The 41902-nt window shown below is 63.2% G+C and carries 45 protein-coding genes and 1 tRNA gene (1 of these 46 running past the window's edge); 17 read left to right on the top strand and 29 right to left on the bottom strand.

Annotation, left to right across the window (positions count from 1 at the left end):
* The 3 genes from QRN51_RS16145 to QRN51_RS16155 all read right to left on the bottom strand — a co-directional run.
* Window positions 1–792: the 5' portion of a hypothetical protein gene (locus QRN51_RS16145; protein WP_284990868.1), read on the bottom strand. The gene continues 717 nt to the left of window position 1, outside the view; only the first 792 of its 1509 coding nucleotides appear in the window; it begins with the start codon at window positions 790–792; its stop codon lies beyond the left edge, outside the window.
* Window positions 789–1169, bottom strand: coding sequence for a hypothetical protein (locus QRN51_RS16150; RefSeq protein WP_284990869.1), 381 nt, complete (start codon window positions 1167–1169; stop codon window positions 789–791). Before QRN51_RS16150 ends, QRN51_RS16145 begins: the two co-directional genes overlap by 4 nt.
* Window positions 1170–1680: 511 nt before the next feature.
* Window positions 1681–1965: a hypothetical protein gene (locus QRN51_RS16155; RefSeq protein WP_284990870.1), complete on the bottom strand. Its 285-nt coding sequence runs from the start codon at window positions 1963–1965 to the stop codon at window positions 1681–1683.
* Window positions 1966–2089: 124 nt separating this feature from the next.
* Here QRN51_RS16155 and QRN51_RS16160 point away from each other — a divergent pair, with 124 nt between their 5' ends.
* Complete coding sequence (locus tag QRN51_RS16160; RefSeq protein WP_284990871.1) at window positions 2090–2569, top strand: hypothetical protein; 480 nt, start codon at window positions 2090–2092, stop codon at window positions 2567–2569.
* Here the strand turns inward: QRN51_RS16160 and QRN51_RS16165 are convergent.
* From QRN51_RS16165 to QRN51_RS16195, 7 genes are all read right to left on the bottom strand, one after another.
* Window positions 2535–3596, bottom strand: coding sequence for a hypothetical protein (locus QRN51_RS16165; RefSeq protein WP_284990872.1), 1062 nt, complete (start codon window positions 3594–3596; stop codon window positions 2535–2537). The two genes, QRN51_RS16160 and QRN51_RS16165, sit on opposite strands and share 35 nt — an antisense overlap.
* A 331-nt stretch (window positions 3597–3927) precedes the next feature.
* A complete protein-coding gene (locus QRN51_RS16170) occupies window positions 3928–5127 on the bottom strand; it encodes an AAA family ATPase (protein WP_284990874.1) in 1200 nt (399 codons plus the stop codon).
* A 29-nt stretch (window positions 5128–5156) separates the two neighbouring features.
* Complete coding sequence (locus QRN51_RS16175; protein ID WP_284990875.1) at window positions 5157–5885, bottom strand: LvrA C-terminal domain-related protein; 729 nt, start codon at window positions 5883–5885, stop codon at window positions 5157–5159.
* On the bottom strand, window positions 5885–6181 hold the full coding sequence (locus QRN51_RS16180; protein WP_284990876.1) for a hypothetical protein: 297 nt from the start codon (window positions 6179–6181) through the stop codon (window positions 5885–5887). Before QRN51_RS16180 ends, QRN51_RS16175 begins: the two co-directional genes overlap by 1 nt.
* A complete protein-coding gene (locus QRN51_RS16185) occupies window positions 6178–6408 on the bottom strand; it encodes a hypothetical protein (protein WP_284990877.1) in 231 nt (76 codons plus the stop codon). The genes QRN51_RS16180 and QRN51_RS16185 overlap by 4 nt, the downstream gene beginning before the upstream one ends.
* Window positions 6409–7239: 831 nt before the next feature.
* Entirely contained in the window at window positions 7240–7896 is a 657-nt protein-coding gene (locus tag QRN51_RS16190; RefSeq protein ID WP_284990879.1) for a hypothetical protein, read from the bottom strand.
* Between the two features lie 89 nt (window positions 7897–7985).
* The gene (locus tag QRN51_RS16195; protein WP_284990880.1) at window positions 7986–8180 is read right to left on the bottom strand and encodes a hypothetical protein; all 195 of its coding nucleotides are present in this window, start codon (window positions 8178–8180) and stop codon (window positions 7986–7988) included.
* Window positions 8181–8642: 462 nt separating this feature from the next.
* On the opposite strand from QRN51_RS16195, the gene QRN51_RS16200 reads away from it, so the two are divergent.
* Genes QRN51_RS16200 through QRN51_RS16210 form a run of 3 tightly spaced genes read left to right on the top strand, consistent with a single transcriptional unit; the run spans window position 8643 to window position 10992 of the window.
* Window positions 8643–9323 (top strand): helix-turn-helix domain-containing protein, encoded by a 681-nt coding sequence (locus tag QRN51_RS16200; protein WP_284990881.1) that lies wholly within the window; start codon window positions 8643–8645, stop codon window positions 9321–9323.
* A 30-nt stretch (window positions 9324–9353) separates the two neighbouring features.
* Entirely contained in the window at window positions 9354–10550 is a 1197-nt protein-coding gene (locus tag QRN51_RS16205) for a site-specific integrase (protein WP_284990882.1), read from the top strand.
* A 1-nt stretch (window position 10551) separates the two neighbouring features.
* Entirely contained in the window at window positions 10552–10992 is a 441-nt protein-coding gene (locus tag QRN51_RS16210; RefSeq protein WP_284990884.1) for a hypothetical protein, read from the top strand.
* 79 nt (window positions 10993–11071) lie between these two features.
* On the opposite strand, the gene QRN51_RS16215 is transcribed toward QRN51_RS16210, so the two are convergent.
* A tRNA-Lys gene (locus QRN51_RS16215) sits at window positions 11072–11144 on the bottom strand.
* 244 nt (window positions 11145–11388) lie between these two features.
* On the opposite strand from QRN51_RS16215, the gene QRN51_RS16220 reads away from it, so the two are divergent.
* From QRN51_RS16220 to QRN51_RS16230, 3 genes are all read left to right on the top strand, one after another.
* Window positions 11389–12048, top strand: a complete 660-nt coding sequence (locus tag QRN51_RS16220) for a hypothetical protein (protein ID WP_078106945.1) — start codon at window positions 11389–11391, stop codon at window positions 12046–12048.
* A 238-nt stretch (window positions 12049–12286) separates the two neighbouring features.
* A complete protein-coding gene (locus QRN51_RS16225) occupies window positions 12287–12904 on the top strand; it encodes a DUF47 domain-containing protein (RefSeq protein WP_234753923.1) in 618 nt (205 codons plus the stop codon).
* 1 nt (window position 12905) lies between these two features.
* A complete protein-coding gene (locus QRN51_RS16230) occupies window positions 12906–13919 on the top strand; it encodes an inorganic phosphate transporter (protein ID WP_059388354.1) in 1014 nt (337 codons plus the stop codon).
* Between the two features lie 106 nt (window positions 13920–14025).
* Here QRN51_RS16230 and pstB read toward each other — a convergent pair whose 3' ends face one another.
* From pstB to pstS, 4 genes are all read right to left on the bottom strand, one after another.
* Window positions 14026–14805: a phosphate ABC transporter ATP-binding protein PstB gene (gene pstB, locus QRN51_RS16235; RefSeq protein WP_059388353.1), complete on the bottom strand. Its 780-nt coding sequence runs from the start codon at window positions 14803–14805 to the stop codon at window positions 14026–14028.
* Between the two features lie 48 nt (window positions 14806–14853).
* Window positions 14854–15963, bottom strand: a complete 1110-nt coding sequence (gene pstA / locus QRN51_RS16240; RefSeq protein WP_059388352.1) for a phosphate ABC transporter permease PstA — start codon at window positions 15961–15963, stop codon at window positions 14854–14856.
* Window positions 15963–16895, bottom strand: a complete 933-nt coding sequence (gene pstC, locus QRN51_RS16245) for a phosphate ABC transporter permease subunit PstC (protein WP_284990886.1) — start codon at window positions 16893–16895, stop codon at window positions 15963–15965. Before pstC ends, pstA begins: the two co-directional genes overlap by 1 nt.
* Before the next feature lie 140 nt (window positions 16896–17035).
* Complete coding sequence (gene pstS / locus QRN51_RS16250) at window positions 17036–18154, bottom strand: phosphate ABC transporter substrate-binding protein PstS (RefSeq protein WP_059388351.1); 1119 nt, start codon at window positions 18152–18154, stop codon at window positions 17036–17038.
* Window positions 18155–18436: 282 nt separating this feature from the next.
* Here pstS and QRN51_RS16255 point away from each other — a divergent pair, with 282 nt between their 5' ends.
* From QRN51_RS16255 to QRN51_RS16265, 3 genes are all read left to right on the top strand, one after another.
* Window positions 18437–19567, top strand: a complete 1131-nt coding sequence (locus tag QRN51_RS16255) for an FUSC family protein (RefSeq protein ID WP_284990887.1) — start codon at window positions 18437–18439, stop codon at window positions 19565–19567.
* Between the two features lie 41 nt (window positions 19568–19608).
* On the top strand, window positions 19609–20982 hold the full coding sequence (radA, locus tag QRN51_RS16260) for a DNA repair protein RadA (protein WP_284990888.1): 1374 nt from the start codon (window positions 19609–19611) through the stop codon (window positions 20980–20982).
* Between the two features lie 64 nt (window positions 20983–21046).
* Window positions 21047–21670 (top strand): Pr6Pr family membrane protein, encoded by a 624-nt coding sequence (locus tag QRN51_RS16265; protein WP_284990889.1) that lies wholly within the window; start codon window positions 21047–21049, stop codon window positions 21668–21670.
* A 1-nt stretch (window position 21671) separates the two neighbouring features.
* On the opposite strand, the gene QRN51_RS16270 is transcribed toward QRN51_RS16265, so the two are convergent.
* Window positions 21672–23285, bottom strand: a complete 1614-nt coding sequence (locus tag QRN51_RS16270; RefSeq protein ID WP_284990891.1) for a peptide chain release factor 3 — start codon at window positions 23283–23285, stop codon at window positions 21672–21674.
* Window positions 23286–23619: 334 nt separating this feature from the next.
* On the opposite strand from QRN51_RS16270, the gene QRN51_RS16275 reads away from it, so the two are divergent.
* Together QRN51_RS16275 and disA are read left to right on the top strand one after the other, a co-directional pair.
* On the top strand, window positions 23620–23907 hold the full coding sequence (locus QRN51_RS16275; protein WP_284990892.1) for a hypothetical protein: 288 nt from the start codon (window positions 23620–23622) through the stop codon (window positions 23905–23907).
* 235 nt (window positions 23908–24142) lie between these two features.
* Entirely contained in the window at window positions 24143–25219 is a 1077-nt protein-coding gene (gene disA / locus QRN51_RS16280) for a DNA integrity scanning diadenylate cyclase DisA (RefSeq protein ID WP_059388344.1), read from the top strand.
* Here the strand turns inward: disA and QRN51_RS16285 are convergent.
* Window positions 25216–25788: a hypothetical protein gene (locus tag QRN51_RS16285; protein ID WP_350224993.1), complete on the bottom strand. Its 573-nt coding sequence runs from the start codon at window positions 25786–25788 to the stop codon at window positions 25216–25218. The two genes, disA and QRN51_RS16285, sit on opposite strands and share 4 nt — an antisense overlap.
* Window positions 25789–26178: 390 nt before the next feature.
* Between QRN51_RS16285 and QRN51_RS16290 the strand changes: the two genes are divergently transcribed.
* Window positions 26179–27084 (top strand): iron-sulfur binding domain-containing protein, encoded by a 906-nt coding sequence (locus QRN51_RS16290; protein WP_284990905.1) that lies wholly within the window; start codon window positions 26179–26181, stop codon window positions 27082–27084.
* A 22-nt stretch (window positions 27085–27106) separates the two neighbouring features.
* Here QRN51_RS16290 and QRN51_RS16295 read toward each other — a convergent pair whose 3' ends face one another.
* The gene (locus QRN51_RS16295; RefSeq protein ID WP_284990894.1) at window positions 27107–27568 is read right to left on the bottom strand and encodes a class I SAM-dependent methyltransferase; all 462 of its coding nucleotides are present in this window, start codon (window positions 27566–27568) and stop codon (window positions 27107–27109) included.
* Window positions 27569–27578: 10 nt separating this feature from the next.
* Window positions 27579–27860, bottom strand: coding sequence for a hypothetical protein (locus QRN51_RS23345; RefSeq protein WP_350224994.1), 282 nt, complete (start codon window positions 27858–27860; stop codon window positions 27579–27581).
* A gap of 184 nt (window positions 27861–28044) precedes the next feature.
* On the opposite strand from QRN51_RS23345, the gene QRN51_RS23350 reads away from it, so the two are divergent.
* Window positions 28045–28227, top strand: coding sequence for a hypothetical protein (locus QRN51_RS23350; RefSeq protein WP_306964184.1), 183 nt, complete (start codon window positions 28045–28047; stop codon window positions 28225–28227).
* A gap of 69 nt (window positions 28228–28296) precedes the next feature.
* On the opposite strand, the gene dhaM is transcribed toward QRN51_RS23350, so the two are convergent.
* From dhaM to lysS, 10 genes are all read right to left on the bottom strand, one after another.
* Window positions 28297–28992 carry a dihydroxyacetone kinase phosphoryl donor subunit DhaM gene (gene dhaM / locus QRN51_RS16305; protein ID WP_284990895.1) on the bottom strand — a complete coding sequence of 232 codons (696 nt, stop codon included), beginning with the start codon at window positions 28990–28992 and terminating at the stop codon, window positions 28297–28299.
* Window positions 28989–29639: a dihydroxyacetone kinase subunit DhaL gene (dhaL, locus tag QRN51_RS16310; RefSeq protein WP_284990896.1), complete on the bottom strand. Its 651-nt coding sequence runs from the start codon at window positions 29637–29639 to the stop codon at window positions 28989–28991. Before dhaL ends, dhaM begins: the two co-directional genes overlap by 4 nt.
* 2 nt (window positions 29640–29641) lie before the next feature.
* Complete coding sequence (gene dhaK / locus QRN51_RS16315) at window positions 29642–30643, bottom strand: dihydroxyacetone kinase subunit DhaK (protein ID WP_059388341.1); 1002 nt, start codon at window positions 30641–30643, stop codon at window positions 29642–29644.
* 175 nt (window positions 30644–30818) lie between these two features.
* Complete coding sequence (locus tag QRN51_RS16320) at window positions 30819–31025, bottom strand: hypothetical protein (RefSeq protein ID WP_059388340.1); 207 nt, start codon at window positions 31023–31025, stop codon at window positions 30819–30821.
* Window positions 31026–31145: 120 nt separating this feature from the next.
* Complete coding sequence (locus QRN51_RS16325; protein WP_059388339.1) at window positions 31146–31655, bottom strand: amino-acid N-acetyltransferase; 510 nt, start codon at window positions 31653–31655, stop codon at window positions 31146–31148.
* Between the two features lie 28 nt (window positions 31656–31683).
* Window positions 31684–33786, bottom strand: a complete 2103-nt coding sequence (locus QRN51_RS16330) for a S9 family peptidase (RefSeq protein WP_284990897.1) — start codon at window positions 33784–33786, stop codon at window positions 31684–31686.
* A gap of 149 nt (window positions 33787–33935) precedes the next feature.
* Window positions 33936–36428, bottom strand: a complete 2493-nt coding sequence (locus QRN51_RS16335) for an ATP-dependent Clp protease ATP-binding subunit (protein ID WP_284990898.1) — start codon at window positions 36426–36428, stop codon at window positions 33936–33938.
* Window positions 36429–36796: 368 nt separating this feature from the next.
* Entirely contained in the window at window positions 36797–37123 is a 327-nt protein-coding gene (locus QRN51_RS16340) for a histone-like nucleoid-structuring protein Lsr2 (protein ID WP_059390281.1), read from the bottom strand.
* Window positions 37124–37262: 139 nt separating this feature from the next.
* On the bottom strand, window positions 37263–37439 hold the full coding sequence (locus QRN51_RS16345; RefSeq protein WP_172465751.1) for a hypothetical protein: 177 nt from the start codon (window positions 37437–37439) through the stop codon (window positions 37263–37265).
* Between the two features lie 2 nt (window positions 37440–37441).
* Window positions 37442–38971: a lysine--tRNA ligase gene (lysS, locus tag QRN51_RS16350; protein WP_284990899.1), complete on the bottom strand. Its 1530-nt coding sequence runs from the start codon at window positions 38969–38971 to the stop codon at window positions 37442–37444.
* Between the two features lie 77 nt (window positions 38972–39048).
* Here lysS and QRN51_RS16355 point away from each other — a divergent pair, with 77 nt between their 5' ends.
* Genes QRN51_RS16355 through QRN51_RS16365 form a run of 3 tightly spaced genes read left to right on the top strand, consistent with a single transcriptional unit; the run spans window position 39049 to window position 41665 of the window.
* Complete coding sequence (locus QRN51_RS16355; protein WP_284990900.1) at window positions 39049–39936, top strand: alpha/beta fold hydrolase; 888 nt, start codon at window positions 39049–39051, stop codon at window positions 39934–39936.
* Between the two features lie 9 nt (window positions 39937–39945).
* Complete coding sequence (locus QRN51_RS16360) at window positions 39946–40800, top strand: alpha/beta fold hydrolase (RefSeq protein WP_284990901.1); 855 nt, start codon at window positions 39946–39948, stop codon at window positions 40798–40800.
* A 31-nt stretch (window positions 40801–40831) separates the two neighbouring features.
* Entirely contained in the window at window positions 40832–41665 is an 834-nt protein-coding gene (locus tag QRN51_RS16365; RefSeq protein WP_284990902.1) for an alpha/beta fold hydrolase, read from the top strand.
* Window positions 41666–41902 lie beyond the last annotated feature (237 nt).

Genomic DNA, 41902 nt, shown 5'->3' on the forward strand with positions numbered 1-41902 from the left:
GCCGTCCTTCAGAAGGCACGCGCTGGAGAAGCCCTCCGCTACGTCGTCAGTCGTCGGCCCCCAGTAGTTGGTGATCGCGTAGCCGCCCTGCGTCGTATGTAGCACGTTAGCTCCGGGGGCGCTGCGCCCATACTCCTGGTAGATCCCAAACGCGCCGGCAATGTCGGCTGGTGTTCCCGTCCCGGAAAACCCGAAAGAACTTGCCGTGCCAAAAACGTAACCCGTTCCGTAGGTGGATGAAGTCTTCTTGCGGATGCCCATCGGCCCTATGGATGCGGGGTCGAGGAATGAGGCATAAGTCGGGCTGAGGTTCCAGTTGGCGGCGCTGAAGGTGCCGCCCGAAGTGTGGCTGGCGATGGCGGATACAACGTCCCCATTGGGTGAGATGACCAGTTGCCCTGCCGTGTAGGCGGTGGCCGTGACCCATTTCGGAACTGTTGTAGACGTGGCGGCATAAGCGCCATCCAGCGCCGCCTTCGTAGCTGTGCCACCGGTGGTGATGAAGCTTGCTGTGGCACTGTCTTGTTGGACGCAGTTGATGGTCCATGCGTACACTTTGGTGGCGTCCGCGATCACAACGGTGGAGTTGGTGGCTTGCTGGAACTGTGGGAACACACCTTGCGTGCCCGAGTTCAGAATGTTGCCCGGCAAGGGGTTGTTGAACGTGTCCGTGATCGCCAGCGGCGTCGTGAAACCCGTGTCCGTGACCGCGTACACCTGGAACGACACATTCTTGACGTTCTGTTTACCGTTGGGGTCCCAAGTGACCATCGACGGGAAGGTGAAGCTCACCGGTCCTCCTCGAATTCGAGGCCGGCGCCCTTGGCTACAACTTTCATCCTTGCGGCGTAGCTGAACAGTGCCCGGATCTCGTCGGGGGTGGGCAAGACGTCGCGCCTCTCAACGGATGTCGTGAGCCATTCCACGTCGGCGATGATCTGGTGCAGCCTTCCCAGGCTCGGGCGGACCGGAGCTGGAGTCACGACGAGGGCGGGCATTGCGCGGAAGCTGGTCAACGCTTCTTGGATGTGGTGAGCTGCGGTCGTCTCGCCTGTCCGAGGCTCACCAAGAATCGTCCCGTGGACGTAGTCTTCCGCCGCTGCTCGTGTCGTCCCTAGTCTGGTTTGGACTAGCTCAATGAGCTCGGTGACGTCAGGCTCTTCACTCATCGTGCGCCTCTCTGGTCCTTATGGTTCATGCGCTTCTCTCAAGTCGGAATTCATTCAAAGCCTCGGGTTCAATGAACCATCGGCCACTTGTGTTGTTGCCACGGAGGCGACCGGCCCGGAGATGCTGCCTTACCCTGCTCGAGGTAGTCCCGAGAATGGTGGCCGCGGCCTCCGGAGTGATCTCCTTCTTCTTCAAGACTGGCGGCATTTCCGTTTCCGGCCCTTCCGTCCTTCCGGTGACGGAAATCTCGGCTTCGCGCACAGTTCTCGCATGGGCTTGGGCGGCTGCTTCGATGTCCCGCCACCCTTCGTGGATGGTGCGGGCAACGTCAGGTCGGCCCCGATCGCGAAAGTGCCGGCATGTGTCCTCCATGGCGGACTTCGGCAGGCGGGCGACGATCCACTGCGCGGTAATTCCTGACACGAGGGCGCCGAGGTTCGGACGATAGGTGTCATAGACCACTGGCGTCGGCCCCGTTTCCTCGCTGCGCCCGAGTGATTTCGCGGCCGTTCACAGGCGATCACCCGGCAGAACATCAATGCCCTTCGCCTCAGAAACCTGGGCATAGACTTCGATGCCGTTGGCCCGAAGCCATTCCATCAAGTGGCGAATGGCGTCTTTGTAGAGAATGACGTGTTCCCGTGTGACGAGTTCCGGGTTTTCCTTCAACTGATTGATCGTGGACTGCAGTTCCGCCCATATCATTTCGAAGTGTCCGAGTATTGCAGCCCTCCCGATGGCGGCTTGCTCGTCGGCGGGCATCAGTTCATTCGGATTGATATCTTGGTTGCTCATTGCGTGAGGTGTTCCTTCATTGGTTGGTTGGCGTCCGGCCGTTCGGTCGGCGCCACGCGCTGCTTTGTAAATTCGTTGGATGAAAAGGGTTTTAATTTGGGGCTTCGGCGATTAATCTGTGGGCATGGAGACGAAAACGACCTTGGCCGCACTTGGCGGCGGCGCTGCTGTCCTGTTGGCCGGCGGACTGACCTTCGGCATGGTCGCTAGTGCGAACGCGGACACCACGCCCGGCCCGACAGTGACCGCGACCGCTACACCCACAGCTACCGCGGCGCCGACAGCCTCGGTCACTGTGGCGCCTTCGCCGGATCCGGCTGCGGCAACCACCGCGCCAGCAACCGTGACAGTCCCGGTTGCCCCAGCAACGCCAGCAGATGCCCCCATAGCAGCAGGCCCGGCCGCTCCGGTTCCTCCAGCTCCAGTCCAGGCTCCCGCGCCGGTAGAGCCCGTCGCGCCGGTTCTCGAACAGCCCGTCGCACCCGCGCCCAAGGCTGGCGGAACAGGGCCGGTCATCGTTGTCACGCCTCCGCCGAGCCTTGCTGCCGGTACAACCAGCGCGAACCTGGTCAAGCCTGGACCCCCACCGGCGCCGGGCCGTTAGAACTCGTGGAAGGCGCCGCCGCGGACGGCGCCTTCCTTGTGTCCGCCGTCGAATCCGTGGGCGGCGTGGGCGGCGTGGTGTCCTTCAAGGAGACAACCTCGAAGTCGATCGGCTCGTTCGGGTTAGTGGAGCAGCGCACTGCCTTGACCATCCAGTCCACTTCCTGTCCCGCAGCCCCATAGACCGTGAAGCTACCCGCGCTGATGCGGTCAGCCGAGACTGGAACCGAAGCCCGGCCAATGGCCGTCACTTGCACGTTCCGGTTTTCCGCGTAGGTGAGGGCTTCGAAGTAGTCAGGCAACGCCACGACAGCCTCACCGTTGCCGCCGAGAGTAATAGTGCCAAAATATTCAACGCCGTTGACCGGGCCCTCCACAGAGGCGTGCTTCAAGATGTATCCCGGTTTCGTCGGGTGATCTTGGACAAAGTTCTTCGTACCGCTCACGGTTAGGCCCCCAACGATCAGCACCGGGCCGTTCTTCGCTGTCGTATAGACACCCGCAGTTCCAGCCCAGTTGCCGAGGTAGAACGTACCGGTATTGGAAATATTCAGGTACGCGGCACCCGAGCCGGTGGTGTCGTAGGTCTTCGCCCATGCCCCACTGTCCTTGGCCGACAGGATGGCATTGGAGGATCCGTTTGTTATGGTCTGCGGGCCTTGCATGATCAGCTCGTTGTACGACTGGAAAAGCATGCCAGGGTACGACTGAACTCCGCCATTGTCGCTCGTGGCGAACTCGATCAGCGGGACGGTGGAACCAATGTCCGCACCGCCGCTGATCGAGACCTGCCCGACCTGTCCAATCGCGAAGAATGTCCCAGTGTTTGTATCGAGGTGGATTACTTCCGTGCCGCTAGGCGTGAAGAGGTGTAAGCCATCAACATCGGTCGACAGACCCTTTCCGCCATCCTGCCCGGTGGAAGCGTGCCGCAGGACGGGCTGAGTCGAGAGGTCCCGGATGTTGCGTTCGATTTGGTTGAGGCGTTGGGGCATATCGCTGCCTAGGCCCATGACTGCATTCACCATGTGGTGGATTCCTTCAAAAGTTGAGTGTGTTCGGAGGGGTAATTCGGGCAGCGGGCTTCATGCGCGGCTTCGGTAATGGTGAGGAAATAGCTGTCCTCGACGATGCGGATATTTGGTACACACAGCTCGCATCTGCCAGGGGGCGTGGCAGAGTCATGGCGCACCTTTTCCCGGTCTGCACGTGCATGAATGACAGTCCGTACATCGCCGCCTTCCCGTGGCGCCTGAGTGGCGTTCAGCACCTCAACTGGCGACTGTCTTGGGTCCCCCGTTTGTGCCTCTCTCATGAGGTCTCGTCGGACCTTGGGTGTCCGAACCTTGTTCTGAGTGCTCACCAGACCGCCCCGTCCGTCTGTCCGTCGCCGGCCCCGTAGTACCTGCGTCTGGTGTTTGGGTGGATGTTGTCGGCAGTCCACGGGAACGGCCCGCCCTTTTCGAGTCGCTTGGGCCAATCGGTGCCCTGATTTCGGTCACCGCGCCAGCGCTGGATCGTTGCTGCGGTCGAACCGTCACCCTCGGGAGCCAGACCGAATCCGAATTCCGGCCAACCCATGAGTGCAGCGGAACCACGCGGTGAGAGGTCTCGGGCCATTTGCCCGTTGCCCTTCGGCGAATGGCCCTCCATGACCAGCACCAAGCCGCGGTCCCGCAGGGAGTCAAGGGCTGTGATGAGCGGCGCCGCGTCATCGTCGTTGTTTATGCCGTTTGGGACCATCTTGTATATCGGGCCGATAAACATGATCTCCGGTCGGTTTTGGTCAACGAGACGGTGGATGGCGCCGAGCGCGGCGTCCTTTGTGATGTCGATCCGACCGTGGCAGGCGACATCGATGTTCCCGGGATCGCTGGTGCCGTATTGGCGGGCCTTGGCTGCCATTGCGCGGACCTCCTTGCGCCACTGTCCTTCGGTGTTTTCGACGTCGACGACCTGTACCCGGAGTGGATCGATGTGATCCAAGGTGATGGGGTTGATTCCCGCCGCGAACTGGATGGCCATCTGCCGGATCCATGTGGACTTCCCGAAGCCTTCGTATCCAGTGATCACCATCCGGTCCCCACGCTCGAGTAGGCGTGGAACAATCCAGTCGTGGTCTTCCTTCACCGCAAGGATCTCGGAGAGCTTCTTGGAACCGATGCCCTGCCCAGGAGTGTTCTCCCGGATGGCTTTGAGGTCCTCCATGGCGTCGCTGAGAGCCTTGGCTGGGGGCATCCCGTCACTCGTTGCCTGCTGGATCAGTCGTTGGCCTGTAGACCGTAGGGCACGCTTCACCGATTCCTCGCGCACCTGTTTCGCGTAGAACTCGACGGTGTGCGCGGAGGACGTCCCCTGCTGCCAAGCAAAGAAGTCCGTGATGTTCAGGTTGGGTATTCCCCGGGCTTTGAGTTTCAGGAAAACCGAGCCCGGTTCGATGGGTTCCGTGTTGGCATACATTTCCCGCATTACCGAGAACGCTTCCCCCAGGAGGTGGCTCTGGAAGTCTTCGGGGTGGACAATTTCTGTCGCAAAGCGGACGGCCTCGCGGGACAGCATGCATGCGCCAATTACGAACTGTTCCGGGTTCACTGGTTGGCCCACCCATACTGCTGGGGAACGACGGCGAGCAGGGCGCCCTGAGGCGCTTCGTCCTGCCAGCGGCCGGCATTTAGCCACGAGCTTGGATGAGGAATGAATTGCTGATCTTTACCAGCTACCTCTTTGCGCAAGGTTTCAAGACCGTCCATGATCGTGCGGGGATCGGCCCGTTTGAGGGCCTTCTCGAAAGCCTTCCGCGCAAGATCCTTGCCAATTTTTCTCGGGTATGAAGCCCAGAACGAATCGAACTCCTTCGAAGCCGGAGGCTTTGATGAAGTCTTTTTCCCATCCCTTCCCATCCCATCCCTTCCTAGGGCGAGTTCTGCGGAGTCTCTCTGTGGCTCGCTCAAACTCACCGGAGTTTCGATGGGGACGAGTGAGTCAACCTGAGCGCAAGCGGGGCAACGCGTTTTCCACCGAGGATCGATCTTCTGGTGGTCCGAGAACCGCTTGATGTGAAGGTAAGCCCGGCCGTCTCCGTCCAAAATCCGCTGCACGCGCCCGGCCGCCATGATTTCCCCGAGGAGGTCATCGGGGTCTACGTCGTCGGTTGGGAGGATTTGCAGCTTGAGGCGGAAGGCGTCGTCAGCCACATGGCCGTGATCACAAAGAGTGAAGTTCCACATGCCAATGAAAAACAACCTTGCCAGCGGCGACAGTTTGACGACGTTGCCATCAGTCCAGAACTCGGGCTTGATCGTTCGGATGCGCGCCATCAGGCATCAGCCCAAGGCGCGTTTGCGAGTTCGGCCGCGTGGAGCATTTGCACCCACGCCCGGTTCACTTGGTTCGCGGGGCCGATCACGTTGTAGATGAGATCACCACGCACCCAAGCGAATGATTCGAGGACCGGTGCAGGTTCCAATCGCCCGACGTGGAGTTGAACGACATCCCCGGGCTGCGCCTCAATGAGGGTTTCGTCCGCATATCGGGCGAGCTCGCCGGCGTCATAGCTGTTGAGCCACGGGTACGCCGTGACGTCGATTACCAATGTTTGGGTTGCCGCGATCAAGAGATATCACCGCGCAGTAGGCGGACGGCTTCCTCGAGATGCGCCTCGGTGAGGGGCGGAAATTCAGAGACGGCTTTGGCGACGTACTCTTGGAGCTTGATTGCCCGCAGTTCCCGCTTGGCCTCGATGACCTGGGGAGAGTCTGACGGGTGGTGAATTGACATGGCGGCGACGGTTCCGCGTGCGCGGGACATTCGCTCGGAAATCTTGCGGTTCTTGGTTGACAAGGCGGGGGGCCTTTCGGGCCACGGCGATTGAACCTCATCCCGACCAGGGAAAGGTTGCGCCACGCAACCATGAGGATCAATGCATTCTTTGGAATGCACGTAGCTCTCTGACGAAGGAGCTCACCCGCGACCCGAACCGAAGTCCAGATAGTGATTACGCTACTAAACCTACTTAGAAACGTCAAAAACATGTTCACCGTCGGCAAATTTTTGGGCTACAATGCGGTCCAGAGTTTGCAGGCTCACGGGTCTGTTCGTCCCGCAAACTGGGCATCGCACCAGAATCTTGGTCGCTCCGGGTTGATCTTCCTGATGGGATTCGAATATCTGAATGCTCGGAACTTTGGCCCTGCGGAATGATCCGTCCCTGTGTCGAGGCAGTTCTATTCCCAGAATCCCAACCCACCCACCTTCCGTCGGCCAGGACTCCCTAACCACGTCGCCGCTGGGGTTGTCGTTGAAAGGGGCAGTAGTGAAGACAACCCGGCCAAAGTCGTACCTGTGCTTTTTCTTCGCTTTGCGGTTACCGGTGCATCTGACGATGATCTCGAAGCCTTGACCCGAGTAGTTCAATAGCTGCCCTTTCGTTTCGATCTGATGAACAAACAGATCTTCTTCATGTTGTTGGCGATCCCGCCTCGGCTCTCTTGCATCACGAGATCGCTGCTGGACTGGACGAACGGTCCTCTCTGCATCGCTCAAGATGCGTCGCGTGAAACTCCTTGGGTATGAGGCTCCAGAAGGCGGCGACGGTTTCTTCTAGAGACATGTCGGCGTCGATGATCGCGTTCACCGCACGATGGAGGGGGTCATTGCTAGCGCTGGACATGGTCACGCCGGCCGCTCATCCAGGAACGCCTTGAGCTTGGCGCCCATCTCGGCGAGGAGGTCCGCCGCAGCCGCGATTTCTTCCCGCGTTCCCGTGAGCTCGAGATTTTCGCCTTCTGCATACACGTCCAGGCCGAAGCCCTCGAAGTCTTCGAGCGAGATGGTCAGATGGAGGCCGATGGGGACGCCTCCGCCGATCACCTTTGAAGCGTTCAAGGTGGGTTCCCCGCGATCGTTCAGCACGAGGTCTTGGGTGTCGTCCCATGGAGCGTCGAAGTTGTAGAAGTTGTCCTCGCTTGCCCGGAAGGCGCGTGCTAGATCCGATGGCGAAGTGGCCTCTGATTCCAAGGCGACATAATCGAGAAGCGCCTCAAGCCGTCCGAAGGCGTCCTCTGCGGCGGTCGGATCCGCGTCGGGATAGATGTCTTCATCGAGGACGTAGGTGAGGCCGTCATCTGGTGCCCACGTCAGGACTGCTGCCGCCTCGGGGCGCCCATTGACAAGTTCCGGACCGTAGATCATAGGGCCGACCCATCCCTCCCTACGGTTGGTGAAGTCCGCGGCCGTGGCGGGTCTGAACCCACGAGGGGCAGCGAGGGCGGGCTCGCTGTTGGAGCAACCAAATTGTGCAGGTGAAGCGGGGATTGTTGTGGTGGTCATGACGAAGGTTCTCCTAGCTGGGTTTTACTGTTTGTTGCACCGAAGGTGCAGGCGCTGGTTCACGCGGGTGACCAGTGAGTGGCTTGGGACTAGGCCGGGATGAAGTCGACGACATCCAACGCGTCATCAAACTGGTAGTCATCGTCGTGGTCCAGGCTGAAGAGCAGGGTAGCGGAGCCCCATTCGTTGGGGATGGCTTTGACCGCTGTGTTGGCCGGAATCGAGGCGTCCCGCGGACTGGTCGCGGTTGGGCCTGGAGCGAACCGGAGTCGGCGAGCGGTCACGTAACGAGTCGACGCGGATGCAATAGAATTGGGCATGGAAAATCCTCCTGTTGGTGGTTTTCAAGCGGTTCGGTTGGTGACTTTGGCGAGTTCAACCGGGCCGCATTTTTCTAAGCGTTGGGCTTCGCGGTGTCAGGGGCTCAATTGCGTCTCCTCGAATGCAATGCATTCGCTCAAGCGATAGCGGACATACCGCCCCACAGAGAAGCCCCGAGGGCCGTAGCCCTTCATGCGCCACACGCGGACCGTCTGCAGCGGCACACCGTATCTATCGGCCACATCTTGGGCCGAAAGATGGTGGTCCAAAGCGAACGGGGTTGACGTACTGTTCAAACCAGCCTCCTAAACCTGCGTCATGTTTACTGACGATTAGAGCATTTATCCGTCAAATTCATAATGCTAGAGGTTCTGTCAGTTGTCAACCTAGACTTTTACGATTCCACCCATGTATCGTCAGTCTTTATGACAGAAGACTCTGGTAATGAGTGGATGAAAAGGACCGCTGCAGCGATAGGCGCACGCGTACGGCAGGCCCGTGAAGAAAACGGCATGTCAGTCCAAGGCTTGGCCGACGCTTGCACGGCACTGGGATACAAGATGCTTCGGACAACGCTGGTAAACCTCGAAGCCGGCGCCCGCAAGAACATCACGGTAGGTGAATTGTCAGTCATTGCCGCAGCCCTCGGGACGGGGCCGCTGGCCCTGATCGTCCCCCTCGGAGAAGATCAGACGATAGAAGTACTGCCTGGCCGCCACGCTAAGCCATGGGGCGCGTGGAAATGGTTCTCCAACGAAGGCGGCTCGATTGAAGGAGAGCGCTTCGGCATTCCATCCCTGAGGGAAGAAAACATCGGGGACAGGGTCTTTGAAATCCAAGGTCATTTCAGGCAACTTGAATTGTTTTGGACGGGCTACGACTCAGTGCGGGACCAAGTCCGAGAAATCCGGGACGTGCGCCTTGCCCGTGGCTTGCCAGACGAAAGTGCGGAAGCCTACGACTATTGGATGACAGAGATGGACAGCGCGATTGCTGAACTCAGGAAGCTGGGGGTTAGCGATCCAGAGCTTGACGACGAAACCATCGCTGACTTAACCGCATTCCGCGCGCGACGCGCCGCCAAAGCTCAGACTGAACCCACCTAAACACCCCCCGTTCATTGTGAAAGAACCAACATGGCCAGACCCCCACTGCCCCTAGGATCCTGGGGCAAAATCAAGCGCACCGAGCTAGCCAAGGGCCGCTGGGTGGCCAAGGCCCGCGTCCGGGATCTAGACGGAGTTACCCGACTGGTGGAACGCAACGGCCGAACCGGGGCGGAAGCGGAACGCAATCTTTCAACCCATTTGGCGGACCGGACGGCTCCTTCGGTCGAAGACCTCACACCCGAGAGCCGGCTTACGGCGCTTTGGGAAGCCTACGAGGCGCACCTATTGGAAGAAGGCCGTGCTATCCGGACGATGGAGCGGTACCGATACGCATCCACTTACGTCCTCAAGGGGCTCGGAGGCTACAAGATCCGGGAGGCGTCAACGCAGCGTCTGGACGGCTTCGTGAAGGTCCTCAAAAACAACCATGGACCATCAGTCGCGAAGTCAGCCCGCGTGATCCTCAGCGGCATGTTTGGGCTTGCAGTTCGCTTCGGAGCGGCGACCACGAATCCTGTTCGAGACGTCGGCACCATCAAGATGGAATCCAAGCCGGCGCGAGCCCTCACGGTGGATGAGCTCCGGGGTGTTATCGACGCCCTGAGGAACTCGGACAAGGTCCTCAATGCAGAGAACAAGGTCACCCCCAAGCAGACCATCAGCCAGTACTGCGCGATAGCCGATCTAACGGACGTGGTCATCATGTTCGCTGCCACCGGCGCCCGCATTTCCGAAGTGCTCGGGATCCGCTGGAAGGACGTCGACCTTACAGCCCAGACAGTCACCATTTCCGGTAAGGTCAACCGCGTACCTGGCGGTGGCATGATCCGCGAGAGCTTCACCAAGACCAAGTCAGGCGCCAGGACCCTGCCCCTCCCGGACTTCGCCGTCTCAATGTTGCTGGGCCGGCAAGTAGCCGCCACCAGCAACATCTACGACGTGATCTTCCCGTCCACGACGGGCGTCCTCCGGGACCCGTCCGCGGTCAGCAAACAATGGAGACGGGTCCGTGCCGCGCTCAAGCTCGACTGGGTCACTTCGCACACCTACCGTAAGACGGTAGCCACCCTCATAGACGCTCAGGGGCTCTCAGCGCGGATCGGAGCCGACCAATTGGGCCATGCTCAGGTATCGATGACTCAAGACGTCTACATGGGGCGCAAAGTAGTTCATACCGAGGTAGCCGAGGCGCTCGATCAAGTGATGCGACAGCCAGGACGCTGAAATGGACGAGCAACAACTCCAGAAGGTCAAAAGCATCATGAATGCCTTCCGCCTGGCCGTACGGAACATGGATGTCAGCAGTCACTCGGGGCTGCGCAGCTTCCCGCATGGCTCGTGCCGATGGGCTTCATTCATTCTCGCCAAAGTTCTAGAAGACTACGGTCAGGAAGGATGGTATATCCGTTGTGGCGAACAAGGCCCATCGTGGCTGCATTCGCACTGCTGGTTGGAGCGTGGAGGCTACATTCTGGACATCACGGCGGATCAGGTGGCCGGCCACGATGGTCCCCTTCTGCATCGAGCGCCTTCTCCGTTTGAGTCCGTCCTGCACCGCGTCCGATCGATCCCGCTTTCGGACATCTATGACCATCAACCAATTTTGGATGCCTACAGGGAGCTTTCACTGGCTATCGCGAGTGTTCACGATGCGGATACTCCGTGAATTCGTTGGGTTTCCGTTGGATTTGGCCCTGAAGAGAAAAGCAGGTCAGAGGCGAAACGCCTCTGACCTGCGAAAAGGGTGGGCCCTGTGGGGATCGAACCCACGACCCACGGATTAAAAGTCCGATGCTCTACCAACTGAGCTAAAGGCCCCTGCCGACTGTAGAAACAGCCATAAATACTGTACCTCAAGCTCAAGGCCGTTTTGACACGCTCGGCCCCCACGCCGTCGTGACCTCTTTTGACCCCAACCCCGACGACGACGCGCGGCAACCGCGGCGTGTCGCGGCGCCCATGGATTCAAAGAGGGTCAGGAAAGGAACGCCCCGCAGCAGGCACCACCACAACAAGCCCAGTCAAGAGTGCACGAGCGAAAACACAGGAGTAGCGTTGGGGCATGAGCGAACAATCGGGACCTCCTGTGTACGGCGGAGCAAACAGGCATCACAAGCCGAAACCCTTCGCGCCGGTTGACTTCGAGCCGTTTGCCGGCGGAGCGGACCCCGCGCGCGTGTCCGAAGCCGCTCACCTTGCCGCCCAGGCGCTCGTGCGGCGAGGTCGGGACAGCGATGACCCCAAGATCACCAGGCGCCTCGTGAAACTCGCTGACGAGCAAGGCCTGGAGGCCATTGCCGAGATGTGGGCCGAGAGCCCCGCCCGGTCTTTGCCCGGCGCATTGTGGCGGCTTTATGCATTGCGCGCGGCCACCATGCAGAACTCCGAGCGCATTTCCGTGTACTTCAAGGCCGGCCGGGACACCGCCCAGGTTTCCCATGTTGTGGCGGGGGCAGCCGAGCCGCCGGGAGCGGACGAAATGAAACAGATGGCGGATGCCATCCTTTCGGGAGCGTTCGACGGCGATTTCGACGTCGCGCTGGAACGCTCAGCCGCGTTTTGCCGCGTCGTCGCGTTGGGCCAAGCCACCCTCGCGGACAGTGCAGAGCATTCCAACGAAGGCCACGCAAGCAAGCTGACCCGGAACTCCCACCAGCTCGTGAAGACCGCGGAAGATCTCGAGCACGCGGCCAATGCTTGGCGCCTGGGCGAGCTGGACTGACGTGAAATATAAGGGTGCGGGACTGTCACAACCACCCCTGCCGCCAGCTGTCAAGATTGACTTAGCTCGGATGACGTAGAAAACTGAAACTGGTGTCGAACCGCGAAACCCCCGGGCTTCAACTTATAGCCGCTTCGAGCGGCCTACCGCCGAGAGGCGTATCCGGTTCGGCACCATTTTTATGCCCTTCGGCGAAGACGCCGCCCCACCCCTATCCCTCCCGCCTACCGGAAGCCAAATGAAGCTGCGTCTCTTCCCCCAAGAACCCGCCGGGTTGCAATTGTTGTCGCAAATGGCCCGCCAGATTCTTGAGGCAACCGGGACGCTTTCGGAGATCTTCGGAGCTCCTGTCGCGGAGCACGAACGGCTTGTGGAGGAGATGCACGAACACGAGGCGAAATCCACGGATCTGCATTTCGCCCTCTTGACCCACATGCGCACGAGCTTCGTGAACCCGCTCCCCCGCGAGGACATGTACGCCCTCTCCCGCTTCCTCAACGAGGCGATGGAAAAGCTGGATGCCGCGGGTGAGCTCGTGGCCCTCTACAAACTGGATCGGGTGCCCAAGCGCGCGGCGGACCAACTGGAGATCATCAGCCGCCAGGCGGAGCTCACGGTTGATGCCATGCGCCAGCTGGACGATCTGGACGAACTTGAGGATTACTGGATCGAGGTGCTGCGGCTGGCCAAGCGTGCGGAACGCAGCCACCGGACCTGGGTGGCCGAGATGCTCCGCGACATGAAGTCCACCCAGTTTTCGCGGAACCGTGACGTGGCCAATCAACTGGTTGAAGTCACCAAGGACATGCGGCGCGTCGCCACCCAGGTAGGCAGCATCATCGTCAAGGAAGCATGAGGTGGCAGTCGCGTTCTTCGCCCTTGTGGTGGTGCTGGCGGCTGGCTTCGCATTCCTGAATGGCTTCCGCGACGTCTCCACCGCCGTCGCGCTCTCCGTGCGGACCCGCGCCCTCACTCCGTCAGTCGCCGTTGTGTTGGCAGCGGTCTTCAATTTTGCCGGCGTGCTCCTCAGCGGCGGTTTCGCGCTGGTTTTCAGCCAGTCCTGGGTGGTTCTCCCCTCGGGAATGAACGGGCTGACCATGCTCGCCGCGGGGCTGTGCAGTGCCATCCTTTGGGGAATCTACGCTTGGTGGCGCGGTGTGCCGCTCTCGTCAACCCATGCCTTGGTAGGAGGCCTCGTGGGCGCCGGAGCCGCAAGCGCAGTGATGGGAGGCAGCTCCGTCAACGGGGTAGACGGTATTTTGCTGGCGCAAGTGGTCCTGCCGTTGCTGCTGTCCCCCGTGATTGCTTTCCTTGGTGCCTATCTTCTCGTGTGGCCTGTCACATGGGCCGCCCGCTACACCCAGCCCGATGTCGTGCATGGCCGCTTCCGCCACGCACAGTCCGTCTCGGCCGCTGCGGTCGCGCTCGGCCACGGACTGCAGGACGGGCAACGAACCGTAGCGGTGATCCTGTTGGGCGCCGTGGCTGCCGGAGTGTCCGACTCCAGCGACCTCCCGTTGTGGGTCATCCTGCTGACGGCCGTCATGCTCACGGCGGGAACGCTGTGTGGTGGTTGGCGCATCTCGTACACCTTGGGTTACAAGCTGACGCGGGTAGACCCGATGCGGGGATTCATCGCCCAGAGCCTGACCTCACTGATGTTGTTCATCGGTGCCATCGGCCTCCATTTGCCGCTTTCCACCACGCACACTGTGACGTCGGCAGTGCTTGGTGCGGGAACCAACCAGAACTTTTCCGTCACCAACCGCCGGATGGTGCTGCGGATCCTGGGGTTCTGGGTCGCGACGCCGATCGTTACCGCCGCCGTGGCGTTCGTCCTCGGACTGGCGCTCTCACCGCTTTCGCACTGAGTCCGGCGAGCCGCGCCAGGCACGCGAAAAGCCCGACGGCGGCAGTCACCTGGATAGGTGACGGTCGCCGTCGGGCTTTTCGCGCGGTTCCCAGGGAGCCGAGTGGTTACCCGAAGCGGCCGGAGACGTAGTCTTCCGTGGCCTTCTGGGACGGGTTGTTGAAGATGGTGGTGGTGTCCGCGAACTCGATGAGCTTGCCCGGCTTGCCGGTGCCGGCGATGTTGAAGAACGCGGTCTTGTCGGAAACGCGTGCAGCCTGCTGCATGTTGTGGGTCACGATCACCACGGTGTACTCGTCCTTGAGCTCGTTGATGAGGTCTTCGACGGCCAAGGTGGAGATGGGGTCAAGCGCAGAGCAGGGCTCGTCCATGAGGATGACCTGCGGTTCCACGGCGATGGCACGGGCAATGCAGAGCCGCTGCTGCTGGCCGCCGGAGAGTCCGGAGCCGGGCTTCTCGAGGCGGTCCTTGACCTCGTTCCACAGGTTGGCGCCGCGCAGGGACTTCTCCACCAGCGCATCGGCTGCGCCCTTGCTGATCCTCTTGTTGTTGAGCTTCACGCCGGCCAGCACGTTGTCGCGGATGGACATCGTGGGGAACGGGTTGGGCCGCTGGAAGACCATGCCAACCTGGGTGCGGACCGTCACGGGGTCCACGCCGGGGCCGTAGAGATTGTCGCCGTCGAGCAGGACTTCGCCTTCAACGCGGGCACCGGGAAGCACTTCGTGCATGCGGTTCAGGGTGCGCAGGAAGGTGGACTTGCCACAACCGGACGGTCCGATGAATGCCGTGACCGATTTGGCTTCAATGTTGATGTTGACGCCCTCAACGGCCAGGAAGCTGCCGTAGTAGACGTTCAGATCCTTGACGTCGATCCGCTTAGACATGGTGTTCCTTCGGTGCTGTGGTTGGAAGTTTGCGTGTGGCCTGGCCGCTCAACGGCCGGCCTTGGGGGCGAAGATCCGGGCGATCAGCCTGGCGCCGAGGTTCAGGAGCATCACCAGGATGATCAGGACCAGCGCGGCACCCCATGCCCGCTGGCTCGACGGGTCCGGGTTGGACGGCGAGGTCGGGTTCAGGATCTGCGTGTAGATGAACGTAGGCAGCGAGGCCATCCAGCCGCCGAACACGTTGTTGTTGATCGTCGTGGCGAAACCTGCGGTGACCAGGATCGGAGCGGTCTCGCCGATCACCCGGGCGATCGCCAAGGTGACGCCGGACGCGATGCCGGAAATCGCCGTCGGGATGACCACTTTGAGGATGGTGCGCCACTTGCGGACACCCAGTGCGTAAGCCGCCTCACGGAGCTCGTTCGGGACGATCTTGAGCATTTCCTCGCTCGAGCGGACCACCACCGGGATCATCAGGACCGAAAGCGCGACGGCGGCAACCGCACCGGTCTTGGTGCCGGGGCCTACCACGGCGAAGAAGAAGGCTGCGGAAAAGAGACCTGCCACGATGGAGGGAATGCCCGTCATGACATCGACGAAAAACGTGATGGCACGGGCGAGGGCCCGGTCGTTGCCGTATTCCACCAGGTAGATTGCGGTCAGCAGGCCCACAGGAACCGAGATGACCGTTGCAAGCAGGGTGATCTGCACGGTGCCCAGAAGCGCATGATAGATGCCGCCGAGGACCTTCGTGCCTTCATCGACGCTCTTGTTGTCGAGGGAACCTGTGACGCCGTTCATGGAAGTCGTCAGGAAGCCTGGGGTGATGATGCCCGGGATGCCGTTCACGAGGACGGTCCAGATCACTGAAATCAGGGGCAGCAGCGCCACCAGGAACGAGCCGACGATCAGGCAGGTGGCAAGCTTGTCGCTCGCCTTGCGGCCGCCTTCGACAACCGCGCTCCAGCCGACCAGGCCGATCGCGAACAGGATCGCGGACACGAGGCCCCAGCCGAAGGCGTTGAAGCCGATCAACGCAAGGATCGCTGCGCCGAGCACCAAGGCGACGGCCAGGACGACGTACGGTGCGAAAGCCGGCAACTGGCCCTTGGTCAGTGCGGAGCGTTTGCGCGCCACGGGGGCTGTGACAGTCATTAGTTGGCTCCCGAGAATTCTTTGTGCCTGGAGATGATCCAGCGTGCAATCATGTTGACACCCAGGGTGATGACGAACAATACCAAGCCCGCGGCGATCAACGTGCTGACCTTGAGCCCGCTGGCTTCAGGGAAGTTCAAGGCGATTTCAGCGGCGATGGTCTGGTTTCCGGTCTGGATCAGGCTTGCGGTCAGGACGCCGGAGGACAGGACCAGGGCGACGGCCATGGTCTCGCCAAGCGCGCGGCCCAGGCCCAGCATGATGGCGCTCACGATACCGGGGCGGCCGAACGGCAAGACAGCCATCTTGATCATTTCCCAGCGGGTCGCGCCGAGGGCCAGGGCGGCTTCCTCGTGGAGCTTCGGGGTCTGCAGGAAGATTTCACGCGAGAGTGAAGTGATGATCGGCAAAACCATGACGGAGAGGACGATACTCGCGGTCAGGATGGTCTTGCCGGTAGCGGAGGCCGGGCCTTGGAAAATCGGCAACCAGCCCATGTTGCTGGCCAGCCAGCCGTAGGCGGGCGAAATCTGGGGGGCAAGGAACGCCGCGCCCCATGCGCCGTAGACCACGGAGGGAATGGCCGCGAGGAGGTCCACCACGTAGCCGAGACCCGAGGCAAGCCTGCGGGGAGCGTAGTGGGAGATGAACAGCGCGACGCCGATGGCTACCGGAGTAGCGATCACCAGCGCGATGACGGCGGCAATCAGGGTCCCGACGACGATCGGCCCGATGTAGGCGAAGAAGCCGTGGCCGCCTTGGATGTCCGCGGGTGGAGCCACAAGGGCCGGAATGGCCTGGATGACAAGGAAAAGTGCGACGCCGAAGAGAACCGCGAGGATCAGGCATCCCGCGGCCAGGGTGGCTCCGGAGAAGACCTTGTCCCCGGCGCGTCCGGCACCTTGGGAAGTGGTCAAGGAGTTGGTGGTCACTTCACGATCCTTCAGATTCACTCAAAAATGGCCAAGTTCCCCGCCCCGTCCGGTGATGTTTCACCAGCGCGGGACGGGGAACGTTGATATTCAAGGGTAGTGGCGCCGCGGTCCGCGGCACCACTACTCCATTGTGGTCCTTAGGCCTTGGCCTTGATGGAGTCAACAGCGGCCTTTGCCTTGTCCTGCAGCGCCTTGGAGAGCGGAGCGGACTTGGCGGAGCCGGCAGCGGCCTGCTGGCCGGCGTCGGAGACTACGTAGCTCTCGAATGCCTTGACCAGGTCAGCGGTTTCCTTCTTGTCGTAGGTGGTGCAGACGACGTGGTAGGAAACCAGGACTACCGGGTAGGCGGAGGAATCCGTGGTGGTGCGGTCAAGCTTGATGGAAAGGTCTCCGGTCGGGCGGCCTGCAACGGGCTTGCCCAGTTCAACAGCCTTGGCGGCAGCGGCCGGGGAGATCTTGACGAAGTCCGAGCCAACCTTGATCTGTGCGGTGCCGAGCTTGCCGGAGACTGCGGAATCGTCAGCGTAGGTCACGGCACCCGGGGTGTCGGTGACGGTCTTGACGACGCCGGAGGTGCCCTTGGCGTTCTCGCCCTTCAGGGACGCGGGCCACAGGCCGGCAGCCTTGTCGGTCCAGACCGAGGGAGCAGCAGATGCCAGGTAGTCCGTGAAGTTCTGAGTGGTGCCGGAGTCGTCAGAGCGGTTGACCGGGGTGACCTTGAGGTCCGGAAGGGTGACTCCGGCGTTCAGGGCGGCGATTGCCGGGTCGTTCCAGTTGGTGATCTGGCCGCGGAAGATCTTCGCAACGGTGTCGGCGTCGAGCTTCAAGTCCTTGACGTTCGGGATGTTGAAGGCAACGGCGATCGGGGAGATGTACACCGGGATGTTGATGGCGCCGTCGGTGCCGCACTTGGTCTTGGATGTGGCCAGTTCAGCGTCGCTCAGGTAGGCGTCGGAGCCTGCGAACTGCGCGGAGCCGTCAAGGATGGCCTTGCGGCCTGCGCCCGAGCCGTCCGGGGAGTACTGGACCGTGGCACCCGGGTTCGCGGAAGCGAAGTTGGTCTTCCAAGCGTCCATTGCGGCGCCCTGCGCCGAAGAGCCGATGCCGGTCAGGGTGCCGGTGACCTTGACGCCTGCGGCGCTCTGGGTGGCTGCCGGGGCGCCGGTTGCGTTGTCTGAACCACAAGCGGTCAGCGCAAGGGCGCCGACTGCGAGGACCGCGATTGCCGCGTTGCGGCCGAAGCGAGTTGCCTTCACTGGGATGTACCCCTTCCAGGGATTCTCTGATGCGTACCGAGGGAGAAAGTCGGCATACGAAAGATTTGCGTACGTGTTTGTACCTTTATCGACGGTAGGAGTCGCAGGTAAAGGGATCGGCGGTCCAAAGTGAACGGGAGGTGAACGGCTGTGGACCATTGGCTTACATGTGCAGCGTCACCCTTGCGCTTGGCGAGTCATAAGGGATTAAGTGACGCCCCTCACTTTGCGGTTCCTTCGGCGAGCCTCATTTACTAGGCAGCTCCTGAATAGACTTGAGCCATGACCGCCCCCCAAGGACTTTCAGCGAGCAAGAAATTCCTGCGGGCGCGGCTGCGCACTGGCTTCGTCCGCAGCCGGAACTCCTTGGTCCCGGCCGTCCAGATGACCGTGTGCGCCGTGGGCGCCTACGCGTTCGCTGAATACATCCTTGGGCACTCAGGACCCCTTTTCGCCGCGACTTCGTCGCTGATCGCGCTCGGCTTCTCGCGGGATCCGCGGCTTCGCCGGGTCGTGGAGGTCGGGCTTGGCTGCACCCTCGGGATCGTCATCGGCGATCTTCTGCTCCACTGGCTGGGTTCGGGAATCTGGCAAGCCGCCGTCGTGCTCCTTTTCTCCATCCTCCTGGCCCGGTTCCTGGACAGTGGCACCATCTTCACTACCCAACTGGGCCTGCAATCGCTTCTCGTGGTCTTGCTGCCCGCGCCGGCCGGGGGGCCGTTCACCCGAAGCATCGACGCCGTTGTGGGCGGGGTTTTCGCGCTACTGGTTACCATGCTGGTCCCGAAGGACCCGCGCAGGGAGCCGCGCCAGGACGTCCGCAAACTCCTGCACGAACTCTCGGAGGTCCTCCGTGAATGTGCCGACGCATTGATCAACAGCGACTCCACCCAGGCCTGGCATGCCCTCATCCGGGGGCGGAATTGCCAGCCGCTCGTGGACCGGATGCGCCAATCCCTCAAGGCATCCGGTGAAGTGGCCACGCTCGCCCCGGCGTACCGGCGGCACCGCGACGAGCTCACCATGCTGGAGGAGTCGTTGGATTCCATCGACCTCGCCCTCCGCAACAGCCGGGTGTTCGCGCGGCGGCTCACGAGCGCCATCAACCATGCAGCATTGACCGACGAGGCGACGGACAGCATTTCGGAGGTCCTCCAGGACACGTCCGCCGCCGTCGAGGAACTGTCGCTCGGCCTCGCGGAAGTGCACGACGGCGCCCGCCGGGCCCACCTGCGCGGCGCACGGCAGGACTTGGCCGACATTGCCACCCGGCTGCACCCCAAAATGCTTCACGTCCAGAAGCTCGAGGGCGAAACAGTGGTGATGCTCTTCCGCCCGCTCATGGTGGACCTGCTCGAAGCCGCGGGCATGGACCCCCGGGAAGCCCGGGACGTGCTTCCTCCCTTGCAGTGAGGCGCGCTTGACTGTCCTACCCCTCCACTAGCCTTGTACGCATGGCTTCCAAGACCTCACGCACCTCCAAGACACCCGCGTACAAATGTGCCGAATGCGGGTGGACCACTGTCAAGTGGGTGGGGCGCTGCGGTGAGTGCCAGGCGTGGGGCACTGTGGAGGAAACGGGCGCCACAGTAGCGCGTACGACGGCGGCCACAACGGTTTTGGAGCCGGCTCGCCGGATTGCCGAGGTAGACGGCACCACCGCCGCGTTCCTGCCCACCGGAGTCGACGAACTGGACCGCGTCCTGGGCGGAGGGCTGGTTCCCGGCGCGGTGATCCTTCTTGCCGGGGAACCCGGCGTCGGGAAATCCACCCTCCTGCTCGATGTCGCGGCGAAGTTCGCCCGCACCGGCCAGGACGTCCTGTACGTCACGGGTGAGGAATCGGCGGCCCAGGTCAAGCTCCGCGCGGAACGGATCGACGCGGTCGCTCATACCCTCTATCTCTCGGCGGAAACGGACCTCGGGCAGGCCCTAGGTCAAGTGGAGAAGCTCGAGCCGAAACTGCTGATTGTGGACTCGGTACAGACCCTCAGCAGCGCCGACGTCGAAGGTAGCGCGGGCGGAGTCTCACAGGTCCGGGAAGTCGCAGCGTCCATTATCGCCGCCGCGAAGCGCCGCAACATGACAACCCTGCTGGTAGGCCATGTGACGAAGGACGGCTCCATTGCCGGTCCGCGCCTCCTGGAGCATCTGGTGGACGTCGTGTGCCAGTTCGAAGGCGAGCGCCATTCGCGCTTGCGATTGTTGCGCGCGGTCAAGAACCGCTATGGGGCCACGGACGACGTCGGCTGTTTCGACCTGAACGAAGCCGGCATCGAAGGCCTCGCCGATCCCAGCGGGCTTTTTGTGTCGCGGACGCGCGAGCCGGTGTCCGGCACCTGCATCACCGTGACCATGGAAGGCCGGCGCCCGCTGTTGGCCGAAGTGCAGTCGCTCCTGGCCGAAAGCGCCAGCTCACAGCCGCGCAGGGCCACGAGCGGCCTGGACAGCTCGCGTGTCGCCATGCTCCTTGCTGTCCTTCAACAACGGGCCGGTTGCATCCTGCACAAGGACGACTCCTACGTGGCCACAGTCGGAGGAGTGAAGCTGAGCGAGCCGGCCACCGACCTTGCTGTAGCGCTTGCCGTGGCCTCGGCGAAGGCGCGGAAGGCACTGCCTCAGCGGCTCATTGCCTTCGGCGAGGTTGGCCTGGCCGGCGAGGTCCGTCCCGTTCCAGGGATCAACCAGCGCATCCACGAGGCGCAGCGGCTTGGGTTCACCCACGCGGTGGTGCCCGCGAGTCCCAACGGACCGGGGCCCATCCCGGAGGGTTTCTCGGTCCGCGAAGTGGCACACCTGGCCGAGGCCTTGGAACTGCTGATCACCTAGCGGCTGGCTTGGTCTCGGAGTGTCGGGCGCGTGCCTTAGCCGTGGCCACCGGAAGATTGTCCCCATGACCAAAAGAAATGTGCTCATTGGGGGACGCCTCTTCTTTGCCCTCCTGACCCTTGCAGCGGTCGGGACGCAGCTCACGGTCCACATCGGCCTGGGCTTTGATCCGTGGAACTTCTTCAGCTACTTCACCAACCTGTCCAACATCTTCGCGTCGGTGGTGCTGTTGATCAGCGGCTACCGCGGGCTGGCTGGCAAGCGGCCAAGCGAACTCGACGACGCCACCCGGGGCACTGCCACGATCGCCATGGCTGTCGTGGGACTCGTCTTCGGCGCGCTCCTCGCAGGACAGGACCTCGGCTCCCTGCTGCCCTGGGTCAACTTCGTAGTCCACTACCTCATGCCGGTTGTCATGGTGGCCGACTGGCTGTTCCAGCCTCCGCGCTCCAGGCTGACCGTCAAGCACCTCTGGTATTGGTTGCTCTACCCGGTTGCCTACCTCGTCTACAGCCTGATCCGAGGTTCATTCGTCAACTGGTATGCCTATTGGTTCATCGACCCCGTGCGCGCCGGCGGTTGGGGCGGAGTGGCGGTCTTCGCCGTCGCGATCGCCGTAGGATTCCTCGCGGTGAGCCTCGCCATGCTGGGGCTGGGAAACAAGCTCGAACGCCAAGTGAGCTACTGAACTATTTCGCGGGGTTGTGCGTGCCGATCGGGACCAGCGTGAGCTTCGGGTGGTTCTTCTCGATGCGGCGGAGAGCCCAGACATCGTTGAACAACGCGAGGTATTCGCCATCGGACCTCAACAGCACCTCAGCGCCCGGGACGTTGGCAAGCGCCGGCATGGCCTCCGCCGTCGAGATCCTCGCCATTGAGTACGGGAGGCGCTCCAAGCGCATCGGGGCGTTGAAGTCGTGGGCCATGCGGTCTTCAACCACTTCGAACTGCATGGGACCCACAGCGGCGAGAACGGGTGCCTGGTCGCCTCGGACGTCGGAACGGAGCACCTGGATGACGCCTTCATGCTCAAGCTGTTCGATGCCGCGGCGGAACTGCTTGAAGCGGCTGGGGTCCTGGGACCTGGCCACCTGGAAATGCTCGGGGGCGAAGAGCGGAATGGCGGGGAATTCCACGGGTTCTTCCAGGAACAGGCTGTCTCCAACGCGGAGTGAGGACGCGTTCACCAAGCCGACAACGTCCCCGGGGTAGGCCTCGTCGATGACTTCGCGTTCGCGCCCGAACACCTGCTGGGCGTACTTGGTGGCGAAGGACTTCCCGGTGCGGGTCTGCGTGACCACCATGCCGCGCTCAAAGACGCCGGAGCACACCCGGATGAAGGCAACGTGGTCGCGGTGGGCCTTGTTCATGCCGGCCTGGACCTTGAAGACAAACCCGGCGAAGGGAGCGTCAACGGAACGGGGCTCGCCGTCAACGTCGGGGCGGGGTGCTGCCGGGGGCGCGAAATCCACCAGGGCATCCAGGATCTCCTTGACCCCGAAGTTCAAGGCCGCCGAGCTGAAGAGGATGGGCGTTGCCGTTCCGGCGTGGAAGCTCTCCACGTTGAAATCGAGGTTTGATTCGATCACGAGTCCGGCTTCGTCGACGGCGTCGCTCCAGTTGTCGCCCTGGGTCTCGGCTGCTTCTTCCGGGGTGAAGTACTCGGTGATGGCGATGTTGGCGCCGGCGTTGTTGCGAGCGAACCGTGCGAAGCGGTCATTCCGCAGGTCCCAGACTCCACGGAAGTCGCCGGAAATGCCCACGGCCCACGTCAAGGGCATGGGCTGGAGGCCGGTGCGTTCCGTGATCTCGTCCATCAGCGCGAGCGCGTCGAGGCCCGGGCGGTCCCATTTGTTGATGACCGTGATGATCGGCAGGTTGCGCTGCTTGCAGACCTCGAAGAGCTTCATGGTCTGTGTTTCCAGGCCCTTGGCGGCGTCCACCAGCATCACTGCGCAGTCGACGGCGGCCAGGACGCGGTAGGTGTCCTCGGAGAAGTCGGCGTGGCCCGGGGTGTCCAGCAGGTTGATCACGGTGTCCCGGTAGGAGAACTGCAACGCCGCGGAGCTGATGGAAATACCGCGGTCCTTTTCCATCTGCATCCAGTCGGAAACAGTTTCCTTGCGGTTGGCCTTGCCGCTCGACGCACCGGCGGTGCCGATGACCTTGGCATGCAGGGCGAGGGCCTCCGTGAGCGTGGACTTGCCGGCGTCAGGGTGCGAGATGACCGCGAAAGTCCGACGCCGGGAGGCCTCATGGTGAATTTCCTGGACTCGGGCGGGGCTCAGGACTTCTTGGGACACGGTGCTACTTTCGCTGCGATCTGGGCGTTGCCCGCACTGGAACGACGGGCCGAACGTGGAATGGAGGCTGGATACGGGCCCCGCGTGGGCCGGGGCCAACTCAGGGAGTGGCACGATTTGCGCGCCAGCCAAGATACCAAGTTTATCGCAGCCCGGGGCCACGCCGGAGGCAGCGTCCCAACCCAGCGCTTAACAGGATCGAAACGAGGTGCACAAACCTCCGAAATCACCGGCCGATAGTTTGGAGCAATGGCGGACGCCTCCGGCCCGCGTTGGAGCCGTCCGCCCGGAAAAACTGAGCAGCCGACGATGGCATGAAAGGAACAGGGCATCAATGAAACCAGGGAATGGCTTGTTCTACGATCCCCTCGGCCCCTCCCCCGCGGCGAACTCCACAGGGTTCACGCCGGTGAACTCCACAGGATTCACGGAATCGAACTCCGCCGCGGCCAGGAGCTGGCCCCAGCAAGGACACCGCCCGGACGCGAGCACGGGCGGCGGAACCCACTCTCCAGCGAGGCAAACGCATCCGGACACCGGAAGGGCGGCGGCCAGGGAAGCCGCGCTGCAGAGTGTACGGCGCGACCTTGAGCGACTCGCGCGCCTTCGGACGGCTCCATGACGGTCCCGGGGACCGAGCCCAAAGCGGCGGTCCGGCGACCGCCGTCGAGCGCGTTTCCGGGGCCTCGTCACCTAACCTTTTTTGGGGCACTTTAAGGCTTGCCCGTGCGGTTGTTGCCGGTCTATACCTCTATCATTGAGCTTGCGGGAAACATGGCATTTTGATCCCGCCGACTTATTGCTGAAAACCGGCACACTTGCGGGCGCGCCTGCGTGCACCTTTGAAGGGAACACCTATGGCTCGGAGCCCCGAAGATTCGCTCAAGGCGACTCTGGGCAGGGTGGCCCCCGGAACACCGTTGCGCGACGGCCTGGAACGCATCCTCCGTGGGCGCACCGGTGCCCTGATTGTGTTGGGCACGGACCGGACCATCGAATCCATCTGTTCAGGCGGCTTTGAAATCGGCATCGATTTCTCCCCGACGCGACTGCGTGAGCTCGCGAAGATGGACGGTGCCATCATCTGCGACAAAGACGCCGGGAATATCCTTCGTGCAGCAGTACAGCTTGTGCCGGACTCCAGCATCGAGACCCAGGAATCAGGAACGCGTCACAGGACGGCCGAGCGCGTAGCCATCCAGACAGGTGTTCCGGTGATTTCGGTCAGCCAGTCCATGCAGATCATCGCCCTCTACGTCAACGGCCTGCGGCACGTGCTGGAGGGCTCCGAGAAGGTCCTGGCCCGCGCCAACCAGGCTCTCGCAACCCTCGAACGCTACAGCGCCCGATTGGACCAGGTCACCAGCGCCCTGTCGGCCCTCGAAATCGAGGCCATGGTCACCGTCCGGGATGTGGCGGTCACCCTCCAGCGCCAGGAAATGGTCCGGCGCATCGCCGAGGAAATCGCCCAGTATGTCCTGGAACTGGGTGAGGACGGCAGGCTGCTCTCGCTGCAGTTGGAAGAGCTCACCACCGGCCGCGGCCCGGGCAGCGACGTGATCATCCGGGACTACGCCGGTGCCGACGCTTCGCCCGAGGACATCGACGGCGCTGTGCAGGCCCTTTTGGATCTTGGCCCGGCGGAGCTGATCGACCTGGGCAAGATCGCCGGAATCATCGGTTTCGCCGGAGGCATGGACGTGCTCGACGCCGGTGTGCAGCCGCGCGGCTACCGCCTCTTGTCCGGGCTGAAGTCGGTTCCGAAAGCCGTGGCCGACCGTTTGGTGGAGCACTTCGGCGGACTCCAGTACCTCATGGCCGCCACTATCGACGATCTCATGACCGTGGACGGCATCGGCGACCAGCGTGCCCGGACTGTCCGTGAAGGGCTCAGCCGCATGGCCGAAGCCAGCCTGCTGGACAGGTTCCTCTAGCCGAGCTGGAACACGGCTTTCGTGCTCGCTTTGTTTCCCAGGACGGCTTTGAACGTGTAGGTGCCGGTGGCCGGCTTGGCCGAGATGACGCCACAACCCTCCGTCGTCCGGTTGCGTTGCCAGGGGAAGTTGGCGATCTCGCTCTTGCCCGGATCGATCTGCTTCACGAGGTCATCGCCCTTCGCTTGGCAGTCCTTGGAGGAGAAGATCCGGTCCTCGCCGCTCATTACCAGGAACTCCATCTGCGACGTGCCGACGTTGACCTGGCACGGCGCTGCTCCGCCGTTGGTGATCTTCATGCTCAACACGGGGTTCTGTCCGGCCGCATAAGCGGGCTGGTCTGTAGACGCCGTTACCGTCACCAGGTTGAGGTCGCACACAGGGGTGGCCGGGGGTGTTGTGGTGGGCGCGATGGAATCCGTCGAAGGCGTCTGGCTCGCAGAAGCGGCTCCCACGGCTTGGGTCTTGGCTGCGCCGGGATCGGCCTTGCCTGCGAGGGATGAACTCATGGCAACGACCCCGGCAACGAGCATCGCCAGGACCACCAGGAGGGCACCGAAGACAACCAACCTCCGACGCCGGTAAACGGCAGGGCTTGTCCGCCGCCTTTGGGGCCGGACCCCATTCGCGGAACGGCTTGCTCCTGCGGTCCGGGCAGGGCTTTTTGCCGACGGCGACGTGCGCGCCCTCGGCGGTTGCTTGCCCTTGTTGACCATGCTTCTAGGCTAGGCAACGCAAGGCCCGGATGGCACCGCACCACGCCGCCGGGGCCTGATCGGAGCCAGTATGACCTACGTCATTCCGGGCCGGCTCCACTACAGTGGATGGCAGGAATCGGCCGCCAACAGGGCCCGCCACGAACCGCAGCAAGGATCTTCATGTCACTGCCCGGCTCCGCCGAGATTGCCAGCGCCGCTGAACTTGCCGGCACCCCTCACCTCACGGACTTGCACCTCTCCATGGACCGTTGGTTCTCCGAGGTGGCCCGCGTATTGCCGTGGAGGGCCCCGGACTGCAGTCCATGGGGGATCCTGGTCAGCGAGGTGATGCTGCAGCAGACTCCGGTGGTTCGCGTCCTGCCGGTGTGGGAAGACTGGATGGATCGCTGGCCGGAACCTGCGGACCTCGCGGAGCAGCCCTCGGGTGAGGCCGTGCGGCATTGGGGCAGGCTCGGTTATCCCCGCCGCGCGCTCAGGCTCCACGCGGCCGCCGTCGCGATCGTGGAACAGCATGGCGGCAAGGTGCCGGACACGCACGCATCGCTGTTGAGCCTTCCCGGCGTCGGCGACTACACGGCAGCGGCGGTGGCTGCTTTTGCGTTCGGGCGCCGCGAAACCGTGGTGGACACGAACATCCGGCGGGTGCACGCCCGGCTCGTTTCAGGACTCGCCCTGCCGGCGCCGTCGCTCACCGCGTCGGAGATGCGCCTTGCCGAATCGCTCATGCCCGACGACGTCACGCTCTCCGTCCGCTGGAACGCTTCCGTCATGGAACTCGGAGCGCTGGTGTGCACGGCCCGCTCCCCCAAGTGCTCAGACTGCCCCGTCCGCGACTCCTGCGCGTGGCTTGCCGCAGGTGAACCGCCCCCGACGTACACCCCCAAGGGCCAGGCGTGGCACGGCACGGACCGGCAGTTGCGGGGTGCCGTCATGGCCGTGTTGCGCGTGGCCGATTCGCCGGTAGCCCCTGAGCTGTTCGAGCGCCCCGCAGCCGACCTCGGCTTCGACGCCGAGGGCACGGCCGTGCCGCTGGCTGCCCTGCACCGCTTGAATTCGGCCCCGGAGCAGTTGGAACGCGCCCTCGAGGGGCTCCTGCGCGACGGCCTGGCCGAGATGCACGACGGCGGACTGCGGCTCCCGGCCTAGGCTTCCGTTTGCGCCGCGTCCTTCACGCCGTGGACGGCTTGCGGGCTAGAAGGTAGGCCTGCGGGGTCTTCTCGTACCTGTCGTCCGGTTCGCGGAGAAGCTGTGCCTCGACGACCAAGCCGGCCTGAAGGAGGAGTTCCGAGATGTGGTCCGGCGGCAAGCGGTAGGCATCGAGGTCGATCTCGTGGCCATACGACTGCAGCCTGGGGTGATCGCGGCGGGCTACAGCCACCATTTCCGGCGACAGGTCGATGCCGAAAGCCGCCAGGCCGAGTGAACGCAAGTGCGCCGTGATCCGTCCGGGCCCGCAACCAATGTCGGCAACTGTCTCGCCGCCCGAGGACTGCACAAGCTCGGCAAAGGTGCCGAGCATGGCCCGGTCATAAGGTTTGGCGTGGAGTTCGTTGCGCAGGAGTTCGGCGTAATCGACGGCTACCGTGTTGTATGCGGCGCGAGTGGCATGCACATCCGAGGGTTCAGTCATGGAAAGAACCCTATTCTTTGTGGCCGGCTTGCTCCTGGACTCCACGGAAAACCCGGCCGTTACTTAGCCCGAGGTCGCGGAGCCGCAACGATCCGCAGATGTCGGTAACGATGTGCCTGCCAGTTGCGGGCATCCCGTTCCGGGCGTCGGCTGTGGGATTATTCTCAAGTATGCGCAGGTTGTGGGCCGCCATTGCATTGACCACGACGGCGGCGCTCTGGTCGGGATGTGAACCCCAAGTCACCGTTTGCCCGGCAATTGCGATGGCCCCCGTGGTCTCCCTGACAATCACGGCAGACTACGCGCCAACGGTCAAAACCGTCCATTTGAAGGCATGCCAGGACGGGAAATGCCGCGAGGGCGATGTGGATCTGCGCCCGGGCAGCGTGTCGCTCCCTCAATCCTGCGGGCCGGAACCTGAAGGGTCATGCTCTGCCGTCGCGTCACCGGATGGCACCCGCTACGGCTTCCTCAACATGGGAACGCTAACCTCCTCGCCCATCGATGCCGAAGTGACTGGCCTGGACACAAACGGCGGGACCTTGCCCACCAGGACGCTCAACTTCACGCCGAAAAGTACCAAACCGTGGGGCGAGCAGTGCCAGACCGCCATTACGGCGAGCCTCTTGCTCGATGCCCATGGTCTGCGGCAGTCCTGAACACCTCCGCGGCACGGCAAATCTCGGCGTGCGGCGACATATCGGCGTGCAGGCACATATCGGACGACGTCAGATCTCGCCGAATCCCTGTTCCACCAGCCGCCTGACGTAGTCCACGGCTTTCGATGAGTCTTTGCCCCAAGCCTCGACCCTGAGTTTGCCGCCCTGGCCCACGGCGAGGCTCATGAGTTCCATGATGGAGGTGCCATCGACGCCGTTTACCGTTGCCTCGACATCCATCCCGGCCAGTCCGCCCGCAATCTTCGCCGCAGGCCTGGCGTGCATTCCCATGGGGTTTATGAGCTCGAACTCGCCGCTTTCCGCCGGTTCGCCCCTTCCTTGGGATTCGGCTATCCCCGCGGACTCAAAAACAGGCTCCGGGCCGAATCGAACCGACTCCGCAGCGGCCTTCACTGCGGCGGCCATGGCACCACCCTGGGTGGCCACCGCTGCGGCGACCAGGCCCTCCACCAAGGGAGCGTCGGCGAGGAGCACTTTGTCCGGTTCGCTGCAGAACTCGGCCGCTGATTCTGCCGTCATGACCGCGGAACCAAGGTCCGTCAGAACCACCACGCCATCCCCTGAAGCCTCCCCAAGTCCTGCCTCGAATGCGGCGATCGCTTTCTCCAGGTCGGTGCCGATCCGGCCATCCTCCGTCCCGCCGACGGCGTAGAACCGCACATCGGGGGCCATCTGCGCGGCCAGTTCAACCGCGCCCTCCGCGATTTTCCGGCTGTGCGAAACCACCACCAAGCCCACCGTCATTCAGCGGACCCTTCGGGGAATCCGGCGGCAGTCGCGGCGGCGCGCAACAGCAGCGCAGAAGACGCAGCCCCGGGATCTCGGTGACCGGCGCTGCGTTCACCGAGGTAGCTTGCGCGCCCCTTGCGGGCTACCAACGGATCAGTCGTCACGGCCCCGACCTCGGCAGCCTCGGCCGCCGCGGCCAGCACCGCCACAGCATCTCCTCCAGCCACGAGGACCTCGTCCGCCGCTTCGACGGCGGGAGACCAGGCATCCACCATGGTTTTGTCGCCCAGCTCCGCTTTTCCGCGGGCAACAATTCCGTCCCGAGCCGCAGTCAGTGCTCCTGCAAGCGCCGCTGCATCAACGTCCGCGCTTTCTCCCAGCGCCGTTGCCGCCCGAAGATACGCGGTTCCGTACAGCGGTCCAGCTGCCCCGCCCACCTTGGACATCAAGGCCATCGCCGCCAGCTTCAGCGCTGCACCGGGCGTTTCGGGTGGAGTCTGGGCAAGTTTCTCCATGACGGCCTGGAATCCCCGGTCCATGTTTTCACCGTGGTCGGAGTCGCCGATCGCGCGGTCCAGAGCAATCAACTCTTCCCGGTGCTCGGCCATGAGCCGTGCGGAGAGCGTCAACCATTCGACCGCCCATTCGACCCCCAGGCCCACTGTCACATCCCCCAACGCAGGGCCGGAGTATGGACGGGTGCGTCCCAAAGGGCTGTGAGTTCGTCATCAAGACGCAGTACCGAGATGGAGCAGCCCTGCATCTCGAGCGACGTGACGTAGTTGCCCACGAGGGAGCGTTCCACTTTGGCTCCTCTTTCCGCGAGGATCTGGGCGGCCCGGCGGTAGACGATGTACAACTCGCTAAGGGGCGTACCGCCCATGCCGTTGACGAAGAGCAGCACTTCTTCACCGGCCTTGATCCCAAGGTCCTCCAGGACAGGGTCCAAGAGGCGGCTGGTGATGGCGTCGGCGCCCTCCATGGCGATCCGGTGCCTGCCGGGTTCACCGTGAATGCCTATGCCGATTTCGATTTCATCCTCGGCGAGCTCGAAGCTGGGTACCCCGGCATGCGGCACGGTGCAGCCGGACAGGGCGACGCCCATGGTGCGCACGTTGCGGACAACTCCCTCCGCCACGCCCGCGACGGCTTCCAGCGAATCCCCACGCTCCGCGGCTGCGCCGGCAATCTTTTCGACCAGCACGGTGCCGCCCACGCCGCGGCGGCCTGCCGTATACAGGGAATCCTCCACCGCGACGTCGTCGTTGACGAGAACCGAGCGGACGCTGATTCCTTCAGCCTGGGCCATCTCTGCCGCGGTCTCGAAGTTCAGCACGTCACCGGTGTAGTTCTTCACGATGTGAATGACGCCGGCCCCGGAATCGACGGCCGCCGTGGCCGGAATGATTTGGTCAGGCGTGGGCGAGGTGAAGACGGCGCCCGGCACAGCGGCGTCGAGCATTCCGTGCCCCACAAAGCCGGCATGAAGCGGCTCATGGCCGCTCCCGCCTCCCGACACAAGCGCCACCTTGCCGGCTACGGGCGCTCCTTTTCGAACGACGAAGATGGGGTCCGTATGGACATCCACGAGATCGGCATGGGCCATGCCGAAACCCTCGACAGACTCGTCCACCACCGAGCGGGGATCGTTGATGAGCTTTTTCATGGCGCGCTCCTGGGGCGTTGCTGGTAGGTGATTTGACCCTACTACCAGCGCCCCGGGCACGGTAGGGGAACGGTCCGTATGTGCGAACGTGCAACACAGAACCCAGCGACGGAAAGGCAAAAGGGACAACCCCCAATGGTTGTCCCTTCTGAAAAACCTTCCGGTATCCGCCTGCTTAGTGGGGCGGTCCGCCCACCGTCAGACGGCCGATGCTGAAGTCTTGGGCTGTTGCGTCCTTGGCCATCGAGTCGGGCCAAAGATCGGTGCACGCGGACCGCATGCACCCGCCGGTCCCCTGCTTGCGCGACTCCGGTGTGGAGCCGGGACGCGGCATGTCGATTTGGAAACCTGAAAAGTCCGGAAACATAACGTGGTACTTCATTTCTCGCCTCCACAGTATGGTTGGCCCGCCGCAACCGAGCCTCAACTAGTTTATCCATCAAGTTGATATACGTAAAGACTTTGGGGACCGGCACATTCAGGGACGGGGAAGAACCCGGAGCTAAAGGACCTTGATCATGCGGGTGTTGCCCAGGGTATTGGGCTTCACGCGGGCCAGATCGAGGAACTCGGCCACGCCTTCGTCGTGGGAGCGCAGCAATTCCGAGTAGACCTGGGGGTCGACGGCGGTTTGGTCCGCCATGACTTCGAAGCCGTGGCGCTTGAAGAAGTCCACTTCGAACGTCAGGCAGAAGACCCGCGCAACGCCCAAGGCCCGGGCGTCCTCCAGAAGTTGCTGGACAAGGACATGACCCACGCCCTTGCCCCGCCAATTGTCGTCCGCCGCCAAAGTGCGCACCTCTGCCAGGTCCTCCCACATGACGTGCAGCGCACCGCAACCGATCACCTCGCCGTCGGACGATTCGGCAATCCGGAACTCCTGGAGGCTCTCGTAGTAGGCAACGGTCTCCTTGGCCATCAGGATTCGCTGCTCTGCCAGTGGCGCTACAAGCCTCTTGATCGCGGCAACATCGCCGGTGCGGGCAGGACGGATACTGAAGGTGGAAGTCACAGCCCCAATCTTACGAGGCGAAAGGCGCCTAGAGCCCCAGGTCCCCAGGAACAGGAACCTCCTGTCCAAGTACCTGCCTGGCAAGGAAGTGCTCCACGACGCCGTACCAGACCTTGGCGTGCTGCGGCTGCAGGATCCAATGGTTCTCGTCAGGGAAATACAGGAAGCGGTGCTGGGTTTCACCGCTCTCATCGGCGGGCAGCCCGGAACTGGAAAGAAGTTCGTACCAAAGCCTCAGGCCCTCGCCGATCGGCACCCGGTAGTCCTTGTCACCGTGGATCACCAGCATGGGCGTCTTGATTTTGGCGACATGGAGATGGGGCGAATTGTCCAGCGCCATCTCCGGGGTCATTTCCTTGAGCCAATACTGCGAAGCGTCCGTAGTGGGCCCGAACTGGTCCATGGCCCACAGACTGGCGTGCGTCACGATCGCCTTGAAACGGTCCGTGTGCCCGGCCACCCAGTTGGCCATGTAGCCGCCGAAGGAGCCGCCCATGGCGGCTGTCCGCGTCTGGTCAATGTCGGACCGCTGGACCACCGCGTCGGTGATGGACATGAGGTCCGTATACGGCGCCTTGCCCCATTCACCCCAGCCGCGCTGGATGAATTGCTGGCCATATCCGGTGGACAGTGCCGGGTCCGGTAGCAACACGGCATATCCCTTCGACACGAGCAGCCATGGATTCCATCGCCAGGTCCAGGCGTTCCACGAGCCCAACGGCCCGCCGTGGATCCACAACAGCAGGGGCGCCGGGTTCGCCTCCGACGCGCCCTCCGGGAGCGCGAGGTAAGCCGGAACCCTCGAACCATCTGCCGCACTCGTTTCCACCCGTTCCAACGAACCTTTGATCCGGGGACGTTCAGCCGGTGCGGGAAGCCGCTCGACGTCACCCGAAGCGAGATCGATCCGGACGGCTTCAGCCGGGAATTCATACGAGCTGCGCAGCGCAAACGCGCTCAGCCCATCGGGGGAAACCACGACGTCGGTGTACGCTGCGGCGTCCTGCGTCACCCGGGTAACCGTACCGTCGGCGACGGCGACCCGGAAAACCGGCGTCGCGCCGTCGTCGTCGGCCGTGACGAGGAGCGAACGCCCGTCCGGAAGCCAGGCCGCGGGGCTGCCCCAGCGGTCCCAAGAGGGCGCCAGCGGCTCAAGGTCAAGGGTTTCTCCAGCACCGACATTCAAGAGGTGGAGTTTGACCTGGGGCGCCTGCCGGGGAGTACTGTCGCTTTCACTGACTACCGAGAGCATCTTGCCGTCAGGGCTGACGGGGCCGGGGAAATAGCTCATTCCGTCATGGTCGAGGAGCACCTTGATCGAGCCGGAAGCGACGTCGACGGCGGCGAGCACAAAGCGTGTGTCAGCCTTCGCGAGCGGCTTGGCCATGCTCGTATAGATCGTCTTGCCGTCGGGGCTGACCACTGCGTGCGTGTTGCGGAGGTTGCCGCCGACGTCGGGCGTGAGATTGCGCAGTTTCAGGGGTGCGGTAGCGTCAACGGTCGCCGGCTTGCCGGACCCGGCCGTATCTCCGTTTTCCACGGCAAACAGCCTGGGCTGGGCAGGCCCCAGATCCGCGTCCCAGTAGCGGACCGGGTAGCCGGTGTGCAAAATGGCCGCTACCTTGTTGTCCTTGCGGCTCTTGCGCCTCTCCTCGTCATTGTCCTCATCCGTGGAACCGGCGAGGACCGAGGCCGTGACGAAAGTTGCATCCGCGGCTGACGCGGCCATGACGCCGCCGACGCCGCCCGCGCGGGAATGGACCACCCGCGCCTCACCGCCGTCGGCGGGCAGGAGCCACAACGCGCTCACGGGGTCCGCTTCGGGGCTGTCCGGATCGGGCCGGGCTGAGGTGAAGTAGAGGTCGCCGTTGGCGGCGAACACCGCGCCGGTTTCTCCCTTGGCGCTGCGCGTGATGCGGCGGGCGTGCTTCTTTCCCGCAGGATCGAGCTCCCAGAGGGCAGTGACGTACTCAGTGCCCTTGGCGTTGAGGGTGGAAACCGTAGTGACCAGGCGGCTTCCGTCCGCGCTGAGAGCCAGGCCACCGACCCGGGGGATGGCCAGGTAGTGGTCGAGATCGTGGAAAGGAGTTTCGGGTTGTGTGCTCGGGGCCTCTGGGGCATTCGAATCCATGCTCTGATTCAACACGCAATGTGCCGCAGATCACAGAAGGTTCACTCAGAGTGAAACACTTATTTCAGATATTGCGGGCCTGGGAACGCAAAAACCCCGCCCGCTCCTTTCGGGAGCGGACGGGGCCTTTGAGTCGGCGGAGCCGGAAACTAGGCGCTTGGAGCGATTTCCGGGATGCGCGGCTTGGCGTTGCCTGCGAAGGTGAACTTGGCCTCGTCGCCTTCGCCGTCGACGTCGACCACCACGATGTCGCCCGGGTGCAGTTCGCCGAAGAGGATCTTCTCGGAAAGCTGGTCCTCGATCTCACGCTGGATGGTCCGGCGCAGCGGCCGGGCACCCATGGCGGGATCGTAGCCCCGGGTTGCCAGGAGGACCTTGGCGGCCGTGGTGAGCTCGATGCCCATGTCCTTGTCCTTGAGGCGGCCCTCGAGGCGCGTGACGAACAGGTCAACGATCTCGATGATCTCGTCCTGCGTGAGCTGCGGGAACACCACGACGTCGTCAACGCGGTTGAGGAACTCGGGACGGAAGTGCTGCTTGAGCTCCTCCGTGACCCGTGCCCTCATCCGGTTGTAACCGGTAGTGGTGTCCGTGCCGGACTGGAAGCCCGTTGCGACGCTCTTGGAGATATCGCGGGTGCCCAGGTTGGTGGTCATGATGATCACCGTGTTCTTGAAGTCCACCACGCGGCCCTGGGAGTCGGTCAGGCGGCCGTCTTCCAGGATCTGCAGCAGCGAGTTGAAGAGATCGGCGTGGGCCTTCTCCACTTCGTCGAACAGCACCACGGAGAACGGACGACGCCGGACCTTCTCGGTCAGCTGCCCGCCTTCTTCGTAGCCGACGTAGCCCGGAGGGGCACCGAAGAGACGCGAGACCGTGTGCTTCTCGGAGTACTCGGACATGTCCAGCGTGATGAGGGCGTCCTCTTCACCGAACAGGAATTCGGCCAGCGCCTTGGCGAGCTCGGTCTTGCCGACGCCGGTGGGGCCGGCGAAGATGAACGAGCCACCCGGACGCTTGGGGTCCTTCAGGCCGGCACGCGTGCGACGGATCGCCTGGGAGAGGGCACGGATTGCCTCGTCCTGGCCGACGACGCGCTTGTGCAGCTCCTCCTCCATCTTGAGCAGGCGGCTGGATTCTTCCTCGGTGAGTTTGAAGACCGGGATGCCGGTGGAGTTCGCGAGAACTTCGGCAATCAGCTCCTCGTCGACCTCGGAGATATCGTCCATGCCGCCGGACTTCCAGTTGCGCTCCTTCTCGGCGCGCTCGGCAATGAGCTTCTGCTCCTTGTCGCGCAGCGAGGCAGCGCCTTCGAAGTCCTGGGCGTCGATGGCGGATTCCTTCTCCATCTTCACCTCGGCGATGCGCTCATCCATGGCCTTGAGCTCCGGCGGAGCCGTCATGCGGCGGATGCGAAGACGGGCACCGGCTTCATCGATCAAGTCGATCGCCTTGTCCGGCAGGAAGCGGTCCGAGATGTAGCGTTCGGCCAGCGTTGCCGCAGAGGCAAGGGCGCCGTCGGTGATGGTCACCCGGTGGTGCGCCTCGTAACGGTCACGCAGGCCCTTGAGGATTTCGATCGCATGCGCGACGGAAGGCTCCTTGACCTGGATCGGCTGGAACCGGCGCTCAAGGGCGGCGTCCTTCTCAATGTGCTTGCGGTACTCATCCAAGGTGGTGGCCCCGATGGTCTGGAGTTCACCACGCGCCAGCATCGGCTTGAGGATGGACGCGGCATCGATGGCACCCTCGGCCGCACCGGCACCCACAAGCGTGTGGATCTCGTCGATGAAGAGGATGATGTCCCCGCGGGTCCGGATTTCCTTCAGGACCTTCTTCAGGCGCTCTTCGAAGTCACCGCGGTAACGGGAACCGGCCACGAGGGAACCGAGGTCAAGCGTGTAGAGCTGCTTGTCCTTGATGGTCTCCGGGACGTCTCCGCGGACGATCGCCTGGGCGAGGCCCTCGACGACGGCCGTCTTGCCGACACCGGGCTCACCGATCAGCACGGGGTTGTTCTTGGTACGGCGGGAGAGGACCTGCATGACGCGTTCCATCTCCAGCTCGCGGCCGATCACAGGATCAAGCTTGTTTTCCCGCGCGGCCTGGGTGAGGTTGCGGCCGAACTGGTCCAGCACCACCGAACCGGCCGGGGTGCCTTCCTGCTGGCCTGGGCCTGAGCCAGGACCCGCAGTTTCCTTGCCCTGGTAGCCGGAGAGCAACTGGATGACCTGCTGGCGGACCCGGTTGAGGTCCGCGCCAAGCTTGACCAGGACCTGCGCGGCAACGCCTTCACCCTCGCGGATGAGGCCGAGCAGGATGTGCTCTGTACCGATGTAGTTGTGGCCGAGCTGAAGGGCTTCGCGGAGCGAGAGCTCAAGTACCTTCTTGGCGCGCGGGGTGAAGGGGATGTGCCCGGACGGGGCTTGCTGGCCCTGGCCGATGATCTCCTGTACCTGCTCGCGGACGCCATCGAGCGAAATGCTCAGGGACTCAAGCGCCTTGGCGGCAACGCCTTCACCCTCGTGGATAAGACCCAAGAGGATGTGCTCGGTACCGATGTAGTTGTGGTTGAGCATGCGTGCCTCTTCTTGGGCAAGCACAACAACGCGACGGGCACGGTCCGTAAATCTCTCAAACATTTCGCCACACTCCTAGCTACGACGTACTTTGATGCTACGTGGCAACGCTCGAATTTTGGGGCGTGTTCGCCACAGGGGAAACATGGCCGCACCCGGGAATAAGTTCACTCAACCCGTCCGCCGGCCCCAGGACCGCGGCGGAGACCACATCCGGGGCTTCCCCAATCAGGCGTCGCTGCTGCCAGCACCCGCAACGAGCCGGCCGGCCGCCGTCTTTCTTCACCGCGAAAGCGGTGACTGCGTACCGGAAACGCCCAGTCGACTCCAAGGCTTCCCTGGAATAGTGGTGCACAACACCGTTATCCCGACGAGCCGGGCAGTTAAATGACAATACCCCGGCCGTGGGGCCGGGGTATTGATACTTGGTGTCAGGAATTGGCCTTCTGGTAGGCTTCCTGAATTTCGGCCTGAATGCGGCCACGGCTGTTTACGGTATAACCGTTCTCGCGCGCCCATTGACGGATCTGTGCCGAGTCCTGGTTTCTCCCTGCGGCAACGCGGCTACGCGTTGCACGGCCGGTCGATGTCTTGCGTGCCTTGGCTACAAATGGCCCCAGAGCGTCCCGCAGCTTCGCAGCGTTGGCACTGGACAGGTCCATTTCGTAACTGACTCCATCAAGGCCAAAGCGGACAGTTTCATCCGCAGAGCCCTCATCCAGGTCGTCAACGAGGATAATTTTGACTTTCTGTGCCATGAAAAGACTCTCTTTTGGAGGGGTCGGATATGCAGAATAGCTAGACTACTAATTAAAGATTATCGTCCAGCGCATGGCACCCCGTCAAAGGCTCCGTCAAAGGCACTATTAAATCTTCGGGAGCGGCCCCGAGAAAGAGCTATTTGGCAGGTGTTGAGCCGTCGCCCGCAGGCTTGGCAATTCCGAATCCGGCTTCTTCCTGGGCGCGGGCTTCTGCTTGGCGCTCTGATTTGTCCGCGTTGAAGATAGCCTTCATGGCAAACCAAAAGAGAAGTCCGACAACAACGGACGGTGCAAGAACGGCAATGTATTCCATGGTCAGTGCCCTTCGGGCTTGAGGAGTGGGAACAAGATGGTTTCCCGGATGCCTGCTCCGGTGAACAGCATGACCAAGCGGTCGATGCCTAGGCCGATGCCGCCCATGGGCGGAGCACCGTACTCGAGGGCGCGCAGGAAGTCTTCATCCAACTGCATTGCCTCGACGTCGCCGGCGGCCGAACGACGCGACTGCTCCGTGAGGCGTTCGCGCTGGATGACGGGGTCGATCAGCTCGGAGAAGGCCGTGCCGCGTTCCATGCCGCCAATGATGAGGTCCCAGGCCTCGATCAGGCGGCCGTCCTCCCGGTGCGGGCGGGCAAGGGGCTGCGCGGAGGGTGGGTAGTTGTAGACGAAGGTCGGGTTGAGCAGGGTCGGCTCGACGATCTCGCCAAACAGTTCCACGACAAGCTTCTCGGCGTCCCACTTCGGATCCACCTTGACCTCGTGCTTGGCGGCAATGGCCTGCAGTTCCGCCACCGTGGTGTCGGGGGTGATCTCTTCCCCGATCGCCTCGGAGAGCCCCGGGTAGACAGCAACCCAGGCCCATTCGCCGTCGAGGTCGATCTCTCCGGCGTCAGTCTGGATGGTGCGGGTGCCCACGACGTCGGCGACGTTCAGGATGATTTCCTTCATGCGTTCGGCCATGACGAACTGGTCCGCCCACGCCTCGTAGCATTCCAAGGTGGTGAATTCAGGGCTGTGCGTGGAGTCGACGCCTTCGTTGCGGAACACGCGGCCCATGTCGTAGACGCGATCGATTCCGCCCACCACGGCACGCTTGAGGAAGAGCTCTGTGGCGATGCGCAACGTCATCTTCTGGTCGAAGGCATTCATGTGCGTCTCGAACGGCCGGGCCGTGGCACCACCGTGGACGAGTTGCAGGATGGGGGTCTCCACCTCCACGTAGCCGCGGCGGTCCAAAGTGTCGCGAACCGAGCGGGTAATCGCCGCGCGGGTGTAGACCATTTCCCGGGCTTCGTCACGGACCATCAGGTCCACATAGCGCTGCCTGACACGGGTTTCCTCATTCAGCTCGGCGTGCAGCACCGGCAACGGGCGCAAGGCCTTGGAGGCCATGGACCAGGAATCAGCCATGACAGAGAGCTCGCCACGCCTGGAGGAAATGACTTCGCCCTTGATGAAAACGTGGTCTCCGAGGTCCACCAGCGCTTTCCAGTCCGCGAGGGTTTCCTCGCCGACGTTCGCCAGGCTGAGCATCGCCTGCAGGCGCACGCCCTTCCCGTCCACACCGCCCTCCTGGAGGGTAGCGAAGCAGAGCTTGCCGGTGTTGCGCACGAACACCACGCGGCCGGTGATGCCCACGATGTCGCCGGTGGTTTCGTCAGCCTCGAGATGTGCGTACTTCTCGCGGATCTCGGCAAGGGAATGCGTCCGCTCAACACCCACCGGGTAGGCCTCGGTGCCGCGCTCAATCAGCTTGCTGCGCTTTTCCATGCGGATGCGCATCTGCTCGCTGGCGTCGGCAGGCTCGGCGGCGGTGTGCGGGGATGGGGTGTTTGCGGAAGTCACAATCCACAAGTTTACCGGGGATTCCTTGGAGTTCCCTATCTTCCCCTCCCGCCCCCGCGGCAACATAGACTCGGGCTGTGGAGACATGGACAGTTGAAACGGACGACGACGGCGGGCACCTCGAGGTGCACTCCTTCCGGCCGGCGGCTGAGGCGTCCATTCCGGGCGCGTCGGGCGCTACGGAGGAGCCCGGCGTCGTGCTCGTTCACGGCACCTTGGTGACCGATTCCCTCTACTGGCCATTCGCCCGGAACCTGAGCGTCCTGCTAGGCCGGCCGGTGCATTCCTACAATCGGCGCGGCCGCGGCCGATCGGCGCCGCAGCCGCCCGGCTACTCCGCCGCAACGGAGACCAGCGACTTGCTTTCCGTGATGGAAGCGAGCGGATCCACCGATGTTGTCGGGCACAGCTATGGCGGATTCGTCGCGCTCCAGGCCGCGCTGCGCGCCCCCATTTCCCGCCTCGTCACTTACGACGCCGCGGTTTCCCTCTCCGGCAACTTGAACGGGCGCTGGCGGCCGCAATTGGAAGAGGCCGTCACCGCTGGCCAGCTCGACAACGCATGGGCGCATTTGGTCCAGGGGCTTGGCACGGCCGGCCCGATTTCCTATTTGCCGCTCGGGGCACTGCGGGTGCTCAGCATCCTCTCCGCGAAGACGAGGTTGGGTTCCGAGATGAGGGAATTGCTGCCGACGGCGGTTTTGGAGATGCGGGCGATCATTGACGCCGACTCGCACATCCAAGACTATGCGGAGTTGAAGACGCCAACCCTGATGCTCAGCGGCGGGTGGAGCCCGGCGTACTTTGCCGAAACCGGCCGGCAGCTTGCGGCCGCCATTCCTCCGGTGGACTTTGCGGTAGTTCCATTGCAGTTCCACGAGGGTCCCCTCCGGCCGGGCAAACAGCTCGCTGTGAGAATTGCCCGCTACCTGGCGCGGGGGACGGCGAAGGCGCCGTCCCCCTAGGATGAAGCGGTGAGAGAACGTGAGGTCCCGACGCCCGACGGCGGCACGCTCGCCTTGTACAGTTACGGCTCGGTGGACGCGCCAGGAGAACGCCGCGTGGTGCTCATTGGGGGCGCATTCCTGACCGCGCTCATCTACCGGCCGTTTTCCATGGCGCTATCGAAGGGACTCGGCGAGGGCTGGGCAGTCGACGTCTACGATCGCAGGGGTCGCGGCAGCTCTTCGGAACTACCCGCGAACTACTCGATGGCCACGGAGATAGCGGACGTCCGCAGCATTTTGGACGCCACCGGCGCCAGGAACCTCCTCGGCCACAGCCTTGGCGGATCCGTGGCATTGAATGCCGTCCAGGAGTTTGCGGGAACAAGCTACGAGCCGGACAAACTGGCTGTGTATGACGCGGCCGTGAACATCGACGGGAGCGTGGACACGGGCTGGCTGGACGGCTTTGCCCAATCCGTGGACAGCGGGAATGTGGGGCGTGCCATGGCCAGGATGAAGCGGGGAATGCAGCCTGGCACCGCTTTGGCGCGAATCCCGGAGCCCATCCTGGCGGGACTCATGGCCCTTGTTTCCCGCACCAAGGTCAACAAGGTCCTCAGGGGACTCATGCCAACGGGCGTGGCCGAACTCAAGGCCGCCTATGACGAAGCCGCGCATCCCCGGGACTTCTCCGTGCTCCCCCGGAGCACGCGATTCATCGTGGGTAGCAAAAGCCCCGAATACTACAAGGTCACCGCAGAGCGGCTGTACGCAGCCGTCCCGGGAAGCACGCTGGTGGTATCGCCGAAAGGCTTCCACGGATCCATTCCTGCCGCGGTCAAGGAACTCGTGACGGACATTTCCAGCTATTTCAAGGACTGACGGAACCCCGCGGCTCCGTTAGGCTCGAAGCATGACGCGCGAGAACATCACAACGGCCGACGGCGGAACCCTCGAGCTCTTCACGACGGGCGGTGAGCTTGCCAACGGCGGCTCAGGCGTCGTCGTCGTGCCCGCCTCCATGGTGACCGCCGCAGACTATTCCAAGTTCGCCCAGAAACTCAGCGCCGCCTTGCGCCGCCCGGTCCACACCTTCAACCGCCGGGGCCGTGGTGAATCATCGCCCCAGCCCGAGGACTACACCCTCGACGTCGACATCCGGGATCTTTCCGAAGTCATGAAGCACACGGCCAGCACCGACGTCTTCGGCCACAGCTTCGGAGGCGCCGTGGCCCTGCACGCGGCGCGTACGCTGCCGGTGGAACGCCTGGCGGTCTACGACCCCGCCGTCTCCGTCAACCACAGCGTGAAGGCGGACTGGACGGGCGAATACGAACGCGCGACGGCGGCTGGAGACTTTGACCGCGGGCTTGCTGTGCTCGTGAAGGGCGTCGAAACAGAGGGCGCCTTCGCGCGGATGCCGCTGTCGATGCTGACGCTCGTCACGAAGCTGACCTCAGGCACCCCCATGGGCAAACAAATGCGGGAGCTCATGCAGGCCGGCGTGCGTGAGATCAAGGCAGTCATCGCCGCGGACATGCCCGCAGAGCCTTTCCTTGAGCTGCCGCTGGAGACGCTCATTGTGGTCGGGGAAAAGAGCCCCGCCTACTTCGGTGTGGCGTGTGGCCAGATCCACGACGTCCTGTCCGGATCGAGCTACACCATCCTGCCCGGCCACGGCCATGATGGTGTGATCCGCGCACCGGACAAGCTCATCGCCGAGCTCTCCGACTTCTTCTCGGGGTAGACGCCCGCTCACATATAGAGGGGGTTTTGAGCGGACGCCGGCTCACCTGTGCCGGCTCCTGGCGGGACGCCCGCTCACATATAGCGGCTCCCGGCGGGACGCCCGCTCACATATAGCGGCTCCCGGCGGGACGCCCGCTCACTTATGGCGGCTCCCGGCGGGACGCCCGCTCACTTATGGCGGCTCCCGGCAGGACGCCCGCTCACATCATGTGAGCGGGGGTCCGGGGAAACCGGG

It is taken from the genome of Arthrobacter sp. efr-133-TYG-120, from assembly GCF_030209785.1.
In the GTDB taxonomy this organism is placed as follows: Bacteria; Actinomycetota; Actinomycetes; order Actinomycetales; family Micrococcaceae; genus Arthrobacter.

Excerpts from the sequence above, each read along its gene's own strand:
- QRN51_RS16290 (WP_284990905.1), top strand. The coding sequence starts at position 26,179 with ATGGACCGTTGGTTCTCCGAGGTGGCCCGCGTATTGCCGTGGAGGGCC.
- QRN51_RS16160 (WP_284990871.1), top strand. The coding sequence starts at position 2,090 with ATGGAGACGAAAACGACCTTGGCCGCACTTGGCGGCGGCGCTGCTGTC.
- QRN51_RS16210 (WP_284990884.1), top strand. The coding sequence starts at position 10,552 with ATGGACGAGCAACAACTCCAGAAGGTCAAAAGCATCATGAATGCCTTC.
- QRN51_RS16205 (WP_284990882.1), top strand. The coding sequence starts at position 9,354 with ATGGCCAGACCCCCACTGCCCCTAGGATCCTGGGGCAAAATCAAGCGC.
- pstA (WP_059388352.1), bottom strand. The coding sequence starts at position 15,963 with ATGACTGTCACAGCCCCCGTGGCGCGCAAACGCTCCGCACTGACCAAG.
- QRN51_RS16175 (WP_284990875.1), bottom strand. The coding sequence starts at position 5,885 with ATGGCGCGCATCCGAACGATCAAGCCCGAGTTCTGGACTGATGGCAAC.
- QRN51_RS16365 (WP_284990902.1), top strand. The coding sequence starts at position 40,832 with ATGACGCGCGAGAACATCACAACGGCCGACGGCGGAACCCTCGAGCTC.
- QRN51_RS16200 (WP_284990881.1), top strand. The coding sequence starts at position 8,643 with ATGACAGAAGACTCTGGTAATGAGTGGATGAAAAGGACCGCTGCAGCG.
- QRN51_RS16295 (WP_284990894.1), bottom strand. The coding sequence starts at position 27,568 with ATGACTGAACCCTCGGATGTGCATGCCACTCGCGCCGCATACAACACG.
- QRN51_RS16335 (WP_284990898.1), bottom strand. The coding sequence starts at position 36,428 with ATGTTTGAGAGATTTACGGACCGTGCCCGTCGCGTTGTTGTGCTTGCC.
- QRN51_RS16220 (WP_078106945.1), top strand. The coding sequence starts at position 11,389 with ATGAGCGAACAATCGGGACCTCCTGTGTACGGCGGAGCAAACAGGCAT.
- QRN51_RS23350 (WP_306964184.1), top strand. The coding sequence starts at position 28,045 with ATGGGAACGCTAACCTCCTCGCCCATCGATGCCGAAGTGACTGGCCTG.
- QRN51_RS16320 (WP_059388340.1), bottom strand. The coding sequence starts at position 31,025 with ATGAAGTACCACGTTATGTTTCCGGACTTTTCAGGTTTCCAAATCGAC.
- dhaM (WP_284990895.1), bottom strand. The coding sequence starts at position 28,992 with ATGACGGTGGGCTTGGTGGTGGTTTCGCACAGCCGGAAAATCGCGGAG.
- QRN51_RS16225 (WP_234753923.1), top strand. The coding sequence starts at position 12,287 with ATGAAGCTGCGTCTCTTCCCCCAAGAACCCGCCGGGTTGCAATTGTTG.
- QRN51_RS16150 (WP_284990869.1), bottom strand. The coding sequence starts at position 1,169 with ATGAGTGAAGAGCCTGACGTCACCGAGCTCATTGAGCTAGTCCAAACC.
- QRN51_RS16190 (WP_284990879.1), bottom strand. The coding sequence starts at position 7,896 with ATGACCACCACAACAATCCCCGCTTCACCTGCACAATTTGGTTGCTCC.
- QRN51_RS16345 (WP_172465751.1), bottom strand. The coding sequence starts at position 37,439 with ATGGAATACATTGCCGTTCTTGCACCGTCCGTTGTTGTCGGACTTCTC.
- QRN51_RS16170 (WP_284990874.1), bottom strand. The coding sequence starts at position 5,127 with ATGCTGTCCCGCGAGGCCGTCCGCTTTGCGACAGAAATTGTCCACCCC.
- QRN51_RS16265 (WP_284990889.1), top strand. The coding sequence starts at position 21,047 with ATGACCAAAAGAAATGTGCTCATTGGGGGACGCCTCTTCTTTGCCCTC.
- QRN51_RS16340 (WP_059390281.1), bottom strand. The coding sequence starts at position 37,123 with ATGGCACAGAAAGTCAAAATTATCCTCGTTGACGACCTGGATGAGGGC.
- QRN51_RS16165 (WP_284990872.1), bottom strand. The coding sequence starts at position 3,596 with ATGGTGAATGCAGTCATGGGCCTAGGCAGCGATATGCCCCAACGCCTC.
- QRN51_RS16155 (WP_284990870.1), bottom strand. The coding sequence starts at position 1,965 with ATGAGCAACCAAGATATCAATCCGAATGAACTGATGCCCGCCGACGAG.
- QRN51_RS16255 (WP_284990887.1), top strand. The coding sequence starts at position 18,437 with ATGACCGCCCCCCAAGGACTTTCAGCGAGCAAGAAATTCCTGCGGGCG.
- pstB (WP_059388353.1), bottom strand. The coding sequence starts at position 14,805 with ATGTCTAAGCGGATCGACGTCAAGGATCTGAACGTCTACTACGGCAGC.
- QRN51_RS16330 (WP_284990897.1), bottom strand. The coding sequence starts at position 33,786 with ATGGATTCGAATGCCCCAGAGGCCCCGAGCACACAACCCGAAACTCCT.
- dhaK (WP_059388341.1), bottom strand. The coding sequence starts at position 30,643 with ATGAAAAAGCTCATCAACGATCCCCGCTCGGTGGTGGACGAGTCTGTC.
- QRN51_RS16275 (WP_284990892.1), top strand. The coding sequence starts at position 23,620 with ATGAAACCAGGGAATGGCTTGTTCTACGATCCCCTCGGCCCCTCCCCC.
- radA (WP_284990888.1), top strand. The coding sequence starts at position 19,609 with ATGGCTTCCAAGACCTCACGCACCTCCAAGACACCCGCGTACAAATGT.
- disA (WP_059388344.1), top strand. The coding sequence starts at position 24,143 with ATGGCTCGGAGCCCCGAAGATTCGCTCAAGGCGACTCTGGGCAGGGTG.